Origin of the sequence: Corynebacterium sp. SA-MJD20WY100, from assembly GCF_039822565.1 — a bacterium.
Lineage (GTDB): Bacteria > Actinomycetota > Actinomycetes > Mycobacteriales > Mycobacteriaceae > Corynebacterium > Corynebacterium phoceense_A.
In genome coordinates, this window is the sequence record NZ_JBCJKS010000006.1 from 1 (window position 1) to 56,906 (window position 56,906).

Here is a 56,906-nt window from a genome sequence, read left to right on the forward strand (position 1 = left end):
GGCATGGTGGAAAGGTACCTCACTTCCCCAGCGAGATGCTGGTTTCAAGGTGTCCACCATCTGGGGGTCAGGTCCCTACAGGCGCAAGCCTGGCCACCGTGTCATGCCGGACTTAGTAGGCCGTAAATTCACAGCTAACGAGCCGAACCGCGTCTATGTAGGCGACATTACATACCTGCCCTGTAAGGGTGGCAAGAACATGTATTTGGCCACAGTTATTGACACTTACTCGCGGAAACTTGCAGGTTATGCGCTCGCAGACCACATGCGCGTCTCGCTGGTCGTCGATGCACTAGCCCACGCGCACGGTGTGCGTGGCAGTCTTGACGGGGCTGTATTCCATTCCGATCACGGCAGTGTTTACACCTCACTAGCCTTTAGGGGCTATTGCTCGTCGTTGGGTGTGCGCCAATCCATGGGAGCGGTAGGAACGAGTGCGGATAACGCCCTAGCAGAATCATTTAACGCCACGCTCAAGCGGGAAGTCTTGCGTGATAGGAAGGTCTTTGACAATCCGATCGCCTGCCGGCAGGAAGTCTTTCGATGGTGCATGCGATACAACACACGCCGGCGACACTCGTGGTGCAATCTTGTAGCCCCTGATGTCTTTGAAGCCGAGACTTCAGCTACACTGACCAAAGCAGCATAGCTAACCCCCGACGTGTCCACTTTCCGGGGGCCAGGCCCCAACACCCTGCTCACTATATGTTCGTGCGATCGTCTCTGACATCGACAAGCGGCTCCATGCTGCCAAAGGACTACTCTGCTTTACGAGTGGCAGCATAAAACATGCATTGTGGCCGTCTTCAAGTGATGGCGGACCCAAGCCTCGCGTGAAGGCTAAGGTCCGACATGTCCAGGATTTACGGTTTGAGCACCACCTTGATGCAGCCGTCCTGCTTCTTTTGGAACTTCTCGTACATCGCCGGCGCCTCCTCCAACGGCGCGGTGTGCGTCTTGAGGTCGAGCACGCCCAGCGGATCAGACGGGTCGTCCACCAGCGGTAACAGCGTCTCGGTCCAGGAGCGCACGTTGCACTGGCCCATCCGCAGCTGGATCTGCTTGTCGAACATCGTCATCATCGGCATCGGGTCCTTCATGCCGCCGTATACGCCGCTGATTGAGATCGTCCCGCCACGGCGAACGGAGTCGATAGCGGTGTACAACGCACTCATCCGGTCCACCCCGGCCCTCTCCATTGCTTTGCGGCCCAGCGGCGACGGCAGTTTGCCGACGGCCGCCTGGGCCGCACCGGCCACCGGCGAACCGTGCGCCTCCATACCAACGGCGTCCACCACGGAGTTCGGGCCACGCCCATCAGTCAGGTCCTTGAGCTGTTCCGCCACGCCGTCCTCGGAGGAATCCAGCGTTTCAATGCCATAACGCTCGGCCATGGCGCGGCGCTCGGGCACTGCATCCGTCGCGATCACCCGGTATCCCAGGTGCTTGCCGATCCGGGCGCTCATCTGGCCGATAGGGCCCAGACCCAGCACCGCCAGAGAGCCGCCGTCGGGGACTGCCGCGTAGTCCACAGCCTGCCAGGCAGTGGGCACGACGTCGGAAAGAAACAGGTAGCGCTCGTCTTCGCCGACGTTGGGAACCTTGATCGCCCCGTAGTCCGCGTGCGGCACGCGCAGGAACTCCGCCTGCCCGCCGGGTACCGAGCCGTAAAGCCGCGAGTAACCGAGGAACTGGGCGCCGGTGCCGTATTCGCGGACTTGGGTGGTTTCACACTGCGACTGCAGGCCCTGGCGGCACATGAAACAGTGGCCGCAGGAAATGTTGAAGGGGATGACCACCCGGTCCCCGGGCTTGATGTGAGTGACGGCCGAGCCGACCTCCTCGACGATGCCCATGGGCTCATGGCCGATGACGTCGCCCTTGTCCATGAACGGGGTCAGCACCTCATAGAGGTGCAGGTCAGATCCGCAGATGGCAGTTGAGGTGACCCGGATGACCGCATCGGTGGGCTCCTGGATCTGTGGGTCCGGAACCTCCTCCACGCTCACCGTGTTTGACGCCTGCCAGGTCAACGCTTTCATGTGTTCTGCTTGCCAGGGCGGCCACGTCGGGTGAAACGTCGCCACTGTTCGGTTGGTTGTGACCGACTATACCCTAAATAGACTCTGAGCTGTCTTTCTCCCGCCATATGAAGCTGCGAGTCACAGACCCCTCATTAGGAGTGCGAAGGATGGTTAGGCTGACGTGGATTATGGCCTGAGATGACCCTGTCGCAAATAGAAATTTCTGTTAATTTCCCGTTGTCTGGCATACGAAGCAAAGGAGGTGGCACCTGCATTGGTTTGACCAAAATGTGAGCTCTCAAAAGAACCGATCCGGATTAGTAGGATGGAGCGGTATCATTATTAGTAGGATGGAGCGGTATCATTGAATTTTCGTTCCACGTCTCGAGCATCGAGGACTCCACACGAGTGGTTTTTGGGAGCGTGGTGGATATGACGAGCACGTATCCAGTAACAAGATTGTTTGGAGACTTCAGCAATGAGCGAGACCGCCCGATCTTGGTTGAACAACCTCACGCGTCTCTACACGCCTACCTCCACACAGTTCAATGCGGCTAAGAGCCACCGTTCCTCGATCGAGGCACGCTTGAATGACACCATCGGCATCTACCGGATGTTTGAGATCGGCTCCTTGCGGCACGGCACGGGCATCTGGCAGTACAGTGACGCCGACTATCTTGTGTCCCTCAGGGGCGACAAGCCAACATCACCATGGACAACCCTGACTAAAGTCAAAGAGAAGCTTCAGCAGCGTTTTCGGGGGACTAGCATCGTTGTCCGCCAACCTGCTGTCGTCTGCAAATTCTCCGATGGAGTGGTTGAGGTTGTGCCCGGGTACTTCAGCGGTAGTGGTTATTGGATCGCGAACCCCGCCGGTGGTTGGATGAAGAGCCATCCAGAAGAGCACAACGAATACGTCAACACCGTCAATAGAAAACATAACGGTGGTGCAAAGACACTCGCTCGTCAGCTGAAAATCTGGAAGTATCTTCGCAACGTCCCGATCTCCTCCTGCTACCTCGAGATGCGGGCTGCCCAACATCTTGAGGACGAATCAGCATACTTGCCGTTCTGGGATCTACATCTTGCACTCGACAAGATTTACGACGCGAACCTGGCGGCGATGAACGATCCGACCGGACTAGGTTCACGGTTCGGGGCCTGCTCGTCAGAGGCAAACCGAACAGAGGCACTCTCCAAACTTGGCACAGCCGTTGTCCGCGCTTATAAGGCCCGTGAGTTTGAGTCCGACGGAAAGCATGCCCAGGCAATAGAGCAGTTGAAGTTGCTCTTCAACAGTTAACAGCCGACCATGACAGCTACCGGTAATTACACTCCACCCGCAACTGGAGCAACCCTCCTGAGGCGTCAGAACAAACTTGATGCCTTACGTCTTCTGATCGCCCAGAAGCGCCTGTACTCACGTGCAAAGCGGTGGGTCGCGCTTCGCTGGTTCGGGATGCTCATTATCGGCCTCGCCGCCCCCATGGTTGCGGTGATCTGGCCCCAGAGCAGTGTGGTGATGGGAAGCATCGCGGGGGCCTGGCTCTTCCTCGGACGCACCCTGTTGGTGCACCTTCAGACGGAGAACACAGAGCAAGCGGCTGCTGTTCAGGAGCGGTTCGACCTCTACGTCTACGAAATGCCCACGGGCACTCGTCGTCCAAAGTTGCCTTCGCTCGAGGATATTTCTCTCGTAGTTGGGTCTGACAGTGAGCTTGTCGCCGTTGCTAAACGGGAGAAACTGCTGGACTGGTATGAGGTCGCCGAAGATGATCCGGGTGTAGTGGCGGTGGCGATCGCGCAGCGCTCGAACGCTGCCTACAGCTACCGCCTCCTGAAGATCACGGGGGTCATCTGGGCGGCGGTTGCTGCGCTTTGGGTAGTGGTGCTCGTCACAATCTGTATCGTCGCTGGCCTGACACTCGCGATATTTCTGCTTGGGGTAGTCCTGCCGCTACTTCCCGCCTTCCTCGACGTGACCGATTACATTGTCGGCATCATGCGCTCGACCAGCGACCGTAAGGCGCTTTACCGAGAAATTGAAAGCAAGATCGAAAATAAGGACGAGGGGATCACAGGCGAGAACTTGCGTATCTGGCAGGAAGCGCTGTTTGAACTTCGTCGTGATACGCCTGCAGTCCCCGATTTCATTTACAAGCTCCAGCGTCAGAAGAGCGAGGCGGCGATGTCAACTGCTGCCGCGCAGTTGAGTAAGCGGGCTCGCCAGGAGAGCGAATGACAACGAGGGTGCCCCTGATGACCATTACTGTCCGCACCGCTTGTGGCGGTGCGGACAGTATGTTTATTTCTCACTTAGGTTGTCAAAGTACTCCGTGAACTGTTCCATTTGTTCAGGAACGCCATGGGTATACAGAGGTAGACCGAGGAGGTGCTGATGCAAAGTTGGGGCAGTAGGAAGACCGGCGTGGAATAATCAGGTCCATGGGCATCTTCTCCGGTCGGCAGTTCCCTCGTGAAATCATCCTGTGGGCGGTGCGGTGGTACTGCCGCTACGGCGTGAGCTATCGCGACCTCGAAGAGATGATGACCGAGCGGGGAGTGCCGGTCGATCACACCACGATCTACCGCTGGGTCCAGAAATATGCTCCTGAGCTGGATAAGAAGACCCGGTGGTATCGGCAAGTTCCTGACTGGCAGGCCAGGTCCTGGCGGGTGGATGAGACCTATATCCGGGTCGGGGGAAAGTGGTGCTACCTCTATCGGGCAATCACCGCCGGTGGCCAGACCCTGGACTTCTACCTCTCACCAAAACGCAACGTCGCGGCAGCGAAGCGTTTCCTGGCGAAGACGCTGCGGTCGAATAAATCGGCAGGCTATCCGCGGGTGATCAGCACCGACAAGGCCCCCCTCACTCGCCAGGGCAATCTCTGAGCTGAAGGCGGAAGGCGTCTGTCCATCGACGGTCGAGCATCGTCGGGTGAAATACCTCAACAACGTCATTGAAGGCGATCATGGCCGGTTAAAGCGGATCCTGGGGCCGAAAGGAGCATTCAAAAACCGAACGTCTGCCTACCGGACGTTGAAAGGGATGGAAGCGATGCACTCATTGCGGAAGGGGCAGGCACGATGTTTGCCTATGGTCACCCGAATCCGGATGCAGTGATTGTTAGCCGGGTATTCGAGACGGCCTGACAACACAGGCACATAGCGTTGATCACACAATAAAAACGGAGCTTTCTTGGCTCCCGCCCCAAGTTGCAACAGCACCCTCTATTAACTAACGCTTGCGATTAAGCCGCGCAATCTCCGCACTGAGCACGGTGGCAAAGCCCGTCCATGCCGCATAGGGTGCTAGCAGCGCACCGCGCTCGGGTGCGGACTTCCAGGCGCGGCGCACGAGGTCCGCGGAGCTTGCGGCCAGGGCGCCGGCCCAAGCGGCGGCCAGCCTCTTACGCTTCGAGCGGAAAAAGACGCCGCTCCAGCCGGCGTTTAATGCGAGGTTCACACCGAGAGCGGCGGCATGCTTGCGTGCTGCAGCTTTGGAGTTGGCGGTGTCTTCTTCGATGTGGTCGGCAAGAACGAGCGAGTTGATGACCGCAATGTCGGCATAAAGTGCAGTCCAGACAATTGGGAACGCGATGGCCGGCGGCTGCCAGTTCGGGAGTTTGAGGCTGCGGTAGTGGCGGCTATCCGGCTTGCCCAACACCGAGCCGATAACGCCGCACGCGGTCACCGCGCCGCCGACTACCCCCAGAGTCTTCATCCAACGCCGCGTATCGACTCCCTTATTCGCTTCCGCTACTGCCTCAGCGAAGCTCTGGTTGCCACCTTCCGGAGTACCGACCATCTCTTCCAGGTCGCGCTCCTTGACCACAGTGTTGTGCAGCAGACTACCGATGAGCGGCTCCGCCAGGCCCGTCTTAATCGGCGTCACCAAAGCAATCCACCGAGCAGCCAACTCCGGGGTGGTCACCGGCGCGGAGAACACCAAGCGCGGCAACAGACCTTCCACCTTCGCGTACTCCTTCATCATGGTGGCGTATTCCAGAGTGTCCGGGCCGCCAATATCGAAAGTGCGATTCACATCAGCTGGTAGCTCCGCCGCGCTAGCCAGGTAGAAGACCACATCGCGCACCGAAATCGGCGTAATCTCATGGCGAATCCAATCCGGACCAATAGCGCCCGGCAGACGCTCCGAGAGATGACGCAGCATCTGAAAAGAAATCGAACCCTGGCCCAGCACCACGCCGGCCTGCAGCGCGGCCGTCGGGACCTTCGAGTCCAAGAAGATCTCGCCTACCTCCACACGGGAGCCCAAGTGTTCCGAGAGCTCTTCATCCGAAGGATGCAGCCCACCCAAGAACACGATGCGGCCAATTTCCTGCTCCTCCGCCACCGCGGCAAAGCGCTGTGCCATTTCGCGCTCTTCCTTACGGAAGTCATCGCCCTCCCCCATTGAGTGGATGAGGTACCAGGCTGCCGTGGCGTCGGCAAGCGCGGCTCCCAGATCCTGCCTATCGGTTGCATCGCCTTCGTAGACCTCAACCTCGCCCGCGCCGGCCTGCTTACCCTCAGCCACGATCTTGTCAGCCCAGGGCATCGACAGCGCCTTGCCACGGCTGCGGGAAAGCGTGCGCACCCGCCAGCCGCTGTCCAGCAATTCCGTGACGAGGTTACTGCCGACGTACCCCGTCGCCCCCGTCACCAGTGCAAGCCGCGTCTGCGCAGCGGTATCGTTGGTCATAGCGTTTCCTCCTAGCCTCCAGCGAGTGCGATGTTGTCAATACTTTCGACAGTACGCGATTACACTAAATCATGACCTCTTGCGTCGAGCCCCTCATTGATTTCCCCACTGTGAAAGGCCTTCATGCCACACGTCGATGCCACCGCCACCCGCCTGCCGATTCTCTGGCGGGTAGTTCTACCTGCAATCTTGGGTGCCATCGGACTGTTCATTTCCTCCCAGGCGCCGGCTGGTTCGGCGGGTTTCTACGTCGCTACCTTCTTCACCGCCGCCATCTGGCTGGGCGCATGGTGCTTATGGGGCGACCGCGCATGCTTCCGCGGCCACGCACCCAAGGAGCTCGCCCGCGGCGCGGCCATTGGCATCGGGCTTATCGCCTTGTTCGTCGCTGGCGCACTCATGGTCCGCCTTATCCCTTTCTTGGTGGCGCCAGTAGACGATCTGCTCGATAACATGCGCCACGGCGCCGTCCCCATCACCCTTGGCACGCTCATTATCAACGGCATCGGCGAGGAACTCTTCTTCCGCGACGTCGCCCGTCACGAGCTTGCCCGCATCTGGTCACCCACGCGCCAACCCTTCACATCACTGATTGCGCAAATAGGCCTCTACATCGCCGTAACCGCCGCCATGGGCATTCCCCTACTGCTCGTGGCATCCGTACTCATCGGCGGCATCGCCGCACTCGAAGCCCGCCGCGCCGGCAGCCTCATTTCCGCCACCACGCTCCACCTCGTCTGGAGCATAGGCATGGCGTTTCTGCTACCACTGTTTATCAACTAGGCAGGCACAACAAGAAAGGGCACATGCTTGGCGACGCCGCGCAAATGCCTTCTCCTTCACAGTTACCGTTTAGTTAGTTTTCATAAGCTACGCCGTCACCATCACGATCGAGATCGGAGCTGTAGTGAAGTGCCCCAGGTTTTGTTCCGTTTGATGAAACCCGTTTTTGAAACAACGTACGGAGCACAACCCTCGCCGATGCCAAGGCTTCCGCAACATCTACTATCCCATCGAACTCATGACAGCGGGATGTGCACCCTAAATCCCCACGCGTGCAATCTTCACACCTCAAAGATTGAAAAACGAAAGAAACCGGAGGTAACATACCCTTTCGAGTTTGTTACTTCCGGTGGTGCAGTTTGTTCAACTGCTCACTGTGCCCGGGGCGGGACTTGAACCCGCACGTCCTATAAGGACACTGGCACCTGAAGCCAGCGCGTCTGCCAATTCCGCCACCCGGGCAGGGTTTTGATATGTCTTGGCGACTTAATAAAGATAGCACGGGGGTCAGCGTTTTTAACAAATCCGCAGGCACAGACCAAAAAATCCCCAGCGTGTCCGCACGGTTCTTCGTTGGATCTGCCCATTGCCCCTATACTTAGGCACGTTATTTGATAATCCATTACAAGTCACAGTGGTAAAGGAGGTCCGCGCCAATGGGAATCATGGGCAGGCTCGCAAAGCTCGACTCCGCCATGCAACGCGGACTCGACAACGGCATGGCGTTCGTCTTTGGCGGCCGCGTCGTCCCCGCAGAGATCGAGGAGCTCCTCAAGCAGGAAGCCCAGGACAATCTCACGCGCGGCGACGACGGGTTGCTCTACGGGCCCAACGTGGTCACCGTCGCGGTGAGCTCCAAGGATATTGAGAACCTGTCCAAGGATTCCGATCTCCCCGAGCTCTTAGCGGACCAGCTGGGGCGCTTCATGCGCAACAAAGGCTGGGCGCTCGCCGGACCCGTCATCGTCCGCATCGCGGAGGAGTCGGGACTGCGCACGGGACAGCTGCGCGTGTCTTCTTTTATCGACCACGAGCCGGGCGAGGAAACCGGCTACGACGCCATTTTCCACGAGCCCACCACGCAGGAGGGCGACTCTCAGGAGGACGAGATGACTGATCAGTACAACAATCCCGAGGCTGCGACCACGGCATTCCGTGCCGCGCGCATGCCGGACAATCCCGGCAGCGGCCCGAGCGTCAACCTGCTGCTGCAGGACGGATCCTCGCGCACGTACCAAGTGCACGAGGGCTCGAATATTATCGGCCGCTCCACGGACGCGGACCTGCGCCTGCCCGATACCGGTGTCTCCCGCCAGCACGCGGAAATCACGTGGAACGGCCAGGACGCGGTGCTCGTCGATCTGCAGTCGACAAACGGCACGACCGTCAACGACACCCCCATTGAAAACTGGCTCCTCGCTGACGGCGATGTGATTACTATGGGGCATTCGCACATCGAGGTTCGTATCACGGGTCTCGATAACTAGATTTTCTTCAACTTCCAGGAAGGCGGCACCACGTGTCCTCCGTTGTATTGCTCGGACTGCGCATCGCAATCCTGGCGCTGCTATGGATTTTTATCCTGGTAGCCCTCAATGCTATGCGCCTTGACGCAAACAAGGCGGCGGCCGTGACGGCATCGGCAAGCCCGGCGCGCACGCCGCACCGCAAGGAGGCGGCACACCAGATCTCCATCGTGGAGGGCCCACTCCAGGGCTCCCACATGGCGCTGGGCACCCTTGAAGACCTGGTACTGGGCCGCGCCAACGAGTGCGACTTCGTGACGGGCGATGATTACTCGTCCGCGCGGCATTCGCGGCTTTTCCGCCGCGGCTCCGACTGGTTCGTGGAAGATTTGGAGTCCCGCAATGGCACGTTCGTCAATGGCGTGCGCATTGACCAGCCCGAACGCGTGGGCGTGGGCACGGATATCAAGATGGGTCGAACCACAGTAAGGCTGATGCCATGAAACTCAAAGTAACGGCCCTTTCCGACCGCGGCCTCGTCCGCGGCAATAACGAGGATTCCGCATACGGCGGCACGTGGCTGCTCGCACTCGCGGACGGCATGGGCGGCCACGCCGCCGGCGAGGTCGCCTCGCAGCTCATGATCACGCGCCTCGAGCGGGTTGATAAGGACCCGGGCGACAACGACATGCTGTCGATCCTGGCCGCAAGCGCCCGCGATGCGAACGTGGACATCAAGCGCCACGTCGACGAGCACCCAGAGACCGAGGGCATGGGTACGACGCTCAGCGCGCTCATGTTCAACGGCTCCGAGTTCGGCGTCATCCACGTGGGTGACTCCCGTGGCTACCGTCTGCGTGACGGCAAGATCGAGCAGATTACGAAGGACGACACCTTCGTCCAGTCGCTCGTGGACCAGGGCAAGCTCGACCCGGCGGACGTCTCGTCGCACCCGCAAAAGTCCCTGATTTTGAAGGCGTATACCGGCCACGACGTCGAGCCCACGCTGTTTATGCTCGACGCCAAAGTCGGCGACCGCCTTCTCCTGTGCTCCGACGGCCTGTCGGATCCCGTCACGGCGACCACCATCGAGTCCGCCCTCAAGCAGGGCAGCGTGGAGGATGCCGCACAGATGCTCGTCGAGCTCGCGCTGCGTTCCGGCGGCCCGGACAACGTGACGGTCGTTATCGCCGAGGTCGTGGAGGGCTCCAGCGAAGCTTCGTCCCCGCACCTCGTGGGCGCTATCGCCGGCGAGCTGCCGGAGCCCACGCATCCGGATTCCGCGGCCTCGCGGGCGGCGAAGCTTAACCGCGCCGTCCCGTCGACCACCGCACAGACCATGGCGCATGTCGGCGATAAGGACGGTGAGGGGGGCTCCGAGGATTCGGAGCCTGCCCCACGGGGCAAACTCGGCTGGATCGTGGTCTCGTCCATCCTCGTCGTCCTCATCGCCGTCGTAGCCGCCGGCCTGTGGGCGAAGAACGCCATGACGGACCGCTACTACGTCGCCACGGACGGAGAGATCACCGTCCAGCAGGGCACGGACTTCGAGCTCTTCGGCCGCGCGCTGCACTCCACCTACCAGCACGCCTGCCTCAACGAGAAGGGTGAGCTGGGGCTCAGGACGGCAGACTGCACGGGCGATTTTTCCCCGTTCACGCTCGAGGCCCTTCCGGCCTCGGAGCGCAGCGCGGCGGCCAACCTCGGCGCCGGCTCCTATGACGAGGTACAGGGACAGCTCGTGCGCCTGGCGGAGAAGACCCTGCCGGTGTGCGAGGCGTCGACAAAGCCTGCCGATGCCCCCAAGCGCTCGGCCTCGGCCACCCCGTCGGCTACCACGTCTGCTGCGCCGTCCGCTGCTTCGTCTGCTCAGCCGTCGTCATCGGCGGCTCCGTCGCCCACATCCACAATCCAATCTGAACCGGGAGTTAACTGCCGGGAGGTGAAGTAAATGAAGGCCCGTTTTCGCGGGACCGAGCTGGGGCTGCTGCTCCTCGCCACGGTCGTATTCTCCTTTATTCTCGTCGCTCTCGAACTCTCTCAAGGCAATTCACTCACCACGGAACTGTTCTATCTCATTGGCGGCTTCGTGGGCGTCTTCGCCGTCGCACACATAGCGCTCAGCTTCCTCGCGCCGTGGGCGGACCAAATCATGCTGCCCATCGTCGCCGTGCTCAACGGCATGGGACTTATCATGCTTGCACGCCTCGACCTCGCCAATGGCTGGGGACTCGCGTCGCGCCAAATCATGTGGACCATCGCGGGCATCGTGCTCTTTGTCCTCGTCCTCGTGCTCCTCCGCGACCACAAATCACTCACGCGCTACTCCTACATCTTGGGTGCGCTCGGTCTTATCCTTCTCGCCCTGCCGCTCGTGTGGCCACAGCCGCCGGATGCCGAAGCCCGCATCTGGCTGTGGCTGGGGCCCTTCTCCTTGCAGCCGGGCGAGCTGTCGAAGATCCTGCTCATCTTGTTCTTCGCCATGCTGCTCACCCAGAAGCGCTCCCTGTTTACCGTGGCGGGCTATAAGTTCCTCGGCGTCTCGCTCCCGCGCCTGCGCGATCTCGCTCCCATCCTCGTGGTGTGGGCCATCGCGATTGCGATTATGGGCATCTCCAACGACTTTGGTCCGGCCTTGCTCCTCTTCTCGACGGTGCTGGGCATGCTTTACATGGCCACCGGCCGCGTCTCGTGGCTGGCCATCGGCCTCTTCCTGGTCGCCATCGGTGCCTACGGCATCTACCAAATCTCGGACAAGATCCAGAACCGTTTCTCCAACTTCTTGGATCCTTTGGGCAATTATGATTCCGGCGGATACCAGCTCTCGCAGGCGCTATTTGGCATGTCCTCCGGCGGCATCACCGGCACGGGTCTGGGCCAAGGCCACCCGGAGATCGTCCCCGTGGCGCACTCGGACTTCATCCTCGCCGGCATCGGCGAGGAGTTCGGCCTCATTGGCTTGGGCGCAGTCCTCATCCTCTTCGGCATACTGTGCTCCCGCGGCTTCCACACGGCGCTGCGCGTGCGCGACACGTACGGCAAGCTCGTCGCGGCGGGTCTCGCGCTCACCCTCGCCATCCAGGTCTTCGTCGTCACCGGCGGCATCTCCGCACTCCTGCCCATGACGGGTCTCACGACCCCGTTCATGTCCGCGGGCGGCTCGTCTCTCATGGCTAACTACATCTTGCTGGGCATCCTGCTGCGCATTTCCAACTCTGCGCGCAGGCCCGCGGTCGAGCACGCCGCAGCGCAGTCCAGCGATACGTCCATGTTCCCGGCCGTCCAGGAGGCACACCGATGAACAAGTCGATCCGACTCGCTGCCGTCTTCGCAATCGTTCTTACTGCCGTGCTGCTCGTGCGGCTCACCGTCGTCCAGGCTTTCTCCGATGAGAAGTATGCGGATAACCCCAAAAACCTGCGTGGCTTCTACGAAATGCAGACCACCCCGCGCGGGCAGATCTACTCCGGCGGCACCGTGCTCGCCCAGTCCACTGCGGACGCGGAGGGAATTTATACCCGCAGCTACCCGGCGGCATCGGCAGCCTACTCGCCCGTCACGGGCTACCTGTCCTCGCAATTCGGCGCCTCGGGACTCGAGTCCTCGTATAACAACGTCTTAAACGGCACGGACGACTCACTCATGGGCCAGAACTGGCTCGACCAGCTCTCCGGCAAGCAGCCGCTCGGCGCCAACGTCGAAGTCACCATCGACCCGCAGCTCCAGCAATTCGCATACGACCAGCTCACGAACGCCGGCTACAACGGTGCGGCCGTCGCGCTGCAGCCCTCGACGGGCAAGATCCTCGCGCTGGCGTCCTCCCCGAGCTATTCCGCCGCGGACGTCACCAACGAGGACACCGGCGCGGACACGTGGGCGCAGCTCCAGGAGCAGCCTGGCAACCCGCTCATCAACCACGCGACGCAGGAGACCTTGCCGCCCGGCTCGATCTTCAAAATCATCACCTCGGCCGCGGGACTCAACAACGGCTTCACGCCGGACTCGACGCTCACGGGCCAGAACTCCATCACGCTGCCGGACGGCGTGACGACGCTGACCAACTACGGCAACCAGATGTGCGGCGGCTCCGCGCAGGTCACGCTGCGCACCGCCTTCTCCCTGTCGTGCAATACCGCGTTTGTGGAAATGAGCGAGTCCATCGGCGCGGACGAACTGCGCAAGTACGCAGACGCTTTCGGCGTGGGCCAGGACTTTGACTTAGGTGTCGACATGTCATCCGGCACGCTGGGCGATCTCGCGGATGCCTCCGCCACCGCGCAGTCCGCCATCGGCCAGCGCGACGTCACCATGTCCGCGCTCCAGGCGGCGAGCATGGCCTCCACCATCGCCAACAAGGGTGTGCGCATGACGCCGTACCTCGTCAACAAGGTGACCAACGCCCAGATGGAAGACGTCACCGTCACCAAGCCCAAGGTCGCCGCCACCGCCATTTCCGAGGAGACCGCCGCGACCATCCAGGACCTCATGTTCGGCTCTGAGCAGGCCACCTACGGCTATGACGGCAACGGTTTTGCCTCGAAGACGGGCACGGCCGAGCACGGCGATGGACTTCCCCCGCACGTCTGGTACGTCGCCTACGACCCGGAGAAGGACATCGCCGTCGCCGTCGTCGTCAAAGACGGCGGCCACCTCGGCGAGGGCGCCACCGGCGGCCAAGTCTCGTCCCCCATCGGCCGCGCAATCCTGCGCGCTTACACCGGAACGGAGGGCTAGTCGCCCATGGAACAGGAACGCTTGCAAGAGCTCATCGGCTCCGATTACACCCTCCAGTGGGTCATCGGCCACGGCGGTATGTCCACCGTATGGCTCGCGGATGACAACGTCCACCAGCGCGAGGTCGCCATCAAGGTGCTGCGCCCGGAATTTTCGGACAACAGAGAATTTCTCGGCCGCTTCCGCAACGAGGCACAGTCCGCCCAGCAGATCGACTCGGACAACGTCGTCGCCACCTACGACTACCGGGAGCTCAAGGACACGAACGGCGCAATGTTCTGCTTCATGGCGCTCGAATACGTCCGCGGCGAGTCCCTCGCGGACCTCCTCGCCCGCGAAGGCGCGCTGCCCGAGGCACTCGCCCTCGACGTCATGGAACAAGCCGCGCACGGTCTCTCCGTGATCCATCGCATGGGCATGGTCCACCGCGACATCAAGCCAGGCAACCTGCTCATCACACAAAACGGCCAGGTGAAGGTCACCGACTTCGGCATCGCAAAGGCCGCGGCCGCTGTCCCGCTCACCCGCACCGGCATGGTCGTGGGCACCGCGCAGTACGTCTCCCCGGAGCAGGCCCAAGGCCACGCAGTGTCCCCGGCCTCGGACGTCTACTCGCTCGGCGTCGTCGGCTACGAGATGCTCTCCGGCAAGCGGCCCTTCTCGGGCGACTCGTCGGTGTCCGTCGCGCTCGCCCACATTTCCAAGGTCGCTGAGCCGCTGCCCACCACAATTTCCGCGCAGGCCCGCGAGCTCATCGGCATCGCGCTGCGCAAGGACGCCGCGCGCCGCTACGCGGATGGCAACGAGTTCGCGCTCGCCATCTCCCAAGTTCGTTTTGGCAAGCGTCCACCCGAGCCGGCCGGCGCTCCGGTTCCCGAGATCGCCGAGCCGCCCTCACCCACCGCGTCGACGGAGATGCTCGCCAATGCGGCGCAGCCCACCACGACGCAACCGGCCGCAGTCGCGGTCTCAGAAAAAAAGCCCATCCTCCCCTGGATCCTCGGCGCCGCTGCCCTCCTCGGCGGCGGCATCTGGGCAGCGACGGCACTCACCGGCGGTGACGACGGCGAATCAACAGAGCCAACCTCCGCAGATCCCATCGTCGTCACGGAAACCGTGTCGTCGACAGAAGACGAGCAACCTGGTGACTCCACGGCTCCGGCAGCACCGACCAAGTCCCAACGCACGCCCACACACCGCACGCACGAGGCACCCACCGAGCAGCTCACCGTGACGGAGACGAAGGCTCCGGCTGAGCCGCCTGCGGAGGAAGATCAGACGCCGCCCGCTCCCGTGGATAAGACGACGCAGGAGAAACAACCCGAGTTCACCACGCAAGCTCCCACAACCACGGAGGCTCCCAATACCGTGGAAACTGAGGTCAACCCATTAGACTCTTTAAGCGTTAACCCGACGCATTTCGCAACAAACCCCAGCGCGACTCTTTAATATGGCAAGTCACCGTTAAGGAACTTGTCAGGAAGGTATGCAGAAGTAATGCTCAATGACCGTTATTCGCTCGGCGAGGTCATCGGCTCCGGCGGCATGTCGGAGGTGTACGCCGCCGAGGACACGAGCCTCGGCCGCAGCGTAGCGGTAAAGATGCTGCGCCCCGAAATGGCACGGGACGTCAACTTCCGTGAGCGCTTCCGCCGTGAGGCCCAGAACTCCGGCAAGCTCAATCATCCCAATATCGTGCAGGTCTTCGACACCGGCGAGGACATGTCCTCCAGTGTTGCCATCCCGTACATCGTGATGGAACGCGTCAACGGCCGCACGCTGCGCGACATCATCACCGAAGACGGCCCCATGACCCCGGAAGAGGCTGCGGAAATCCTCAAGCCGGTCGCGGACGCGCTCCAGGCCTCCCACGAGGCCGGCATTATCCACCGCGACGTCAAGCCGGCGAATATCATGCTCACCAACACCGGCCAGGTGAAGGTCATGGACTTCGGCATCGCTCGTGCCCTCGATGACTCGACGTCCGCCATGACGCAGACCTCCGCTGTCATCGGCACCGCGCAATACCTCTCGCCGGAGCAGGCCCGCGGCAAGACGGCAGACGCCCGCTCCGATGTCTACGCGCTCGGCTGCGTGCTCTACGAGTCCGTCACCGGCCGCACGCCCTTTGAGGGTGAGACCCCCTTCGCCGTCGCCTACCAGCACGTCCAGGAGGATCCGGTTCCACCGTCCGAGTACATCAAGGAACTCTCCCCCACCCAGCGCGTCAATATCGACGCCGTCGTGCTCACCGCCATGGCCAAGCACCCGGCAGACCGTTACCAGTCCGCATGGGAGATGGCCGGCGATCTCGAGCGCCTCTCCCGCGGCGCCGTCACCCAAGCCGCGCGCACGCACGTTTCCGCAGAAGACGACGCACCGACGACGATCGCGCACGCGCCGGTCGCTTCGACGCGCCCCACGGGCACTGAGAAGTCTGGCTCCGGCCTCAAGTGGCTGGCTGCCCTGCTCGCCGCCGCGCTCATCGGCACCGTGGGCTACTTCGGCTGGGACTTCTACCAGAACTCCAGGGACCTCAAGCAGCAGGAAGCTGACCGCCGCGCCGAGGCCGCGCGCCAGGCAAACATGGTCATCATCCCCGAGGTCGAGAACCGTCCCCGCGCCGAGGTCGTCAAGGAACTCGAGGAGATGGGCCTGCTCGTCCAGGTAAACCAAGAGCCGAATGACGACGTCGCGCGCGACCGCGCCATCCGCATCAACCCTGCGGCGGGCTCGGAGCTGCAGAAGAACTCCACGGTCATCCTCACCGTGTCCTCCGGCAAGGAGATCACGGACGTTCCGGATATCACGGGCATGAACGTCGATGAGGCCACCCAGGCCCTCACGGACGCCGGCCTAGAGCTCGATGACACCGTCACCGAGGAATCCAATAAAGACATCCCCTCGGGCCAGATCATCTCGCAGAACCCCGCGGGTGGCTCCCAGCTGTCCAAGGGCTCCAAGGTCCGCATCACCGTGTCTACCGGCCCGGAGGATGTCTCCGTTCCGGATATGAAGGGCCTCAACGTCGATGACGCCAAGTCCACCCTCGAGGGCCAGGATCTCAAGGTTCAGATCCAGATGGTCGACTCCACCAAGCCAGAAGGCACGGTGCTCTCCATGCCGGATACGTCGAACGCCAAGGCGGGCGACACCATCACCCTCCAGGTCTCCAACGGCATGCTCATTACGGTGCCCGATCTCGTCCGTATGACGGAGTCCGATGCCAAGTCGGCCCTCAAGCAGCTGGGCTGGACCGGTTCGTTCACCAAGGGTGAGGTCGTCAACACGCCGGTGCCCACGGATGGTGGCCGCATCGCATGGTCCTCCGCCCAGTCTGGCCAAACCATCCGTAAGGACGCCGATATCCAAATCCGCGAATGGAAGTTCCTCAGCGACTTGAACAACACCATCAACTCGATTACGAATGGTGGCCGCTAAGCGTGAGCTAAAGCTGCTGGTACAGTAGTCGTATTCAAGGAAGTAACTCCCACCGCACATCAAAGTGAAGGTACACCATGCCGAAGTCTAAGGTTTCGAAGAGCTCGACCCCTCAGGTCACGAGCACCTCTGCCAACCGCACCCCGGTCAAAATCAATAACGAGGGCACCCCAAAGTGGTACATCGTCCTCATGCTGGGCCTCATGCTCCTCGGCCTTGCCTGGATCATCGTCAACTACCTCGCCGGCGAGGATATCTCGTTCATGGCCGAGCTTGGCCCCTGGAACTATGGCATCGGCTTCGGCCTCGCCATCATCGGCCTCCTCATGACGATGGGCTGGCGCTAACCGCCTCCCCGCCCTTCTCACGGCGCCCTGGGTTTCCCAGGGCGCCTTTTTGCGCTTTCCGATGCCCCCTCTCTCCTCACCGTCCCCGTGGCTCATGGTGTTACTACCGGTCAAGTCCGCGTAGGTGGTGTATGAGTTCTTTCAAATCGTCGGTGATCTGTTAGCAGGGATCGGGGCCGGCACGGGCCTGGGTGTGGCTGGTCATAAGGCTGCAATCTCCTTGCCTGCCGGGGTGGAGGCGGAGTCATGGTCATGACAAGCCGTGACCCTTCGGGAGTGCACCCGGGTGTGGGCCCGGATGTTCTTCGACAATCAATGACAAGCGAATCCTCCTCTGCATCTTCACCTCGCAGAGGGGGTTTCGCGATCCCGCACCCGGTGCGTGCAACAGTCAAATTACAAGAATGTGTTTTTGTGGGACGGGGGCATTTTCACACTGTCCACACAGTGCAGGAAAAGTTATCCACAGGCTGGGGATAAAGGTGTGGATAGTAGAATTCAACAGGTTTCTCCACACCCTGTGGAATTCCCCAATCCCCCTTTTCACACTGTGGTATTTTGCCCACACCCAACCCTGCACCCTGCGCGATCAGGGAAAACTCCGTTCGGATGTTCGGTAAATTACAAAAATGTAGTTATCCACAATGTGGATAACTGATGTGGAAAGATTTCGCACATTTGTCCGCGTGGATAACACGCGGAGGTTATCCCCAAACTGCTGCTCGCAGTCCAATCCCCGCAATCACAAGGATTCCCACAATAAAAACACCGAACCAGCGCACCCACACCCGGCGCGCCCGGAGGAACGGCAACAACACCAGCCCCGTCACGAGCCCGCCCACGTGCCCCCACAGCGAGACGCCCGGTGTCATAGCGGTATAGAGAACGTTGGCAGCGATAAGGAAGAGTGGCGCCCGCAGGTCGAGTCCCTTCGCCCGGTAGACCCCCACCATGAGCGCCATGAGTCCGTAGAGTGCACCGGACGCTCCCACTGTCGGCTGGTCGAAGGCATTCCACAAGATGGCCAGACTGCCGCCCAATCCCGCGCAAAAATAGGCCGCTGTATAGAGCGCGCTGCCCAGCCATCGCTCCACTTCCCTGCCAATGAGAACGAGGAAGATCATATTGACCGCGAGGTGGCCCAGATCCAAGTGCATAAACATCGACGTCACGGGACGCAACCACTCGGCGCCGCCCGCAAGCACCGCAGGCCCCCACAGCGTCCACTCTGTTGCCAACTCCGAGTCGTAGTAGGCACCCGAAATCGAACGCGCCTGGATGGCTGAGATAAACCATGCTGCCGTGCACACGAGCACGAGCACCGTCGACGCGGGCGCAACCTTGGCGTACGTCCGGGTCCATTCCTTGATGGTCATGGAGATGTCCTTATTTTCTTCTGGGTCTTCTTCGGGCTTCTTCGCGTGGCTTCTGGTCGGCTAAAACCATCAAAGCCCGCGCTGCCAGTAGTGGCAGGCGCGGGCTTGCACGCTCGTGAAGCGTTAACTCACTTAAGCGATGTCGATGGACTCGATAACGACATCATCAACCGGGCGGTCAGCGTAGCCGGTGCGAACGCCGGCGATCTCAGCGACGACCTTCTTGGAGGCCTCATCGGTGACCTCACCGAAGATGGTGTGGTGGTTGTTGAGGTGCGGCGTCGGCGCCACGGTGATGAAGAACTGGGAGCCGTTGGTGCCCGGGCCAGCGTTGGCCATGGCGAAGAGGAACGGACGGTCGAATTGAAGCTCCGGGTGGAACTCATCCTGGAACTGGTAGCCCGGGCCGCCGGTACCGGTGCCGGTCGGGTCGCCGCCCTGGATCATGAAACCGTCGATGATGCGGTGGAAGATGGCACCGTCGTAGAACGGGCCAGACTGCTCGCCCTTGGCATTCTGGGTGGAGTAGTCCTTGGTGCCCTGTGCCAGGCCGATGAAGTTCTCAACGGTGACAGGGGCGTGGTTGCCATACAAGTCGATGACGATGTCACCGTGATTCGTGTGCATGGTTGCAGTTGCGGTCTTCTGAGTCATGTTCACCATCATAAAGAATTTCCCGACATGAGGGCGGATCGAAAGTAATGCCGAGAGCGATCACGGCTGCGCACCGTAGGATATGCACCATGTATAAGGCCATTCTCTTTGATCTGGACGACACTCTTCTCGACCATCAGGTGGCATTGCGTGACGGCGTCGACGAATGGTGCGTCTCGCTCGGGTTGCCCACCGGCCAGCACGCGCGCTTCCGCGAGCTGGAGAAGAAGTGGTTCGCCGCCTACGAACGCGGCGAGGTGAGCCACCCCGGTCAGCGAGCTGGCCGATGCCGCGACTTTCTCGACCGCCCCGAGATGACCGAGGCCGAAGCGCTCGCCGCCTACGACGGTTACCTTGCGGCCTATGCCCGCAACTGGCGGGCGTTCCCGGATGCCCTACCGGTTCTCGAGCGGGCCCATGCCGCCGGTTTCAAGGTGGGCGTGCTCACCAATGGGGCGCGCGACATGCAGCAGGACAAGCTCGCCGCGACCGGGCTAGACCTCGACTTCGTCGTGCTCATCCCCACCGTCGAGCTCGGCACGCCCAAACCGCACCGCGAGGCCTACCTCGCCGCGTGTTCGATTATGGAATCCTCCCCCGCCGAGACCCTCATGGTCGGCGACTCGCTCGCCAATGACGTCGAAGGCGCCCGAGCTGCGGGCCTCGATGCGCTGTGGTTCGACCGCGCCGGTCACGGTGATCTCGCCTCCCTCGACGAGCTCACTTTCTAAGCACTCGGTTTTCTACATCCCCAGCAGCGCGAGCGGCACAACGGCAATACCGTCGGGACGGCGGTAGGCCCTAGCGCCCGTCGTAATGACCACCGCGTCCGCCATGGCATCGCCCCTGAGATATCACTGTTGCCCTCGAAAAGCTGTGCCATGCTCACGCTCGGTTCGAATCCAGCGCGAACGCATCATCCACGCTCCTACGGACAAAGTCCCACGACTCGGGCATGCGCTGCCATTCGTCAATAAGGATGCTGTGTTGAGCCGAGATACTGCTCAACGTCGGATCGGCGGTGAGGAACTCCCTCGGCGCGGCATCATCAAGCCGAATAGTCGTCTGCACGCGCTACAAAGCGGTTTCCGTCTTGCCCGACGCAGATAGCTCGACGTCATCCCAGCTCAACCTCCAAACGCTCCCTGTTCCTCAATGAAGAAACCCCACCGCACGAGGAGTGAGATGCGATGGGGTACAAAGGCGGGACGCTAAACGGTGACGGACACTGTCGCACGAACCTCGTCGCGAGCGAGCACCATGTTGCGCAGTGCTGCTTCGGTCTCGGCATAGCCGCGGGTCTTGAGGCCGCAGTCCGGGTTCACCCACAGGCGCTCAAGCGGGAAGTGGCGCAGTGCCGCTCGGATGAGCTCGGCCATCTCGGCGACGGACGGCACGCGCGGCGAGTGGATGTCATAGATGCCCGGGCCGAGCGCGGAGTAGAAACGCTCGTCCACGTCGGCGAGAAGCTCCATGCGGGAGCGCGCGGCCTCGATGGAGGTGACGTCCGCATCGAGCGCGGCGACGGCCTCGATGATCTGGCCAAACTCGGAGTAGCAGAGGTGCGTGTGAATCTGCGTCGTCGGCTTGGCGTCGAGCGCGGCGAGGCGGAAGGAGCGCACCGCCCAGGCGAGGTACTCCGGACGGCGTTCCTCGCGCAGCGGTAGCAGCTCGCGCAGGGCGGGCTCGTCGATCTGAATGATGTCGATGCCTGCCTGCTCCAGGTCGTGAACCTCGTCCGCGAGCGCGATGCCCAGCTGATCCGCGGAGACGGACAGCGGCACGTCGTCACGGTTGAACGACCACGCGAGGATGGTGACCGGGCCGGTGAGCATGCCCTTGACCGGCTTCGTGGACAGCGATTGCGCAAAGGCAGACCACTCGACGGTCATCGCGCGCGGGCGGGAGATATCGCCCACGACCAGCGGCGGACGCGTGCAGCGGGAGCCGTAGGACTGGACCCAGCCGTTGTCGGTGACCACGAAGCCGTCGAGCAGCTCCGCGAAGTACTGCACCATGTCGTTGCGCTCCGGTTCGCCGTGGACGAGGACGTCGAGGCCCAGACGCTCCTGCAGTTCGACGACCGCGCGGACTTCGTCCTTGAGCGCCTCCTCGTACTCGGCGTCCGTGATCTCCCCCGCCTTGTGGGCCGCACGCGTCTGGCGGATCTCCTGCGTCTGCGGGAAGGAACCAATGGTGGTGGTCGGCAGCAGCGGGATGTCCAGGGACTTCTGCGTCTCAGCACGCTCGGCATAGAGGGGCTGGCGCTGCACCTCGCCTGCCGGCAGGGCCGCGGTGCGAGCAGCGACGGCGGCATCATGCGTGCGCTCCGAGGCGGCGCGGGTGCGCACGGCGCGGTCCGCCTGGGCGTAGGCCTCCGGGGCATCGAGGGGTCCGGCAGCCAGCGCCACGACCTCGGCGACCTTCTCGTCCGCGAAGGAAAGCCACGGCGCGACGTCGACGGGCAGGTGTGCTTCCGCCGCCACCGTGTGCGGAACGTGGAGCAGGCTCGTGGAAGTGGACACGGAGACCGCGTCCCCGAGCTGTTCGAGCGTGTTCCGCAGCGTGCGCAGATCCGCGGCCCACACGTTGCGGCCGTCGATGAGGCCGGCGACGAGGTGGATATCGCGGAGCGAGGCCACACGGTGCACGTAGTCCGGCTCCTGCGCGAGCGTGCCGACCGCGAGGTCGACATGGAGCGCCTCGGGGGCGGCATCGGCAAGCGCGGCGAGCCCGGCGCGGGCGGCGCCGTAGGGAGTGGAGACGAGAACCTGCGGGCGCTGCTCAGCGCCGAGGATCTGGGCGTAGGCTGCAGCGATGTGCTGCGCGAGGGTCGCGTCGTCGGCGACGGCGAGGTCCGCGACAACGGCGGGTTCGGTAAGCTCAACCCACTCGACGCCGGCGTCGGCGAGGGCGGCGAGGACTGTGCGGTAGGACTCAACGAGGGCATCGAGATGCTCAAGCGGCTGAGACGTGGCGCCGTCCGCCTGCTTGGACAGGGCGAGCAGCGTGACGGGGCCGACGAGGGCAGGACGGATGGTGTGACCGGCGGCGCGGGCCTCCTCGACGAGACGAAGCGTGCGTTCGGGACGCGGGATAAAGGCGGCGCCGTCGGCGATCTCCGGGACGAGGTAGTGGTAGTTCGTGTCGAACCACTTGGTCATCTCGAGCGCGGGCTGGGCATCATTGCCGCGCGCGAGGGTGAATTCCTCGGCGAGGGAAACCTCTTTGTGGGTGCCAAGGACGCCGACGGTGAGCGCGGTCTCGAGCACGTGGTCGTAGACGGCGCCGTCAGCGGGGATGGCGTAGTCCTCGTTCAGGCCGGCGTCGCGAAGGCGCGCATACGTATCTATACGGAGCGCACGGCTCGCGGCCAGGAAGTCCTCTTCGCTGGCGCGGCCAGACCACAGGGCCTCGAGCGCGAACTTGAGCTCGCGCTGGGCGCCGATGCGCGGGTAGCCCTGGATGGTGGCGGAGGGGAAAGGTGCAGTAAACGGGGTGGAGTGAGGAGTGCTCATGGGTGGATTCCAATCTCTGACAAGATAGTGGTGGTGAGTTCAGCGTCGTTGTGGGTGTACATGTGCAGGCCCGGGGCACCGCCGCGGAGGAGTTCGCCGGCGAGCTGGACCGTGAGTTCGAGGCCCGCGCTGGGGTCCCCGCGCAGGCGCCGCTCGAGGCGGTCTGGTACGGGCACACCGGAAAGCTCAGACATTCGGTGGACCCGGGCCAGGCTGGTCATGGGCATGATGCCCGGGATAAGCGGAATGTGGACCCCGGCGAGCCGGGCGCGCTGCTGGAAGCGCAGGAAGTCCTCCGCGTCGAAGAAGAGCTGTGTGATGGCGAAGTCCGCGCCCAGGCGTTGCTTGGCGAGCAGGACATCGAGGTCCTCGTCGGGGCTGGCGGATTCCGCGTGGCCGCCCGGGTAGCATGCGACGCCCACGGCGAGCCTGCCGGCTGCAAAGCGTGCGAATTGCTCGGTCTCACGCTGGCGAATGAGGCGGACGAGGGAATCGGCATGCGGGAGATAGTCAGGCGGGAGCGCAGTGTCCCCCTCCGGCAAATCCCCGCGTAGGGCGAGGAGGCCGCGGACCCCGGAGTCGACGAGCCGGTCGATCCAGCCCTCGAGCTCGTGCGTGGGGCCGGCCGTGCAGGCCAGGTGCGCGAGCGGGCGCATATCCGTGGCGTGGCTGATGCGCTCGATAAAGGCGGCGGTGCCCTCAAGCCAGCCGGAGCGGCGGGAGCTCGTCACCGCCACGTAGTCCGGATCGAAGCGGGCGAGCGTGTCGATGAGCCCGGCAACCTTGGTGTCATCCGCGTCGTGACGGGGCGGGATGACTTCGAAGGACAATGCGACGCGCTGGGCGGTGCGCATGGGTCGCTGCTCCAAAAGGTCTAGCGGCGCGGAGGCCGAGAAGCGCGGAACCATAGATCATCCTTCCTGGTAGACGGGGTGTGTTGATGCAAAACGTACCAAGCTGTTCACTTTTGGCGGAACCCTTAGATTTTTAATATCACCAATGAATAGGGGACACGCTTGTTCATTAGGTGAAAAATGCACGAATAAAAATCGGTCTGTAGTTCGGTCCAGAACGCCCCCACCCAGAGTCCGGAAGATAAGTACGCTGGGTGAGGTAGCGAATCAAGCAAAGAAGGAGACCACCATGAACCCGACCTACATCGGACCGGCCCTCAAGGCTGCACAGTCCGCATGGGCCAAGTTCGCCGAGTACCGCGAGGACAAGCAGCGCGAGGCCTATGACGCGCTCGCCACCGCCGCGGAGACCGCGTCGAGCTCCCTGGACGATAATTTCCCGCGCGCCCGCAAGGAGGCGGGCAACGTCACCAAGGCGGCGCATGCTCGCCTGGAGCGCACGTTGGCGGAGCTCGCAGACCGCCGCGAAGAGGTCGCCGAGGAATTGGGCGACCGCGTTGCAGAAGCCAAGAAGGCTGGCCGCGCCCAGGTCAAGGAGGCGCGCAAGGAGGCCAAGGCCGCAACCAAGCAAGCCCGCAAGGAATCCAAGCGCACCCAGAAGCAGCTGTTTAAGAAGAACAAGCAGGTCTCAAAGAAGATCGACAAGGCCCGCGCCAAGGCCCTGAAGAAGGCCCAGGCCCGCGCCGCGAAGAAGGAGAAGGGCTCGAAGTTCTGGCCCATCGCGGCCGTGCTGGCCGTGATCTCCGCTATCGCTGGCGGCGTGTACTACTGGCTGCGCAAGAACGACACTCCGGCCACCGAGCCGCCGCGCGTCGAGGAATTCGGTGCAGACAAGGTCCAGGGCTCCACGCTGGTCTACACGTCCACCTCGGCAGCCGATGATCTCGCCGATACCCCAGCTGACAAGGCTGCCGTGCACAGCGATCTCGCCGAGGAAGGCGTTGTCGAGCGCGATGAGAAGCTGCTGGGCGACATCGACGAGCAGATTGCCAAGCTGCGCCAGGACGGCTCCACTACCACGGCTGACCGCATCGAGGCTGAGGCCGAGCGCAAGGGCGTGGACGAGAACTTCGACGACGCCAAGCACCGTCTCGACGAGGACAATAAGTAGTCCCTTACCCCCGGATGGGCGCAAAATGCGTGCATTCGGGGCCCTGCGCGGGTTGCCTTGATCACTGTGAATTGCGAGTTATCGCACCCCAGTGGTTGCATAGACCCCAATCTGAGATGTGATCGTCTCATCTGGTTCTTGGCAACACTGGAGGTACCGCGCATGGCTATCGAAGCTCTGACCGTCACTCTGAAAAACGGCGACGTCTTTTACTTTGACGCGGGCGCAGTGGTCGATGACCCTGTCGCCCGCGTTGATCTCCTCCGCGACGCCATCGACTCCGGTTCCCTGTTCCGTTCCGTCGATACCCACGGCACGCAGCGCGAATTCAACGGCGCGGACGTCGCGAGCTACTTCCTGTCCTAGCATCCGTAATGAGTACTCCTAGGGAGTACTCGTGAGTACGGGGACACTTTAAGATTGGGAGCCATGAGCTCTCAGCCCCGTCTCTACCCGCGTCTGAAAACGTGGGCGTGGTACGTGCCGGATGACCCGCCGCACGATGACCCCTCCCTTATCTCCACGACGCCGTGGTCTGAACCCACGCGTGCGACGCGCCGCCTGCTCGTGGCGCAGCCGCGCGGCGTCATTGGCATCCTCATCTCCATGGTCATCTCCGCGCCCATTGGCGCGCTCACCTCGCTGCTCATCGGCCAGGCCACCGAGCATGCCTTTACCGAGACCTCCTGGTGGACGCTCGGTTTTCCGGTTCTCGCCGTCATGGTGATCCTCTACGTGCAGTACCTTTCTGAGGCTTCTGCAGATGCGTTTACGGATATGTCGCAGACGCGCACCACGCACACGCTGCGCTTAGGTCTGCTCGACCGTCTTTTGGCCTCTCCCGCCGCGCTCAATCCCGGACGCCTACTCAACACGGTGGACGAAGACTCGGACTTCGTGGGCAAGCTCAAACAGATCCTCAACTTCCCCATCATGATGGTGGGTTACCTCACCGGCGGCGTCATCGTCATCGCCCCCATCTCCTGGCAGGTGGCCATCGCCATGCCCGTGGGCGCGATCTGCACCGCGCTCGCGTCCTGGGCCACGGCTGCCCCGCTGTCCCGCGCGGCTGCGAAGCGCCGCTCCACGCAAGCCGCCTCGCTCGCCATCGCCACGGACGTGGCGCAAGGAAACCGCGTGGTCAAAGGCCTGGGTGCGGGGCCGGTGGCGCGGGAGCGCTTCGGGGCATCGGCAGCAACGGCCCTCGATGCCATGCTCGCCGAGGTCCGCCTCATGGCGGTCCTGCAATTCGCACGCCAACTCGTGCCCACCTCTTTTGCCATCGGCATCCTCGTGTGGGCGGGCTGGCAGACCTTCGAGGGCGCGATTAACCCCGGCGGAATGATGACGATCACCATGCTCGTTCCGCCCGCGATGACCGCCTTGGGTCATTCGCTGGGCATGCTCACCGAGGTGTGGTCGCGTGGCAAGGCGTCTGCCGTGCGCGTGGGCGCGCTGCTGGGCGAGCTCGGCGAGGGCGAAGAGCTCCCGGACGCGGATCCCGGCGAGGTCACCGGTCTCGTCGTGTGGAACCCGCAGACCCCGGCCGCGCGTGCGCAGGTCGCCGCATGGACGCGGCATCTTCAGCGCCATCGCGGCGCGCTGTGCCCGCCGCACCGCGTGAGCGTCCTCGAGGGCACGCTGGAGGACAATATCGATCCGGAGGGCACCGCCACTGACGTCGAAGGCGCGCTCGAGGCCGCGGCGTGCTCCGATATCGTGCGCCGCCTGGGCGGCTTCGGCTCCCACGGCGAACTGCCCGCCGCCCCCATTGGCGAGGCGGGCTTGAACCTGTCCGGTGGTCAGCGCCAGCGCGTGGCCCTGGCCCGCGCGCTCGCGGCGAACCCGGATATCCTCGTGCTTGATGAGCCGACGACGGGCCTTGATTCTTTGACTCTCGCCGCCGTCGCGGAACGCACGAAGGAGTTCCGGGCCGGTCGCACGACCGTCGTCATTACTTCTGCGGCCACGTGGGCCGCCAACGCGGACAAGGTGGTGACGTTATGAGAAACCGCCACGTCGACGCCCTCGCCCCCGCCACCCCGCGCGAGTCGTGGCGTCTGCTCACGTCCCTGCCGTCCGCGCCCTCGCGCGGCTGGCTGTGGCTCATTGTCCTTATCTTCGCCGCCACCATCGTCATGATGAACCTCGGCTCGCAGCTCCTCGGGCGCATCGTGGACCTCATCAATGGAATGTCGCTTCCCGTCCTCGGGTCCGGTCGTTCCGCCATGCTTGCGGCTCTCGTGCTCATCGGTCTCGCGCTGCTCGCCGAGCAGCTCGGCCGCACCGTGGGCGGCTACCTCCTCCAGTCTCGCTCTAGGCGCCTAGCCACGGACCTGCGCACGGCCGCGCTCGACTCCGTCCTGCGCGCCCCCGTCCCGCGCATCATGGAGCTGGGCACCGGCAACGTCATGACCCGCCTGTCCAAGGACATCGATAACGTGGTCATGGCCGTGTCCATGATGGGCGAGCGCCTCGCCATCACGCTGTTCATCCTGCCGATTACGGCGGTGACCATGCTCTTTATCCATCCGGCCTACGCCCTGCTCTTCCTCGTGGCTGCCGCCATCATGTACCCGTTTATCAAGGGCACCATCCGCGACATCCCTGCCGTGGCCAATTACGTCTCCTCCTCCGAGGCGACCCGCAATAACATCCTGCTTGACACCATCCGCGCGCTGCCCACCCTGCGCGAATACCGCCTGGGTCCCTGGGCCACGCGCCGGATGGAGCGCCAGTCCTGGGATACCGTCCAGGCCTGGGCCGATAAGGTCCCGCTCGTCAACCGGATCATCGGCCAAGGCACGCTCGCCTTCGGCATTCTCCTGCTCGGTTCCCTCGTGATGTCCGTGCCCATGGTCCACTGGGACTGGATTACCCAAGGCCAGGCCGCCGCCGCGGTCCTGCTCATCACGCGCCTGGAGATTCACGTCTTCAACATCCTGTTCTTCGCGGGCGAAATCCAGTACGCCGTCACCTCGCTCGGCCGCGCGGTCTCCCTGGCCACCCTCGCGGGCACCGAGGGCACCTCCGAGGGCCCGGTGCTCACCGCGTCCCCGGCCGTCACCATCGAGGGCCTGTCCTACTCCTACCCCGGCGGCGAGCCCGTCCTCCGCCACGTCGATCTGGAACTCGCCGCGGGCACCACGACCGCCTTGGTCGGGACTTCGGGCGCGGGCAAGTCCACGCTCGCCGCGCTCGTCGCGGGCCTGCAGTACCCCAGCGCCGGTCGCATCCGCGTGGGCGGCATCGACACCGCCACGGTGCCCAACACCTGGGTCACCCAGCACGTCGCGCTCGTCACCCAAGACGTCCACCTCTTCTCCGGCACGCTCCGCGAGGATCTTCACATGGCAGGCCCCGAGCTTTCCGATGCCACCCTCCTCTCAGCGTTGGCCGCCGTCGGGCTTACGCCCGACACGGCCGCCTGGGAGCGCGACCTGCCGCAGGGCCTCGACACTCCCATCGGCGCCGGCAACAACGAGGTGAGCGCCGAGGTCGCCCAGCAGATCTCGCTCGCCCGTATGGTCCTGCGCCAACCGCCGGTCCTCATCATGGACGAGGCGACCTCCGAGGCTGGTTCTGAGCACGCCGCCGTCCTCGAGTCCGCCGCCCGCACCGTCGCCGAGGGCCGCACGACCTTGGTCGTCGCCCACCGCCTCGACCAAGCCCGTGAGGCTGACCGGATCATCGTCATGGAGCAAGGAGAAATCGTCGAGGACGGCAACCACGCCTCGCTCATGGAGCTGGGCGGCCGCTACGCCCGCGCCTACCGCCAGTGGGAAGGCTCCTCAACGGAAAGCTCCTAGACTAGGTGGCATGACTATGTCGACCGAACATTGCGAAAATAATCCCGACGACCTCCCAGACAAACGGCTTGAGCTCCGCCCCACCACGGAGGCGGACCGCACCTACATCGCACGACTCAACTTCCTCACGGACACTTTCGGCGATGAGCACGGCACCGTGCCCGCCGAGTTCGATGAGGACTTCACCTTCTACGTTGATGACTGGCAGCCAGAGCGCGGCGGCTTCATCGCCTGGCGCGGCAACATTCCCGCCGGCGGCGTCTGGCTCAACTGGGGCACGGACGAGCGCCACGGCTATGGCCACGCCGAGCCCGGCATACCGGAGATCGCGCTCGCCGTCGAAGGACGCTACAAGAGTCAGGGCATTGGCACCGCACTCCTCCATGCCGCTACGGAGCTCGCCCGTGAGCTCGGTGCCCCCGGCATCTCACTGTCCGTGAAAGACACGAACACCCGCGCTGCGCGTCTCTACCGCTACATCGGCTTCAAGGACATCTCCGCCTCAGACGCGCACGGCTATTCCATCCTTATCAAGCGCTTCTAGCTTTGACAGGAACGCCCCCACGAGGTTTCCTGCGCCCAGAACCACCATGAGCACGCCCGAGACACGCGTGACGATAATGCTCGCGGTCGGCGTCGCGCGCAGGATTCACGGCGCCGCCATGCCACTCGACCGCACCATGCTCTCACACACACACACCGCGACGCCGAGAAGATTTCTCGGCGAAAAATTCCAACCGCACCACAGGCGCAGAAAACACCGTGAGCCCCGACCGGTTCGGTCGGGGCTCACGGTGACTCTATCTCTCAAAGGTGTCCCATAAGCGGTGTCTCACGCCGCTACCCCGGGACTCGGGGCCTCTCTATCTCTCTCAAGGTATGCGCCCTCTCACAAGCGCATGAACTCATTATGGAGGGCGTGGCTGATGAGAGCCGCACACACGGCTGCGTGGTTTCTGGGAGTTGCTGCCGTTTTCCTGGCACAGGATCTTCGTCACTTCTGCCCCACTAGTTAACTCCTTTACCGTGTCGCTGCGGAAATGCGCCGATTCAAAAGGCAGACTGTAATTGTCCTGCAATCGTTTTCATAAAGGTGTTGCCGTGTCTCGTCGTCTTCCTGCTATTCTTCTCGCGCTTGTTCTCGCTGCCGCGCCGTCTGCGCAGGCGGATCCGCTGCAGGACTTCGCGCAGATGAGTTCGCAGGCGCAAGGCGCATGGGACAAGGCAGTGCGCGACGCTGAGATTGCTGCCTATAACGCCCTGCCGGATGAAGCACGTGCCTACGTGCCGGATCCACGACCGAAGGCTCCGGCAATGGACAAGCCCCAGAAGAAGCACAAGAGCACTCGCCCTGCGTGCCCCAACTGTGTGGCACTCACCTTCGATGATGGCCCCGCGGCCAGCACAACCCAGTTGCTCGACATCCTGGACCGCCACGACGTCAATGCCAGCTTCTTCGTCCTCGCGCCCAACGCGAGCGCGCACCCGGAACTGCTGCGCCGCATGAAGGCCGCAGGCCACACGATCGGCAACCACACGGCGAGCCACAAGGAACTCAACAAGATGGATAAGGCCAGCGTGGACCGGGAAATTGCGGCGGGCAACGCCGCGATCAAGGCCGCCGTCGGCCACGGCAGCCGCTGGGTGCGCCCGCCGTACGGCGCCACGAATGCCACCGTCGCGCAGTCCACGCGTGAAGCCGGCGCCGCCCAGGTCCTGTGGAACGTCGATACCCTCGACTGGAAGACGAAGAGCCCGCAGCAGACGTGCCAGACCGCGGTCAACGAGGCGCAGGCAGGCGGCATCGTTCTCATGCACGATATTCACCCGACCACGGTCGCGGCGGTCGACTGCGTCATCGACGGCCTCGAGGCCAAGGGGCTCACACCGGTAAGCCTTGACGAGATGATTCCCAACCCGCAGCCGGGCCGGACGTATACTCAGCGCTAAACCATGATTGATTTCAGCCAGCCCGCAGACGTCGTCGCACCGCAGCTCCTCGGCGCGGTGGTGCACTTTCATGATGTCGCGGTGCGGCTCACAGAGGTCGAGGCCTACCTCGGCGAACGCGACGAGGCGGCCCACACCTTCAACGGGATGACCCCGCGCAACGCCACGATGTTTGGCCCGCCCGGGCGGCTCTACGTCTATGCGTCCTACGGCATCCATCGCAATGGCAACCTCGTGTGTGCGCCCGAAGGCACTGGCCAGGGCGTCTTGCTGCGGGGCGGCGAGATTATCGGGGGCATCGGGATCGCCCGCACCCGGCGCGGGCAGACCCCAGACGTCAATCTGGCGCGCGGCCCGGGAAACCTAGGAAAGGCGCTGGGGCTTACGCTCGAAGATAACGGCGCGCAGCCGGTTATCGAGGAGCCGCAGGAGCCCGTCGAGTGGGTGCGTGGCCCGCGCATTGGCATCTCAAAAAACGCGGACGCCCCGCTACGTTTTTGGATTCCGTTCGATAAAACGGTCTCACGCAAGCGGGGACTGCCCAGCTAGCAGCAGCCTTCTTCCTCGATGCCGGTGGCGATGCGGTGCATGGCCTGCCCAAGCTGGCGCACCTGCGCGCGCGTGAGACGATCGATGACAATGCGGCGCGCGGCCTCGACGTGGCCCGGCGCAGTGGCAACGACGGTATCCCAGCCGGCCTCGGTGAGGATGGCGACGGTAAAGCGGCCGTCGGAGGGATCGGGCTCGCGGCGAACCCAGCCGTTCTTTTCCAGGCGGGTGACGACCTGGCTCAGACGCGAGAGTGAACCGCCCGTGATGTGCCCCAGCGCGCTCATGCGCATGGTGCGCTCCGGCGCCTCAGACAGGCGCGACATAACGGTGTAGTCATAAAAGCTCATGCCTGCGTCCTTGCGCAGCTGACGGTCGAGCTTGTTAATGAGCTGGAGATTTACATACATTAACGAGGAAAAAGCATCAAGCTCTTCCTCGTCCAACCAGCGGGGTTCCGACGGTTCAATCATGGACTCAGATTAACACACCCTAAATTTCATTCTTGCATGACAAGGGGCTGGAATAACTTCAACCTTGAAGTATTACATGATATGTTAAAGCGTGAAGTTAAACGAAGGAGACCGGCATGACCACCATCGCCGAAGCAATGAACCCCGTCCGCCCCGCTGGCGGCCTCTACGATCTGCGCGAGCGCACTATCCCCCTGGCGGGCCTGCGCCGCGAATGGGAGCTTTCCGATGGCCCCCTGCCCTCCCTGTTCATCAGCCACGGCGCCCCGCCGGCGCTGGGCGACCATGAGTGGATGAATGCGCTCTACGACTGGGCGCAGACCTTCCCCAAGCCGCGCGCCATCGTTGTGGTCTCCGCACACTGGGAAAATGCTCCGGCCGCGCTGAGCGCCTCTGCTGCTGGCACGCCGCTTTACTACGACTTCTCCGGCTTCGATCCGGAGTACTACACGCTCAAGTACGAGACCCCGGACGCGACGGATCTCGCCCACCGCATCGCAGGCATGCTCGGCTACCAGCCGGTCCACCAGTTCTCGAACCGCGGTCTCGACCACGGCGCGTTCATCCCGGTCATGGCCATGTACCCGGCTGGCGACGTCCCGGTGCTCCAGGTTTCCATGCCGAGCCTCAACCCGGGCGATCTCCTCGATCTGGGTGAGAAGCTCCGCCAGCTGCGCCACGAGGGTGTCCTCGTCATCGGCTCCGGCTACATGACGCACTCCTTCGAGGTCTTCCGCAACCCGAACCGCGTTATGGGCTACCTCGACGCCTTCGACGAGTGGGCCGCCGAGCACATCCACGCCGGCGATGTCGATGCCCTCATGGACTACATGAATAAGGCCCCGGCCGCCCGCATCGCGCACCCGACCGCGGACCACTACGTCCCACTGCTGCTCGCCATGGGCGCCGCCGATGACCCCCGTACCGCGCGCACCGTCTTCGAGCGCCTCGGTCTGGGCAACCACATCCGTTCGGTAGAGATCCACTAGGGCCCTACTCCGGAATTTTTCGCCGACGAAGCCTTCAGATCTGCACGGATCTGGAGGCGCCGTCGGCAAAAATGGCCTGTGCGCTCCGCCTCCTTGCCGTCGGACCAGCGCGGTGGTAAAAACAGCAGAAGCCAACAGCACCGTCGGCGTTGCCCCGGGGAGAACACCATGGACTTTATCAAGCACGGCCCACGTGCCACCTTCACTATGAACTGCGACGGCTACGTCACTGCTCAGCACACGACGCAGATCGCAGCGCTGCACGACATCTGCGCACACTATCTGCCCGAGCTCTTCACGGACTCACCCGCTTGGAAGGAAATCCGCAGCTTTCTGGGCCAACCGCTCGAGGGTTGGTGGTACGTCTTCGGCCACAGCGTCGTCGTGCCCGTCGCCACCGAGGACGAGCGAACGACATTCTGGGTACCGGGCTCCGAGAACACGGTCTCCGCGGCCTCACACCTTCTTCGCGGGCCGCTGCCCACTGAGCCAGCATGGTCCGGCGAGCGGCCCTTCGAATCGCCACTCGAGCCGCCTGCAGCCCCTGACCTCGACGCCCTGCTCGTGGCAGCGTACGGCTACCCCATTGTCCTGCGCCCCGGGCACTGGTACACCGACGGCACGCGCCCACTGTGCTACATCGACAACGCGGCAGGCTTCTGGTCGCCCACCACCAAGGAGCCGGTGGTCGATGCTGGCATTGCCTCCCTCGCTCCGCTCGACGTTCCGCCGGTGCGTCAGCCCAACGACTTCCTTGAGGGGCTCTCCGCTGATCTCGCCGACCACATCCCCGGCTCATGGTGCATCGCGGAGGGCGTCGCTGACGCGAACTTCGTCCTTCTCCACCGCGCCGATGATTCCGGCATCACCGTCGTCGACATCCGCCCACATGCTGCGGGACCACGCGTCCGCACCCTTGACGCCGCACACGTGACAGTGAGCACGGTAGACCGCGTCAATATCCCGTAGAGGCCGGCTTTGAGCACATACGCAAAATCCTCTCCGCGGCAAGACGCGGAGAGGATTTTCCAGTTGTGGAGCATAGGGGAATCGAACCCCTGACCTTTGCATTGCGAACGCAACGCTCTACCAACTGAGCTAATGCCCCAATACCTGAAAACGGTACTCCTGCTCACTTGGATTTCAAAACTGCGACAACATGGCGTTAGTCGCGGGTAAGAACCGCCAAGGCCCGATGATTGACGAATACTTTCCCTCGGCCAACCCGGTTTTCCTCAAGGATCCCCAGTTCCACTAGGTGATGCAACCACGAAGCGGCCGTTTGTCTCTTTACTAGTCCGGTATCCATCACATCTTGGATGCGCAGATAGGGCTTGATGAGCATCAATTCCGCCATCTCCTTTGCCGGAGCGATGACACCAGCGGTACGAATTTCCTGCGCCGTCGTCTCCTGCAACGCGCGTAGATCAGTAATCATGTCTGAAGCGTCAACCGCCGCGGCCCGGACGCCATTGATCATAAAAAGCAGCCAATCCTCCCACCGCCCCACAGCCGTAACTGCGTTCAGACGCCTGTAGTACTCGTCCTTGTGCTCCACGATAAAGCCGGATAGGTACAGCACCGGCAGCTCGAGTAGCTGCTCTTGGAGCAGATAGAGAACATTAAGAATTCGCCCTGTGCGGCCATTTCCATCGTAAAAGGGATGGATCGCCTCGAACTGATAGTGCAAAAGCGCCATCTTTACTAGGGAATCGACTTCATGTTCCGAATAGATGTAGTTTTCCCACGCTGCAAGATGCTTCTCAATGACTTCCTTGCCTTCTGGAGGGGTGTAGATCCGTGTTTGAGTAAGCGGATTTCCAATAAATGTTCCGGGCAATGACCGGACATCGGCTTCCGTATCAAGGAGGCGACTGCAGACAACTCGCGCCGTCTTTTCGCTCAAGGGCCGTTCATCAAGTGACTTCACACCAGCTCCTAACGCGAAGCTGTACCGCAAAGCCTCTTTTGTAGCCGGGGTAGGCTCAGCATCAACCTGCCATGCAGCACGAAACAGTTCGTCGTTTGTTGTCACGATATTCTCGATTGCAGACGAAGCACGTGCCTCTCGCAGCGGAATCGTTGACGTAATGATGTCCGGGTTAGGAATCAACTGACATGCTGTACGCAACTCCGCGAGTTTTTCTTTCGCATCGATGATGGCCTTCAGAACCGGGACAGTCTCAACGACGTCCGCAGGCGGCAACGGCGGAAGTTCATTGAAGGGCTGTTGCGGATCAAAATGTGGCAAGCGTCGTGCTATCGACATGTCGATAGAATAAACAAGTCCGACGGACATGTCGATTTTTCACGAAAAAATCGACATGTCGCGCTGTCGTGTCGATTTCATCGACATGTGGTGGCTAGAGGTCCTCGCGCCACACGCGCTCAGGTTCGGCACCGTCGGAGAGATCGGAGTCGCCGGGCTGGGTCTGCTGCATGTAAAGGAACGCCAGGTGACGCTCGTACATGTCGAGCACATTATTAATGATCTGGTTCTGCGAGTAGCCGTACACGTCGAAGCCCAGCGAGCCGGTGAGGTCGTAGACCTCGAGGCGATAGTAGAGGTCGGACGAGGGGGCATCGGAAGCCCCGTCGAAGTCGGGGCGCTCAGCGGCGACGGGGAAAAGCTGGTAGCGGAAGTTGCGCTCGTGCTCGAGATCGACCTGGAGGTCGAGCTGGGACAGGCCGAGCTCAGGAAGCTCGCTGGTGAGCAGGAGGACCTGGTAGCCGCGGGCGCGCATCTGCATGGCGACCTTGTGGAGGGCCACGGTGGCGGTTTCGCGCAGGTAGGTGTCCATCTCCGCCTGCGTGGGGAAGGCGTTGACGCGGTCGAGGCGGCGCTTCCACGCGGCACCGGTAGACGGCGCGTACTCGGTACGGCCCGACATGGCGCCCTGGAGGGCTGTGGTGCGGGCGGCGCGCTCGACGAACTCGAGGTGGAGGGACTTCCACAGGGAGAACATGACGAGGTAGACGACGATGGCAAACGGCAGACCCATGACGACGGTGGCGGACTGGACGGTGGCGATGCCGTCGATCTGAAGGAGAGCCAGAGTGAGCAGGCCGACGGTGACGGACCAGAAGATGCGCATCCAGCGCGGGCCGTCCTGGCGGTTATCCGTGATGCGCGACGTGAAGTTCGCCATGACGAGCGCGCCGGAGTCCGCGGATGTGATGTACATGAGCAGGCCGATGAACGTGGTGAGCGCGATGACGACGCCGGAGGCCGGGAACTCCGCGAGCATGTCATAGAAACCCTGCTCCGGGGTATCCATGGCGGCCTGGGCGAAGTCCGGGTAGTCGCCGGAACGAACCATGTCGAGCGCGGTGTTGCCAAAGAAGCTCATCCACATGAGCACGAAGAGGAACGGGAAGGTGAGCGTGCCGAAGATGAACTGGCGCAGCGTGCGGCCGCGGGAGATACGCGCGAGGAAGAGGCCCACAAAGGTCGCCCAGGCGATCCACCAGGCCCAGAAGAACAGGGTCCACGACTGCATCCACTCGCTCGTCGCGGCGGGATCTTCGGAGTAGGCAAAAGTCTCCATGGTCCAGCCCATAAAGTGCGAAAGGTAGTCGCCAACGTTGGTGACGAGGGCGTTGAAGAGGTAGGCCGTCTTGCCCACGATCACGATGTAGACCATGAGCGCGATGGCGAGGTAGACGTTGAGCTCCGAGAGGAAGCGGATGCCCTTGTCCACGCCGGAAACGGCCGAGAGCGTCGCAATGGCCACGGCGATGATGATGAGCGCCGACTGGAGGCCGAGTCCTTGCGGCAGCCCAAAGAGGAGGTGAAAGCCGTAGGACAGCTGGACCACGCCGATGCCGAGGGAGGCGGTAACACCGAAGACGGTGCCGAGCATGGCCGCGACATCCACCGCGTCGCCGATGGGCCCATGCACGCGCTTGCCAATGAGCGGGAAAAGCGCCGAGCGAATGGCCAAAGGCATATTGAGTCGGTACGCAAAGTAGCCAAAGGCCATACCCATGAGCGCGTAGATGGCCCAGCCAGTGATGCCGTAGTGGAACATCGCCCACACGACGGCTTCCTTGGCAGACTGGGTGGTCTCCCCTGCCCCGTCGGGCGGGTTGACGTACATGGTCACAGGCTCGGCGACGGCGAAGAACATGAGGTCGACGCCAATGCCAGCCGCGAAGAGCATAGAGGCCCACGCGAAGGTAGAGTACTTCGGCCGCGAGTGGTCCGGGCCTAGGCGGATGCTGCCGGCTTGAGAGAGCGCGATGGCAAGGACGAATACCACGGCAATGGTCGCCGTGAGGACGTAGAACCAGCCCAGATTGTTGCCAATCCACGAGGTCATGCTCGCGAGCGTCTGGGCGGCGTTTTCCCGGCCGAACCCGGCGTAGGCCGCAACGGCGAGGATGAGGACGCCGGAGACGAGGAAGACCGGCCAATGGGGTTTGGGTTCGGGGACGTCGGCCCCCGTTTCTACTTTGTAGGTGCCCACGAGGGCGTGGACTTGGTCGCGCCGCGGCCGGCGGACTTTGCGTGCGGGCCGCGGCGCGCTGGGTTGTGCGGGGTCGTCGGTATTCTCCCCGGCATCCGAGGAGCTGGACTGAGACTGAGAGTCGGACATGGCCTACACCTTAGACCCTTAGATTTCTCATGTTCTGCGACACGGGAAACATAGGCAACATTGTCGACACACATGCACCGTGACTGTGCGCCAGCTGGCATTTTCGTCAATTCTTATACCTCGCCCGTAACCCCATTACCGAATCCATCCCCGAATCCATCACCGAATCAATCACCGAGACCCTTTTCTGCACTCGACTCCTTGAAGCTCAACGACAAGGCGCTCACTTTAGTCAGCGACGGCTACCTCATGGTCGGCCGCCTGCGCCAGAAGCTGGGCATCTCGCATGACTCGAACAAGCCTTTTACCGTCCAATTGCTGGGCAAAGGCCCCACCATCCTGCGCGGCGCCGAGCCGGAGACCGGCTCACGCGTGCGCGTCACCGCCGCCTAGATTGCGGCCTACATTCCGGGGTTAAGCCGCAAGGCGCCCCGCAAACCACAAAGACCCGGCACCTTGCGGTGCCGGGTCTTATCTGTGGAGCATAGGAGAATCGAACTCCTGACCTTCTGCTTGCAAAGCAGATGCTCTACCAATTGAGCTAATGCCCCGTGTTCCTGGTGGGCCTAGCAAGAATCGAACTTGCGACCTCATCGTTATCAGCGATGCGCTCTAACCGACTGAGCTATAGGCCCTCATTGCGGAACGAGATGTAACTTTACATAGTAACCACGCAAATACACAAATCGCCTGGTTAAGGCATAAAAAAGCGCCGGCCCAGAAGGCCGGCGCACAGGCAACGGATTAGTAGTCCGTCAGCCGCAGAACGAAGCCGCCAAAGAGGTCGACGACCGCGTTGTACATCACGGCCAGCAACGGCGCGAGGATGGTCATGAGCACCGCCATGATCGCCCCGAAGAGCGCGCCAATGGACAGGACCATGCCAAAGGTGATGGTGATGCCACCACCCACGTCGCCGATGAGGCTATTGAGTGAGTCCCACACGCCAGCCATGTCCATGCCGAACCACACGAGGCACAGCGCGAGCAGCCAGGCCACCAGCCCGATGAGCGAGAAGGCCAGGCCGACGCGGAACGCAGACAGCGGTGCGATGCGCTTGAGCGTTACGTCTCGTCGTGCCATGAATTACTCCTCGGTATCGGTGTCAGCGTCGGAATCAGCGTCAGCGCCAGAGTCCGCAGCCGGGGCACCCGGGAGGTGCTCCTGCTGGACGTCCTCGACGGTCTTCTCACCCTTGGCGACGGCCTCCGCGGTTTCCTCGCCATCATCCTCAACGTTGCGGTCGATGGCAAGCAGCTCGACCCCCTCGGCGAGGTCGACGAGGCGCACGCCCATGGTCGCACGCGAGGACGGGCGAATCTGGCCGACCTCGGTGCGCACGACGCCGCCGGCAGAGGTGATGGCGAAGATCTCGTCATCTTCCCCGACGGCGATGGCGGAGATGAGCTTGCCACGCTTCGGGGTGTACTTGAAGGTCATGACACCCAAGCCGCCGCGGCCTTGCTGCGTGTACTCCTCGATGGCGGTGCGCTTGCCGTAGCCGCCGGAGGTGGCCACGAGCAGGAACTGGCCATCGTTGACGACGGACATGCTCAGCAGCTGGTCGTCGCCGCGGAATCGCATGCCCTTCACACCGGCGGTCGCGCGGCCCATCGGGCGGAGCTGATCATCATCTGCGGTGAAGCGGATGGCCTGGCCCTGCTCAGAAGTGAGCAGGATGTCGTCGCCTTCGGAGACGAGGGAGGCTCCGATGAGTGCGTCGCCCTCGTTCAAGTTGATGGCGATGAGGCCAGCGGAGCGCGCAGACTCGTAGTCGGTCAGGCGCGACTTTTTCACGCGGCCCTGCTGCGTAGCGAGGACCAGGTAAGGAGCGTCCTCGTAGGACTGAATCTGGATGACCTGGGCGATCTTCTCTTCCGGCTGGAACTCCAGCAGGTTAGCCACGTGCTGGCCGCGGGCGGCACGACCTGCCTCGGGCAGCTCGTAGGCCTTGAGGCGGTAGACGCGGCCGAAGTTGGTGAAGAAGAGAATCCAGTCGTGCGTGGAGCAGACGAAGAAGTTCTTGACGATGTCGTCCTGCTTGAGCTCCGCGCCGCGCACGCCCTTGCCGCCGCGCTTCTGCGACTTGTACGAGTCGACCTTCGTGCGCTTGGCGTAGCCGGTAGACGTGATGGTGACAACGACGTTCTCGCGGGCGATGAGATCCTCGTCCGTGACGTCGCCGGTGGCGGCCACGATGCGGGTGCGGCGCTCGTCGCCGTACTTCTCGACGATCTCGGCGAGCTCGTCGTGGACGATCTGGCGCTGTCGCTCCTCGCGGGCCAGGATGTCCTTCAGATCCGCGATCTCGCGCTCGATCTCCGCCAACTCGTCGATGATCTTCTGGCGCTCCAGGGCGGCCAGGCGGCGCAGCTGCATGGCGAGGATGGCGTCTGCCTGGACGTCGTCGACGTCGAGGAGCTGCATCAAGCCGGTACGCGCCTCGTCCACGGTGGGCGAACGGCGAATAAGGGCGATGACCTCGTCGAGCATGTCGAGGGCCTTGACCAGACCACGCAGGATGTGGGCGCGCTTCTCGGCCTCATCCAGGCGGAACTGGGTACGGCGCACGATAACCTCGATCTGGTGCGCCACGTAGTAGCGCAGCATCTGGTCGAGACGCAGGGTGCGCGGCACGCCGTCCACGATGGAGAGCATGTTCGCGCCGAAGGAGGTCTGCAGCTGCGAGTGCTTGTAGAGGTTGTTGAGCACCACGCGGGCCACGGCGTCGCGCTTCAAGGTGACAACAATGCGCATGCCCACGCGGTCCGAGGATTCGTCTTCAATCTTGGAGATACCCGCGATCTTGCCGTTAGCCACGGATTCGGCGATATTGGCCACCATGTTGTCCGGGTTGACCTGGAACGGCAGCTCGGTAATGACGATGGTCTGGCGGTTGCCCGCCTCCTCAATGGAGGTCACGCCGCGCATGCGGATGGAACCACGGCCGGTCGTGTACGCGTCCTTGATGCCCTGGTCGCCCACGATGAGGCCGGCCGTCGGGAAGTCCGGGCCCTTCACGCGCTCCATGCACGCTGCGAGCGCTTCTTCCTCGGACGCATTCGGGTTGTCGAGCAGCCAGTAGATGGCCTCGGCCAGCTCGTTGAGGTTGTGCGGCGGAATGTTCGTCGCCATACCGACGGCGATACCGTTCGAACCGTTCATGAGCAGGTTCGGCACGCGGGACGGCAGGATGTCCGGCTCCTGGGTCTTGCCGTCGTAGTTCGGGGAGAAGTCCACGGTGTTTTCGCGAATATCGCGAACCATCTCCATGGCCAGCGGCGTCATGCGGCACTCGGTGTAACGCATAGCAGCCGGGCCGTCGTTACCGCGGGAACCGAAGTTGCCCTGGCCGTCGACCAGCGGGTAGCGCATGTTCCACGACTGCGCCAGGCGGACTAGCGTGTCGTAGATGGCGGAGTCGCCGTGCGGGTGGAACTGACCCATGGTGTCCGACACCGGGCGTGCGGACTTCACGTAGCCGCGCTCCGGGCGGTAGCCAGAGTCGTACATCGCGTAGAGAATGCGGCGGTGCACCGGCTTCAGGCCGTCGCGCACCTCAGGCAGCGCGCGGCCGACGATGACGGACATGGCGTAGTCGATGTAGCTCGACTCCATCTCCTCGTTGATATCAATGGGGTGAATGCGATCAAAAAGATCGCCGTTGTTGTCATCACTCATAACCGCTGATTCTACCCTCTACAGCCCGCAGGAGCCGCGACCGCCGCTCTCCTGCTACCAGAGTGATACCATCACGGCATGGCCATGACCCTTCGCCTCACCCCCGACCAAGCCCACGCGCTCACCCTGCTCGCCTCCGCACAGGGCACGAGCAAGCACGAGGCCGCCGTGCGCGCCATCGTCACCGCCGCGGCCCGCACGCTTTCCGATGCCGCCGTCCAAGCCACCGCCCGGGAGCTCCTGCCCGGACGCGCCGCCCTGGAGGCCGAAATCCGCCGGTCACGCCCATGAGTCCCGAACAACTCCTCCTCATCGCGCGGGAGTTCTGCGCGCGTTACGGCACGACGGTGACGGACTTTGCGGCGCTGGTGGCGGGGGCATCGGCAAGCGCGGCGAAGATAGAAGGAATCCCCGTCCACGCCGACGCGCGGCAGGCGGCCGCGGCCCTGCGGCGCGTACTCATCGCGGTCCCGGCACTGGGGGCCTACAACAAAGAATTCGCCGATCTTTGCGCCCAGGTATTCCTCCGTGTCGCCGCAAGCAGGTAAGTTAGACGTTTATGAAGTTCAAGAATCTCGCTGCTGCCGCGCTCACCGTCACCGTACTGGGCGCTGCCGTCCCTGCTGCCTCCGCTGACACCGCCCAGGATCTCATCAACAACAACCAGGGCGAAGGCTTCCAGCCAGGCAAGGACGGCGCCTCGTTCACCGGTTCCTCGCTCACGGACGTCGCCTCCATTGCCGTGCCGTCCTTCCTCGGCGTCAAGCTCATCGCGGACAACACGCCGCTCAAGGATCCGATCAACGCATTTGCACAGCAGGTGGGCCTGGGCGGTTCCTCCACGGGCGTTTCCTTCGACCTCGAGCAGCTCGCTCGCAACGCTGGCCAGCCGCAGATCGCGGACCAGATTGCCGCCTTCAAGGCCGGCTCGTCCCGCTAGGAGTACGCGTGTCTCACCTTTCCCAGCTTCTCGACGGCGCGACGCGTCAGGCCGTCATCAACGACGTCGCCCAGCTCATCGACACCGTCGTCGCTGAGCAGTCCGGTATCACCGGCATGGCAATCAAGGGCGCGGTCTCCGCGGCAAAGAAGACGGACGCCAACGTCCTGTCCAAGGTCGTCGCGCAGGTCCTCCCGGATGTCCTCGGCGAGCTCGAACCCACGTGGCAGGAGTTCGAGGCCTCCGGTCAGTCTGACTTCGCTGCGTTTGTGGAGCCGCGCTCCGAGCAGATCGCCAACACGATCATGAACATCACGGACAACAAGTCCAAGCAGGTCAACAACGGCGCGTTCCTCAAGGCGTACAACGCGCTGCGCGGCAAGGCCGTGAAGATTGTGACCCCACACGTGCCGGCGCTCGCCCGCACGCTCGCAGCGCACATGTAAGTTCGCTGCGTTGTCTGCCCCGTCTTTCGGACGGGGCTTTTCGCGTGTAAGGTAGCGCGCATGCTTTCTGAAGAAAACAATTCCTTCTCCGGTGTCGGTTCCTTTTCCGGGTTCGTGCGTGCCCGCCACTCCCCGCGCGCCTACCTGCCGGACGTCGTCCCCGCCGAGGTCATCCGCGAGGTCCTCCTCGACGCGCAATCGGCGCCGTCGAACTCCAATACGCAGCCGTGGAACGTCCACCTCGTGGGTGGAACCGCCCTGCGCGAGCTGTCTGCCGAGCTCATCTCCGACTTCGACGACCACGGCATCACGCCGGACTTCACGACCGACTACGGCTCTGGCCCGCACCCTCAGCGCTCCGTCGAGCTCGCAAAGAAGATGTATGGTCTCATGGGCATCGCCCGCGAGGACAAGGAAGCTCGCACCGAGTTTGTGCGCGAGAATCTTCGCTTCTTCGGCGCACCCCAGGCCGCCTTGCTCTACGTTCCGGCCATGGGCGACCGCGTCCGTGCCGCCTTCGACCTGGGCACCTACGTGGAGAACTTCCTGCTCTCACTCCAGGCCCACGGCTACGCCGGCTCCCCCATCGGCATGGTCTCCCTTATGGCGCCAACCACCCGCCGGGTGCTTGGCATCGACGACGACCAGAAGATGGTGCTCGCCCTCGCCTTCGGCCGCCCGGATGACACGAGCCCCGTGGCCAACGTTCAGCCCGGCCGCGTCCCGCTCGCCGAGTCCGTGACCGTCCACGGCATCGAGGGCCTCGATCTCTAACGCTCCTCCGCCGGATTTCAGAACGACGAAGCTCGCAGATCCGCGAGTTTTTCGCCCCTGTGTGTTCTGAAATCCGCGCCCACAACGACGAAAGCCTCCGGACCACATCCGGAGGCTTTGTCATGCGTGCTTAAACGTCGAGGAAGCGAACGTCCTTCGCGCGGCGGGTAATGAAGGAACGGCGAGCCGAGACATCGTCACCCATGAGGATGGAGAAGAGCTCGTCGGCGCGCTGCGCATCTTCAAGGTCGACGCGGCGCAGGATACGGGTGGACGGGTCGAGCGTGGTCTCCCACAGCTCGGACGCATTCATCTCGCCCAGACCCTTGTAGCGCTGGATGCCGTCGTCCTTGTTGATCTTGCGGTTGTTCTCCAGGCCCTCGGCGAGCAGCTTGTCGCGCTCGTCGTCAGAGAAGGCGTATCCCGGCTGGCCCTTGCCCCACTTGAGCTTGTACAGCGGCGGATTCGCCAGGTAGACGTGACCATCCTCGACGAGCTGCGGCATGAAGCGGAAGAGCAGCGTGAGCAGCAGGGTCGCGATGTGCTGGCCGTCGACATCAGCATCGGCCATGAGCACGATCTTGTCGTAGCGCAGCTTGGAGATGTCGAACTCCTCGTGGATACCGGTGCCCAGAGCCGTGATGATGGCCTGGACCTCGGCGTTCTTGAGGACCTTGTCCATGCGGGCCTTCTCCACGTTGAGGATCTTGCCGCGCAGCGGCAGGATGGCCTGGAACATAGAGTCGCGGCCGGCCTTGGCGGAACCGCCTGCGGAGTCGCCCTCCACGATGTAGAGCTCGGAAATCTTCGGATCCTTGGAGCGGCAATCCGCGAGCTTGCCGGGCAGGCCGCCCAGGTCGCCGGCGGACTTGCGGCGCACGAGTTCGCGCGCCTTGCGAGCTGCAGCACGAGCGTGTGCAGAGGACACAGCCTTGTTGATAATGACCTTGGCCTCGGCCGGGTTGGCGTCGAACCAGTCATTGAGGTGCTCGTTGACGGCGCGCTGGACAAAGCCCTTGATCTCAGAGTTGCCGAGCTTGGTCTTGGTCTGCCCCTCGAACTGGGGGTCACCGACCTTGACGGAAATGACGGCGGCAAGGCCCTCGCGGCAGTCATCGCCCGAGAGGTTGCCGTCCTTTTCCTTGATGAGCTTGTGCTCCTTCGCGTAGCGGTTCATCAGGGAGGTGAGCGCCGCGCGGAAGCCCTCTTCGTGCGTGCCGCCCTCGTGCGTATTGATGGTGTTGGCGAAGGTGTGGACGGATTCCTTGTAGCCCTGGTTCCACTGGAGAGCGACCTCGACCTCGTGGTCCTCGCCCTTCACGTCGAAGGCGACGATGGTCGGGTGAATGGCCGTCTTGTTCTTGTTCAGGAACTCGACGTAGTTGAGGAGGCCCTGCGGGTAGTGGTAGGTGACTTCCTTGTTCTTCTTCTTCGCCTTCGACTCTTCCTCAGCGGTGGCCGGCTCTTCCGCGTCGAGAGCATCGAGGCTCACGGGGGCATCACCAGCGTCGGCGATGGCCTCAAGCTCAGCCTGCTCGGCCGACATGGTGCGGTGGTCGCGCAGGACGATGGTGAGGCCCTTGTTGAGGAAGGCCATCTCCTGAAGACGGCGAGCGATGGTGTCCCAGTTGAACTCCGTGGTCTCGAAGATCTCGGCGTCCGGCCAGAAACGGATGGTGGTACCGGTGCCACGGGCGTTGCCGCCCTCTTCGAGTGGTGCGGGGATGGCATTCTCGAACTTCTGGTACCAGTGCTTGCCGTCGCGTTTGATCTCGGCCTCGACGCGCGTGGACAGGGCGTTGACGACGGAAATACCAACGCCGTGGAGGCCGCCGGAGACGGCGTAGGACTCAGAGTCGAACTTGCCGCCGGCGTGCAGCTGGGTCATAACAACCTGGACGGTCGGGGCGCCGGAGGCGTGCATCTCGACCGGGATGCCGCGGCCGTCATCGATGACCTCGATTCCGCCGTCATCGAGCAGGGTGACGGTGACCTTGGTGGCGTAGCCTGCCATGGCCTCGTCAACGGAGTTGTCCACGACCTCCCAGATGAGGTGGTGCAGACCGCGTACACCAGTCGAGCCGATGTACATGCCGGGGCGCTTACGGACGGCCTCGAGGCCCTCAAGGATCGTAATTGACCCGGCGTCATATGCGTGTTCTTCAGCCACGGAAACGTGTACTCCTTTTGGCTAGCAATAAATTTTAGACCCTGACCATCTTACACCGTGTCCCCCTACTGAGAGGCACCCGAAACCCGTCAGACACCCAAATTTGGCGCTTTTTGAGGGTGTGACAGAAGTGAACTATCCGTAGGTGTCATCAGAGCCTTGGCGCTTGACCCACTGCGGCCCCTGATAATTACGGTGTTGCTTGGGCCCGGTAATGCGCAGCTCAGCGATGATTTCGGGGCCGATTTCAGAAGCAATCTTTTGTAGGATCTGGCGTTGCATCATGCGCAGGTTGGTTGCCCACGTCGAGGAATCACACGAGATGGTAAGGACCTTCTCTTCAATCTTCTCGGGCCGGCAGTGCGCGGCGTTGAGTTCGCCCACGACGTGGTCCCAGTGGCCGAAGATCCAGCCGTGCCCCAGTTCATCCTCCCAGCCCTGCTCACGCACGGTGCGGCGCAGGACGTCCCCGAGCTGCGGCACGCCGATGCCCCGTCGCTTCGCGTAGCCGTCCGCGCCAGTCTCGCGGCCGAGATGTTTCACGGCGCGGCGCGCAGCGCGCTCGTCAAGGGTGCTCGCGGGCTTGGGCTCGGTAAGCCGCAGGCGTGCGACCGGCTTATTGAGCCGGGGTGGATTCTTCGAAGCGGCGCGGGCGGCGTCGACGGCGTCCTGGATGAAATCGCCCATCAGTCGCCTACCTTCGCGATATGCGAGATGCGGCCGGCGCCCTCCGGCAGGTCTTCGACCGTGACCTCGTAGCGCACGATGGGCTCGAGGTTGCCCGGCAGGTCTTCATCGACGGCGGCGGTGATGAGCACCTGTTCAGCCTCGGCGGCGAGGTGGACGAGCTTTTCACGACGTTTAGCGTCGAGCTCTGCAAAGACGTCGTCGAGAACAAGGATGGGATCCGAGGCGCCCGAGCCGTCCGCCGCGCGCAGGATGCGGAACTCGGCGAGGCGCAGGGAAATCGCATAGGACCAGGTCTCACCGTGGGAGGCGAAACCCTTCGCCGGCTGCGTGCCGAGGTGTAGCAGGAGGTCATCACGATGCGGGCCCACGAGCGTCATGCCGCGCTCAATCTCGCGCTGGCGCATGGAGGCGAGCTCCGTGAGCAGCAGGGCCTCGAGCACGCTGCGGTCCGAGCAGTCGATGGAGGACTTGTACTCCACGTGCGCGGGGCGCGACTCGGGCGCAAGTCCGGCGTAGGATTCTGCGATCTGCGGCGCGAGGGCATCGAGAAGCTCGAGGCGTGCGGTCATAATGTGGGCGCCGAGGGTTGCCAGCTGTCCGTCCCAAACGTCGAGTGTGGACAGCGCCGCGGCGCCGTCATCGTCGCGGTAGCCGCGGCGCAAGGCCTGGGAGGCGTTCTTGAGCAGGGCGTTGCGCTGCTTGAGCACCTTGTCGTAATCCGCCTTGACGCCAGCAAGGCGTGGGCTACGCGAGGCAATGATGTTGTCGAGATAGGCGCGGCGCGTGGCTGGCTCGCCGCGCACGAGTGCTAAGTCCTCGGGTGAGAAGAGCACGGTCTTCACCACGCCGAGCAGCTCGCGTGGGGTGGACAGGCGCGTGCGGTTAATCTGCGCCTGGTTGGCCGCATGCGGCTTGATAAGCAGATGCGTAGTGAGCTCGCGGCCCTGGTTGACGACAGTGAGCGAGACGCGGGCGTTCTCCGCGCCTTCGCGCACGAGCGGGGCGTCGTGGTTGACCCGGTGCGAGCCTAGGTGTGCGGTATACCCAATGGCCTCGACGATATTGGTCTTGCCAAAGCCGTTGCGGCCGACAAAGAGCGTGATTCCCGGGGTAAGCGCGAGCTTGAGCTCGGGCCACGACCGGAAGTCGCGCACGTTGACGTCGCTGACGTACATAAAACCTTCTGTTTAGCCCGGCAGGCGGACCGGCATGAGCAGGTACGTGAAGTTCGTCTCCGGCGTGGGGAAGTTGCCGTCTGCGTCCGCCTCCGGAAGCGACTCCGGCTCGGGGATCATGATCGCCGGGCGGGAGGGCTCGGTGAAGCCAAAGACCACGCGGTCGCTGTGCATGACCGCGAGGCCGTCCTTGAGGTAGCCCGGGTTGAAGGCGATGATGAGCTCGTCCGGACCGGAGAAGGCGCACTGCAAGGTTTCCTGCGCCTGGCCGGAATCCGAGCCTCCGGCCTGGAGGACGACCTGGCCCTCGGAGAAGTGCATGCGGATCTGGGCGTTGCGCTCAGTAAGCAACGAGACGCGGCGGATGGCGTCCTGAAGGGCGGAGACTTCCACGTTGGCGATGGCGGTGTGCGTCTTAGGCAGCAGCGGCGCGACATTCGGGAAGTCTGCGTCAAGCATGCGCGTGGTGGTCTCGCGGGCCTCGGTATGGAGGCCAAAGAGGCCATCGGCCGCGATGTTCTCGCTCGTACCCACAGCGATTTCCACCGGAGTGTTGAGGTGGGTGTCGAGGGAGCGCGCGCTGTCTTGCAGGGTCTTCGCTGGGACGAGGAGATCAGCCTCGACGGACTCGGAGACCGGCTCCCACTCGACGGTGCGCATGGCTAGACGGAAACGGTCCGTGGCGGTGAGCTCGATGGAGGGGCCCTTCACCGACATGTGGATGCCGGTGAGCATGGGCAGCGTGTCATCGCGACCCGCGGCGGCGCCGACCTGGCTCACGGCCTCGACGAAGAGCTGCGGGTTAATGCGGCCGGTGAGCTCCGGCAGCTGCGGCAGCTGCGGGTAATCCTCGAGCGGGATGATGGGCAGCTCGAAGCGGGAGGAGCCACACGACACGAGGACCTTGGTGTTGTCATCCGCCTGGATGTCGACCGGCTTATTGGGCAGAGAGGAAACGATGTCCGCGAGCAGCTTGCCGGCGACGGCCGTGGTGCCCGGAGTCTCGATCTCAGCAGGGATACGCACGCGCGTGGAGACCTCGTAGTCAAAACCCGTGAGTTCCAGACCGGACTCGTCTGCCGTGATGAGCATGGCACGCAGAACCGGCTGAGTGACCTTGGACGGCAGGCTGCGTGCTACCCATGCGACGGCATTCGCGAGATCATCTTTGGCCACACGGAACGACACGGGAGTGGTGTCCATCGTTGCGCATCTCCTCAATTGTTGTAACGCGCTGCTGGGCGGGGCGCAGGCACGTAAATACTAGTAATTCGGTATTCCAACTTACCGCATGGGGAGTTCGCGGGTGGGCCTAAGGATAGGAGCGATATAAAGCTGCGCGCCTTATTGAAAATCCCCTCGATCCCTTAATGAAAATAGGCCAGACACAAAGGCGAATGGCTATTCGTACGCCCCGCCGGGCGAACGAGGCTGGATTTCACACACCCCATTTCTCGCGAAATCCTTCTTGAGAAAAAGGTAGTAGTAGTAATAGGCAGTGTGGAATCTGTGGATAACCCTCGATCGGCGCTCGTCACCGGCGCTTTTCGGGGTGTCGACAGCGGTGTGGGATCGCTGTGATCAACACCGAACTTCTGTGATCAACTTTTTCGCATATGAAGTTATCCACAGATAAGCCCAAGTTGATCAATCGTTATGCACGTGACTGATCACAGCGGCGCGGGCGCCGGGGCTTGCCTGTGGAATCGCTCAAAGTGAGCGACGACACCTAATTACAATAGTGGAATTACACAGTTGTCACAAGCCCTGTGGAATTTAGTCCGCGCAGGTGGGCGCCCCATTCCCCGGCGGGCCTGTGGATAACTTCGTTCACAGGCAGCCCTAAAAACGCCGAAAACCGCCTCCCCGGAGGGGAAGGCGGCATCGGAAAGCGAGGTTTAATGCCCGCCGGACTGAACGCGGGAGGTGAGCTCCTGGATTTCGTTGTAGGTCTGGCGGTTCTCATTCATCTCCTTGGAGATCTTGCGCACCGCGTACATGACTGTCGTATGGTCCTTGCCGCCGAATTCGTCTCCAATCTTGGGCAGGGAGAGCTCGGTGAGCTCGCGGCAGAGATACATCGCGAGCTGGCGCGCGTGGGCGATGGCGCGGCGCTTGCCAGCACCGCGGAGATCGTCCGGGTCAATGGAGAAATACTCGGCGGAGGCCTCGATGATCGCCGCGGCCGTGATTTGGCGGCCAGCGTTGTCCGGGACGAGGTCGCGCAGCGCGATCTCCGCCATCTCCATATTGATCGGCTCATTAACAAGAGAGGAATACGCAGAGACGCGGATGAGCGCGCCCTCGAGCTCGCGAATGGAATTCTCAAAGCGAGAGGCGATGAGCTCCAGGACCTCGCGGTCGATCGGCGTGCCATCCGCTGCGGCCTTCTTCATGAGAATGGCGATGCGCGTCTCTAGGTCCGGCGGCTGAATATCCGTAATGAGACCGCCCTCGAAGCGGGTGCGCAGGCGGTCTTCCAGCGTGGTGAGCTGCTTGGGCGGACGGTCCGAGGACAAAATGATCTGCTTGTTGGCCTGGTGCAACGCGTTGAAGGTGTGGAAGAACTCCTCCTGCGTGGACTCCTTGCCTTCCAGGAACTGGATGTCGTCGACCATGAGGATGTCGAGGTTGCGGTAGCGCCGCTTGAAGGACTCCTGGCGGTCATCACGCATGGAGTTAATGAAGTCATTGGTGAATTCCTCCGAGGACACGTACTTCACGCGCAGGCCCGGGTGCAGGAGTTTTGCGTAATTACCAGCCGCGTGGAGCAAGTGCGTCTTGCCCAGGCCGGAGCCGCCCCAAATAAACAGTGGGTTGTAGGCCTTCGCCGGGGACTCCGCGACGGCGACGGCCGCGCCGTTGGCGAAACGGTTGGAGGAACCGATGACGAAGTTCTCGAAGGTGTGCTTCGGGTTGAGCGAGGTCTCGCGGTTGGGATCGTGCGCGGGGACCTCACGCTTGATGCGTCCTGCCTGCTCAGCGGCGGTTTGCTGGGGTCCCTGCTGCACGCCGGCCGAAGGCCCCTGCGCCATCTGGTGCGCGATCTCCCGAGCGGAGCGCTGCGAGGCCTGCTGCTCGTTATAGGCATCGGCCAGTTCGTCCAGGCTCGCCGGGCCCGTGGGCTGCTGGGTGGCATACGTGTCATTCCAGCTGGTCGCCGAGGTCTGTGCCGGGCGCGACGTGAGCTGCGAGGCATCCATCTGCTGCGGGCGGTGCGGGGGCTCCGGTTCCGGCTCGGGTTCGGGCTCTGGCTCCGGGGCCGCGACGGACACGGCCAGGGAGAATGGCCGGCCAAAGTAGCGCTGCAGGGCGTCCTTGATATGCGATCCCAATTCGACCTCGAGGATCCGCTTGGCCTTGTCATCCACAGTGGCGAGGAAGGCGTAGCCGTTATCAATCATGAGCGGCTGCGCGAGCTGGAGGTAGATGCGCTGGTTGTGAGTGAGCGTAGGCACGGAGGAATCCGGACGCTCCGATCTTTCGATGAGATCAGCAACGACGGCATGCCACGTCTCGCTGGTGTTGGTGGGCTGTGTCATGACGCGGCCTGGGCTCCTGGGGTGAGGTATAAGAGAACGGACATTTTATGCAGCGAACAGCGGCGCGATTTTCACCGCGCCGCCGCCGGGTTTTCACCGGGCCATTCACAGGGCGGAAGTGCAGGCCACGGGGGTTATCCCACACTGTTATTCACAGTTGTGGAAAACTTTGTTATCCACAGGGTAGCAGATGCTTGTGGATAACTTTATTTTGGGCCAACAAGTCCGTGAGCTGCGGTTTTAACATTTTCCTCAAGTTTTACTTGAAGGTTATCCACAATTGTCCACAGGGCTTCCCGGGCTGTTGACCTTGGCTAGATACCGTTTTACCGCGCCTAGACCACAGGTGTCTAACGGTCTGTCCACAGCTTATGAATGGATCCAGACCTCATCCGCGGGTTGTGTGCCGACGCTGCTGGCTGCCGCCCCGATTTGCCCCGTGAGCTGGGAGAAAAAACAATCTTGTAATTTCGGGTGTACCCGTGTGTCGATTTGGATCGGCGCCTACCTATCACGTAATCTGTCATGGTCTATCGCAGCTAACGCTGTGCGTGAGAGCTCGACTTCCATCTCACCCTTCGGGGGTCGCATTTTTATCTCGCGAATATCAACCAACGCGCAGGGCGTGCCGTACTGGTGCGCCCCTGCTTACAACTTCAAGGAGAATTACCGTGGCAAAGGGCAAGCGGACGTTCCAGCCGAACAACCGTCGTCGTGCTCGTAAGCATGGCTTCCGTACCCGTATGAGCACCCGTGCAGGCCGCGCCATCGTGGCCGCACGTCGCAAGAAGGGCCGCGCAAAGCTGACTGCATAGTCATGCTTCCCGCGCATTTGAAACTCACCTCGCCGACGCAATTTCGTCGGACGATTAAAGGCGGGCAGCGCGCGGGCTCACGCACCCTCGTCGTTCACGTGAACGACACCCCAGCCGAAGTGGCGGCCACCGGCCCCCGCTTCGGCTTGGTCGTATCCAAGGCCGTCGGGAACGCCGTGGTCCGCCACCGCACCGCCCGGCGGCTTCGTCATGTGTGCATGAGCCTTGTGCCCGAGCTTCCCGCCACCCTGGACGTCGTTATTCGGGCTCTGCCCAAGGCTGCCGATGCTCCCTCGGAGCTGCTAGCTCGCGACCTGCGGCGTGCACTCCACAAGGCCGGCGTCCTGTGACGTACTACAACTCCCGGGGTGAAGAGATTCCGCAGGCGCGTGGGGTCGCCAGACCGCTGGTGGCCGCGGTGCGCTTCTACCAAAACCACCTGTCTGCCCTTAAGATGGGTTCCACGTGTCGATTCGAGCCCACGTGCAGCGCGTATGCGCTTGAGGCTTTGAGCGTCCATGGGGCGTTTAAGGGCCTAGGGCTGGCTCTGGTCAGGATCTGCAAATGTGGGCCCTGGCATCCGGGCGGCTTCGATCCGGTCATCGCAACGCGTCGATCACGCCAACGCGCAAGATAACGAGGAAAGATAATTCGTGCTTAATTTCATCTACTGGCCGATTTCGGCCGTCCTGTGGGCATGGCACTGGCTGCTTAGCCTGGTCATGAACCCTGACTGGGGCATCACGTGGATTTTGTCCATCGTGCTGCTCACGTGGACGATTAAGGCCCTGCTGGTCAAGCCGACCATCAACCAGATTCGTTCCACGCGTCGCATGCAGGAGATTCAGCCCAAGATCCAGGAGCTGAAGACCAAGTATCCCAATGACCAGCAGAAGCAGGCCATGGAGATGCAGAAGATCTACAAGGAGTCTGGCGTGCGCCCCGTCGCCGGCTGTCTGCCCATGCTGGCGCAGATCCCGGTCTTCATTGGCCTGTTCCACGTCCTGCGTTCCTTCGACCGCACGGTGAGCGTAGGCGGTTCCTTTGGCCATGTGGACGAGCCGATGTCAGTGGAGCAGAACGCCAACACGGCGAACTACCTTTTCTCCCCGGAGCTCGTTCAGTCCTTCCTTGACGCGAAGCTCTTTGGCATTCCGCTTGTGGCGAACCTGCGTGTGAACTCCCCGATCTTGGAAAACGTCACCACGGCGCAGGTCGCGGTGCTCATTGTCCCGCTCATCGCCATCATTGCGGTGTTCACGCACTTGAACGCCCGCTACACGCTCAACCGTCAGGCCCGCCGCAAGGCGGAGGGCAAGGTCGCAGCCCCCACTGGCCAGAACGCCGAGATGATGGAAATGCAGACCAAGATGATGAACAACATGATGTTGTGGTTCATGCCGGCAACACTCATCATCTCCGGCGCCATCTGGCCCATCGGTCTGCTGTTCTACATGCTGTCCAACACCGTGTGGACCTTCTTCCAGACCCACCTCGTTTATAAGAAAATGGACGAGGAAGAAGAGGCCGAGCTGCGTGCCAAGGCTGAGGCCAAGCGCTCCTCCGCTCCGAAGCCGGGCGCCCGTAAGACGGACAAGCGGACGAAGAAGCAGCGCAAGAACAACAACTAAAATCCTCGCACTCGCGGCACCGCCGGGCCCTCCGCCCCGCGGTGCCGCGTTTGTCTTTCCCCCACCCGCACCGACCGATAGGATCACAGCCATGGACTCCAGCCCTGCTTCCGATGCCCCTTTGAACCCCGCCGCCCTCGATCGTTCCGCTATCTTTGGCGAGCGCCTTCCCCTCGCGGAGAAATACCACGAATCCCTCGCCACGGACGGTCACGTTCGCGGCTTTATGGGACCACGCGAAATCCCTCGCCTCTGGGACCGCCATATTCTTAACTGCGCCGTCATTGGCGACGTCATGCCTGAAGGTGCCACCGTCGTCGACGTGGGCTCTGGCGCCGGCCTTCCGGGCATCCCGCTCGCCATCGCGCGCCCGGATCTGAAGATCACGCTCATCGAGCCGTTGCTCAAGCGCTCGACGTACCTCGGCGAAGTCGTCGGGCTCCTCGGCCTCGACAACGTGACAGTCATCCGTGGCCGCGCTGAGGAGGGCCCCATCAAGCGCGCCGTCTCCGGTGCCGACATCGTGACCTCGCGCGCCGTAGCACCCCTGGGCAAGCTCGCGAAGTGGTCGCTGCCACTCGTGCGTAAGGGCGGCGAGATGATCGCTATGAAGGGTGATAGCGTGCGTGAAGAGCTCCAGCGCGACGCCGCCGATATTAAGAAGGCAGGGGGTGGAAAAGCCACGGTGGAAAAGGTCCGTGGCACCACCATTATTCGTGTCCCGAGGGTGAAGTAATCTAGTGGGCATGAGTTCTGCACGTTTGATCACGATCGCTAACCAGAAGGGCGGTGTGGGTAAGACCACCTCCGCCGTGAACCTGGCAGCCGCGCTGGCGGCTGACGGGCACAAGGTCTTGGTCATCGATCTGGACCCGCAGGGCAACGCGTCCACGGCGGTGGGAGCCGCGCACGCCTCCGGCACGGATTCTTCGTATGAGGTGCTGCTCGGCGACTGCACGGCGAATGACGCCATGCAGGTGAGCCCCGAGGATTCCAATCTCTTCTGCATCCCGGCCACTATCGACCTGGCCGGCGCGGAGATTGAGATGGTCTCCCTCGTGCGCCGCGAGTTCCGTCTCTACGACGCGCTGGCCAAAGGCTTTCTCGACGAGCACGGCTTCGAATACGTCTTTATCGACTGCCCGCCGTCGCTGGGCTTGCTCACCATCAACGCGATGACGTGCTCGGACGAGGTCATCATCCCCATCCAGTGCGAGTACTACGCGCTGGAAGGCGTGGGCCAGCTACTGGGCAATATCTCGATGATTCGCGAGCACCTTAACCCGGAGCTCCACATCTCGGGCATCCTGCTCACCATGTTCGACGCGCGCACCAAGCTCGCCGAGCAGGTAGCCAACGAGGTCCGCGAGCAGTTCGGTGCCGTCGTCCTGGGCAACGTCATCCCGCGCTCCGTGCGCGTTTCCGAGGCCCCGGGCTTTGGCAAGACCGTCGTACACTATGACCCATCGTCTACGGGCGCGTTGGCCTATATCGCAGCCGCACGCGAGCTGCACAAGCGCGGGGATTACCCGCCGCACCCCACCACCGGCGCCATTGGCGTGAGCCCTGAGATTTACGCGGAATTGGAAGGATAAGACATGGAAGAAAAACGTCAAGCTGGGCGTCAGGGCGGACTCGGTAAGGGTCTCGCCGCCCTCATCCCTTCTGGTCCCGGCGCCCCCTCTCGCCGCCCGCACCTGGGCGATAGCGCGGCCGACGTCATCCTCGGTGGCCGTCCCCTGGCTTCCGATGCCCCGTCAACTGCCGTTGACGAGGGAAATGGGAAGCGAGTCAAGGGCGCGCCCACCATCGCTCAGTCCGCGAAGGCGGGCGCGGGTGCACGCCGCCGCCAGCCCAAGCCGGCGGCCATCGGAGCGACGTACCGCGAGATTCCCATCGGGGACATCGTTCCCAACCCTAAGCAGCCGCGCACGGTCTTCGAGGAAAGCGAGCTCGAGGAGCTCATCCACTCCATCAAGGAGTTCGGCTTGCTCCAGCCCATCGTCGTTCGTCCCTCGCAGGACGGCGGCTTTGAGCTCATCATGGGTGAGCGCCGCTGGCGCGCGTCCTCCAAGGCGGGCCTGTCCACCATCCCGGCCATCGTACGCGACACGGAAGACGGTTCCATGCTGCGTGACGCGCTGCTGGAGAACATCCACCGTGTGCAGCTCAACCCGCTGGAAGAGGCGCACGCCTATGCGCAGCTGCTCGAGGAATTCGGTGTCACGCAGAACGAGCTCGCAGACCGTATCGGTCGTTCGCGCCCGCAGGTGACGAACACACTGCGCTTGCTCAAGCTCCCGGTCGACGTCCAAAAGCGCGTCGCCGCTGGCGTCCTGTCCAATGGTCATGCGCGTGCGCTGCTCGGCCTCAACGACCCAGAAGCCATGAATGAGCTCGCCGCTCGCGTCGTTTCCGAGGGCCTGTCCGTCCGCGCGACGGAGGAAGCCGTCACCCTGTACAAGCGCGACGGCAAGCCGGCTCCTAAGAAGTCCGCGCCTACGCTCACCCCGCAGTTCTTCACCGACTCAGCGGAGCGCCTCGCTGACCGCTTCGACACCAAGGTCACGGTGACCATGGGTAAGCGCAAGGGCAAGATGGTCGTGGAATTCGGCGACCAGGAGGATTTTGAGCGCATCCTCGCCATCCTCGAGGGCGGCAAGTAGGACGCCTCCATGCTCGTCGAGTCAGTGACCGAGGCCCGTACCCTGCATGCGCTCGCAGCACGCAGCGTGTTCTGGGAATGCGCGGAGCCCGTCGCTGATCCGGCCTTTGAGAAGGAAGCATGGATCACCACTACGTCGCTGAGCTTCGGCGACTGCGGCTATACCGTCGGTGATGAAGCCACGATCTTCTTCTGCCCGCCGGATTTCGCTCCTGGCGCCGCGCAGCTGCCTACTGCGCCCGTCTCTCCCGATGCGGCGCTCGTAAGTTCCCTGTTCATCAAGCAGTCTCGTGCCTCAAGCGAGCTCTCGGCTGTCCTCCTCGACGCCTCGATTATGAACCTCACGTCCCGCGAGTTCCCCGCGGTCGAGGTCTTCGGCTATCGTGATCACCGCGCGGCGCAGGAACTGCTCGGCCGCAAGCCCGAGCGCATCGGTTTGGCCCCTATCGAAGTCCTTGAGTCCGCCGGCTTCAAGGTCACAGAAGACCACCCGGCCATCCCGCGCCTGCGCCTCGAGCTGCCGCCCGCCTTCGACCTTCTCACGGCCGCGGCGGTCGACGATATGCTTGCTCGCGCCCTCGCATAGTGCCCGCGCGCCGTAGGTGGCCATACCGAAAAGGCCATAGCCCCAGTTCGCGCTCGCAGAGCGAAAATACGCGACCTGGGACTATGGCCAGTTGGCTATGACCAACTACGGGAGCTAGGACCCCTCCGCGCGGAGCAGCTCAGAGAATTGGTACGTGCCGGTGACGACGGTATCATCCTCGAGCATGTAGAGGCGCTTGACGGCGACCACGATGGCCTCGGCGATCTCATCGCGGCGGTGGGGGTCGGTCAGCACCTTCACGTCGCCGGGGTTGGAAAGGTAGCCCAGAACAATCTGGACCACGGGCATCTGCGTGAGTCGCAGGATTTCCCACGTGCGGCCGTGGT

53 protein-coding genes, 4 tRNA genes and 1 pseudogene (1 of these 58 running past the window's edge) are annotated in these 56,906 nt (G+C 62.9%); 37 read left to right on the top strand and 21 right to left on the bottom strand.

Going from position 1 to position 56,906, the window contains the following annotated elements:
• Window positions 1–649: IS3 family transposase (locus tag ABJ196_RS04595; protein ID WP_347305431.1), on the top strand; the 649-nt coding region annotated here is incomplete at its 5' end.
• 214 nt (window positions 650–863) lie between these two features.
• On the opposite strand, the gene ABJ196_RS04600 is transcribed toward ABJ196_RS04595, so the two are convergent.
• A complete protein-coding gene (locus tag ABJ196_RS04600) occupies window positions 864–2,042 on the bottom strand; it encodes a zinc-dependent alcohol dehydrogenase (protein WP_347305432.1) in 1,179 nt (392 codons plus the stop codon).
• Window positions 2,043–2,502: 460 nt separating this feature from the next.
• On the opposite strand from ABJ196_RS04600, the gene ABJ196_RS04605 reads away from it, so the two are divergent.
• The 3 genes and pseudogenes from ABJ196_RS04605 to ABJ196_RS04615 all read left to right on the top strand — a co-directional run bounded on the left by ABJ196_RS04605 (window position 2,503) and on the right by ABJ196_RS04615 (window position 5,180).
• Window positions 2,503–3,327, top strand: coding sequence for a nucleotidyltransferase (locus ABJ196_RS04605; RefSeq protein ID WP_347305433.1), 825 nt, complete (start codon window positions 2,503–2,505; stop codon window positions 3,325–3,327).
• A gap of 9 nt (window positions 3,328–3,336) precedes the next feature.
• Window positions 3,337–4,266, top strand: a complete 930-nt coding sequence (locus tag ABJ196_RS04610) for an S-4TM family putative pore-forming effector (protein WP_347305434.1) — start codon at window positions 3,337–3,339, stop codon at window positions 4,264–4,266.
• Between the two features lie 203 nt (window positions 4,267–4,469).
• Window positions 4,470–5,180: pseudogene (locus ABJ196_RS04615) on the top strand (IS6-like element IS1628 family transposase).
• A gap of 85 nt (window positions 5,181–5,265) precedes the next feature.
• Here ABJ196_RS04615 and ABJ196_RS04620 read toward each other — a convergent pair.
• Window positions 5,266–6,732 (bottom strand): tryptophan-rich sensory protein, encoded by a 1,467-nt coding sequence (locus ABJ196_RS04620; protein WP_347305435.1) that lies wholly within the window; start codon window positions 6,730–6,732, stop codon window positions 5,266–5,268.
• A 123-nt stretch (window positions 6,733–6,855) separates the two neighbouring features.
• Here ABJ196_RS04620 and ABJ196_RS04625 point away from each other — a divergent pair, with 123 nt between their 5' ends.
• Entirely contained in the window at window positions 6,856–7,515 is a 660-nt protein-coding gene (locus ABJ196_RS04625; RefSeq protein ID WP_347305436.1) for a CPBP family glutamic-type intramembrane protease, read from the top strand.
• 377 nt (window positions 7,516–7,892) lie between these two features.
• On the opposite strand, the gene ABJ196_RS04630 is transcribed toward ABJ196_RS04625, so the two are convergent.
• Window positions 7,893–7,977, bottom strand: a tRNA-Leu gene (locus ABJ196_RS04630).
• A gap of 194 nt (window positions 7,978–8,171) precedes the next feature.
• On the opposite strand from ABJ196_RS04630, the gene ABJ196_RS04635 reads away from it, so the two are divergent.
• From ABJ196_RS04635 to crgA, 8 genes are all read left to right on the top strand, one after another.
• Entirely contained in the window at window positions 8,172–9,002 is an 831-nt protein-coding gene (locus ABJ196_RS04635) for a DUF3662 and FHA domain-containing protein (RefSeq protein ID WP_257036398.1), read from the top strand.
• 32 nt (window positions 9,003–9,034) lie between these two features.
• Window positions 9,035–9,484 (top strand): FHA domain-containing protein, encoded by a 450-nt coding sequence (locus tag ABJ196_RS04640; protein ID WP_347305437.1) that lies wholly within the window; start codon window positions 9,035–9,037, stop codon window positions 9,482–9,484.
• Window positions 9,481–10,932 (top strand): protein phosphatase 2C domain-containing protein, encoded by a 1,452-nt coding sequence (locus tag ABJ196_RS04645; RefSeq protein ID WP_347305438.1) that lies wholly within the window; start codon window positions 9,481–9,483, stop codon window positions 10,930–10,932. Before ABJ196_RS04640 ends, ABJ196_RS04645 begins: the two co-directional genes overlap by 4 nt.
• Complete coding sequence (locus tag ABJ196_RS04650; RefSeq protein ID WP_347305439.1) at window positions 10,933–12,282, top strand: FtsW/RodA/SpoVE family cell cycle protein; 1,350 nt, start codon at window positions 10,933–10,935, stop codon at window positions 12,280–12,282.
• Window positions 12,279–13,715, top strand: coding sequence for a penicillin-binding protein 2 (locus tag ABJ196_RS04655; protein WP_347305440.1), 1,437 nt, complete (start codon window positions 12,279–12,281; stop codon window positions 13,713–13,715). The genes ABJ196_RS04650 and ABJ196_RS04655 overlap by 4 nt, the downstream gene beginning before the upstream one ends.
• A 6-nt stretch (window positions 13,716–13,721) precedes the next feature.
• Window positions 13,722–15,164 (top strand): protein kinase, encoded by a 1,443-nt coding sequence (locus ABJ196_RS04660; protein ID WP_347305441.1) that lies wholly within the window; start codon window positions 13,722–13,724, stop codon window positions 15,162–15,164.
• 48 nt (window positions 15,165–15,212) lie between these two features.
• Window positions 15,213–17,156: a Stk1 family PASTA domain-containing Ser/Thr kinase gene (gene pknB, locus ABJ196_RS04665; RefSeq protein WP_347305442.1), complete on the top strand. Its 1,944-nt coding sequence runs from the start codon at window positions 15,213–15,215 to the stop codon at window positions 17,154–17,156.
• Window positions 17,157–17,233: 77 nt separating this feature from the next.
• Window positions 17,234–17,503: a cell division protein CrgA gene (gene crgA / locus ABJ196_RS04670; protein WP_347305443.1), complete on the top strand. Its 270-nt coding sequence runs from the start codon at window positions 17,234–17,236 to the stop codon at window positions 17,501–17,503.
• 704 nt (window positions 17,504–18,207) lie between these two features.
• On the opposite strand, the gene ABJ196_RS04675 is transcribed toward crgA, so the two are convergent.
• Window positions 18,208–18,879 (bottom strand): rhomboid family intramembrane serine protease, encoded by a 672-nt coding sequence (locus ABJ196_RS04675; protein WP_347305444.1) that lies wholly within the window; start codon window positions 18,877–18,879, stop codon window positions 18,208–18,210.
• 132 nt (window positions 18,880–19,011) lie between these two features.
• Window positions 19,012–19,542, bottom strand: coding sequence for a peptidylprolyl isomerase (locus ABJ196_RS04680; RefSeq protein ID WP_257036521.1), 531 nt, complete (start codon window positions 19,540–19,542; stop codon window positions 19,012–19,014).
• A gap of 80 nt (window positions 19,543–19,622) precedes the next feature.
• Here ABJ196_RS04680 and ABJ196_RS04685 point away from each other — a divergent pair, with 80 nt between their 5' ends.
• Window positions 19,623–20,264 carry an HAD family hydrolase gene (locus tag ABJ196_RS04685; RefSeq protein ID WP_347305445.1) on the top strand — a complete coding sequence of 214 codons (642 nt, stop codon included), beginning with the start codon at window positions 19,623–19,625 and terminating at the stop codon, window positions 20,262–20,264.
• Between the two features lie 480 nt (window positions 20,265–20,744).
• Here ABJ196_RS04685 and metE read toward each other — a convergent pair whose 3' ends face one another.
• Both metE and ABJ196_RS04695 read right to left on the bottom strand, forming a co-directional pair.
• Complete coding sequence (metE, locus tag ABJ196_RS04690; protein ID WP_347305446.1) at window positions 20,745–23,051, bottom strand: 5-methyltetrahydropteroyltriglutamate--homocysteine S-methyltransferase; 2,307 nt, start codon at window positions 23,049–23,051, stop codon at window positions 20,745–20,747.
• A complete protein-coding gene (locus ABJ196_RS04695; protein ID WP_347305447.1) occupies window positions 23,048–23,959 on the bottom strand; it encodes a methylenetetrahydrofolate reductase in 912 nt (303 codons plus the stop codon). The genes metE and ABJ196_RS04695 overlap by 4 nt, the downstream gene beginning before the upstream one ends.
• A gap of 235 nt (window positions 23,960–24,194) precedes the next feature.
• Between ABJ196_RS04695 and ABJ196_RS04700 the strand changes: the two genes are divergently transcribed.
• From ABJ196_RS04700 to ABJ196_RS04730, 7 genes are all read left to right on the top strand, one after another.
• Window positions 24,195–25,076: a hypothetical protein gene (locus ABJ196_RS04700; RefSeq protein WP_347305448.1), complete on the top strand. Its 882-nt coding sequence runs from the start codon at window positions 24,195–24,197 to the stop codon at window positions 25,074–25,076.
• Window positions 25,077–25,238: 162 nt separating this feature from the next.
• Window positions 25,239–25,442 carry a hypothetical protein gene (locus ABJ196_RS04705; RefSeq protein ID WP_347305449.1) on the top strand — a complete coding sequence of 68 codons (204 nt, stop codon included), beginning with the start codon at window positions 25,239–25,241 and terminating at the stop codon, window positions 25,440–25,442.
• Between the two features lie 63 nt (window positions 25,443–25,505).
• The gene (locus tag ABJ196_RS04710; RefSeq protein ID WP_347305450.1) at window positions 25,506–27,083 is read left to right on the top strand and encodes an ABC transporter ATP-binding protein; all 1,578 of its coding nucleotides are present in this window, start codon (window positions 25,506–25,508) and stop codon (window positions 27,081–27,083) included.
• Window positions 27,080–28,885 carry an ABC transporter ATP-binding protein gene (locus ABJ196_RS04715; RefSeq protein ID WP_347305451.1) on the top strand — a complete coding sequence of 602 codons (1,806 nt, stop codon included), beginning with the start codon at window positions 27,080–27,082 and terminating at the stop codon, window positions 28,883–28,885. The genes ABJ196_RS04710 and ABJ196_RS04715 overlap by 4 nt, the downstream gene beginning before the upstream one ends.
• Before the next feature lie 16 nt (window positions 28,886–28,901).
• On the top strand, window positions 28,902–29,429 hold the full coding sequence (locus ABJ196_RS04720) for a GNAT family N-acetyltransferase (protein ID WP_347305531.1): 528 nt from the start codon (window positions 28,902–28,904) through the stop codon (window positions 29,427–29,429).
• A 557-nt stretch (window positions 29,430–29,986) separates the two neighbouring features.
• Entirely contained in the window at window positions 29,987–30,835 is an 849-nt protein-coding gene (locus tag ABJ196_RS04725) for a polysaccharide deacetylase family protein (RefSeq protein WP_347305452.1), read from the top strand.
• Window positions 30,836–30,838: 3 nt separating this feature from the next.
• The gene (locus tag ABJ196_RS04730) at window positions 30,839–31,384 is read left to right on the top strand and encodes a DNA-3-methyladenine glycosylase (RefSeq protein ID WP_347305453.1); all 546 of its coding nucleotides are present in this window, start codon (window positions 30,839–30,841) and stop codon (window positions 31,382–31,384) included.
• Here the strand turns inward: ABJ196_RS04730 and ABJ196_RS04735 are convergent.
• A complete protein-coding gene (locus tag ABJ196_RS04735; protein ID WP_257046124.1) occupies window positions 31,381–31,857 on the bottom strand; it encodes a MarR family transcriptional regulator in 477 nt (158 codons plus the stop codon). The two genes, ABJ196_RS04730 and ABJ196_RS04735, sit on opposite strands and share 4 nt — an antisense overlap.
• 116 nt (window positions 31,858–31,973) lie before the next feature.
• Between ABJ196_RS04735 and ABJ196_RS04740 the strand changes: the two genes are divergently transcribed.
• A complete protein-coding gene (locus ABJ196_RS04740; protein WP_347305454.1) occupies window positions 31,974–32,846 on the top strand; it encodes a class III extradiol ring-cleavage dioxygenase in 873 nt (290 codons plus the stop codon).
• A 168-nt stretch (window positions 32,847–33,014) separates the two neighbouring features.
• Complete coding sequence (locus ABJ196_RS04745; RefSeq protein ID WP_347305455.1) at window positions 33,015–33,815, top strand: hypothetical protein; 801 nt, start codon at window positions 33,015–33,017, stop codon at window positions 33,813–33,815.
• Between the two features lie 66 nt (window positions 33,816–33,881).
• Here ABJ196_RS04745 and ABJ196_RS04750 read toward each other — a convergent pair.
• The 3 genes from ABJ196_RS04750 to betT all read right to left on the bottom strand — a co-directional run bounded on the left by ABJ196_RS04750 (window position 33,882) and on the right by betT (window position 37,444).
• Window positions 33,882–33,954, bottom strand: a tRNA-Ala gene (locus tag ABJ196_RS04750).
• 57 nt (window positions 33,955–34,011) lie between these two features.
• Entirely contained in the window at window positions 34,012–35,145 is a 1,134-nt protein-coding gene (locus ABJ196_RS04755) for a Fic/DOC family N-terminal domain-containing protein (protein ID WP_338128200.1), read from the bottom strand.
• A 64-nt stretch (window positions 35,146–35,209) separates the two neighbouring features.
• Window positions 35,210–37,444, bottom strand: a complete 2,235-nt coding sequence (betT, locus tag ABJ196_RS04760; RefSeq protein WP_257052396.1) for a choline BCCT transporter BetT — start codon at window positions 37,442–37,444, stop codon at window positions 35,210–35,212.
• A 201-nt stretch (window positions 37,445–37,645) separates the two neighbouring features.
• Here betT and ABJ196_RS04765 point away from each other — a divergent pair, with 201 nt between their 5' ends.
• Complete coding sequence (locus ABJ196_RS04765) at window positions 37,646–37,837, top strand: hypothetical protein (RefSeq protein WP_257052398.1); 192 nt, start codon at window positions 37,646–37,648, stop codon at window positions 37,835–37,837.
• Window positions 37,838–37,922: 85 nt separating this feature from the next.
• Here the strand turns inward: ABJ196_RS04765 and ABJ196_RS04770 are convergent.
• From ABJ196_RS04770 to gyrA, 4 genes are all read right to left on the bottom strand, one after another.
• A tRNA-Ala gene (locus tag ABJ196_RS04770) sits at window positions 37,923–37,995 on the bottom strand.
• A 7-nt stretch (window positions 37,996–38,002) separates the two neighbouring features.
• Window positions 38,003–38,079 (bottom strand) — tRNA-Ile (locus ABJ196_RS04775).
• Window positions 38,080–38,188: 109 nt separating this feature from the next.
• Window positions 38,189–38,527: a DUF3566 domain-containing protein gene (locus tag ABJ196_RS04780; protein ID WP_066512601.1), complete on the bottom strand. Its 339-nt coding sequence runs from the start codon at window positions 38,525–38,527 to the stop codon at window positions 38,189–38,191.
• 3 nt (window positions 38,528–38,530) lie between these two features.
• Window positions 38,531–41,125, bottom strand: a complete 2,595-nt coding sequence (gene gyrA / locus ABJ196_RS04785) for a DNA gyrase subunit A (protein WP_347305456.1) — start codon at window positions 41,123–41,125, stop codon at window positions 38,531–38,533.
• A 78-nt stretch (window positions 41,126–41,203) separates the two neighbouring features.
• On the opposite strand from gyrA, the gene ABJ196_RS04790 reads away from it, so the two are divergent.
• From ABJ196_RS04790 to ABJ196_RS04810, 5 genes are read left to right on the top strand one after another with little or no spacing between them, the layout of a single operon-like run.
• Window positions 41,204–41,416: a CopG family transcriptional regulator gene (locus ABJ196_RS04790; RefSeq protein ID WP_257052404.1), complete on the top strand. Its 213-nt coding sequence runs from the start codon at window positions 41,204–41,206 to the stop codon at window positions 41,414–41,416.
• Window positions 41,413–41,673 (top strand): cell filamentation protein Fic, encoded by a 261-nt coding sequence (locus ABJ196_RS04795; protein ID WP_257052405.1) that lies wholly within the window; start codon window positions 41,413–41,415, stop codon window positions 41,671–41,673. Before ABJ196_RS04790 ends, ABJ196_RS04795 begins: the two co-directional genes overlap by 4 nt.
• A gap of 11 nt (window positions 41,674–41,684) precedes the next feature.
• Window positions 41,685–42,065: a hypothetical protein gene (locus tag ABJ196_RS04800; protein WP_347305457.1), complete on the top strand. Its 381-nt coding sequence runs from the start codon at window positions 41,685–41,687 to the stop codon at window positions 42,063–42,065.
• A gap of 8 nt (window positions 42,066–42,073) precedes the next feature.
• On the top strand, window positions 42,074–42,511 hold the full coding sequence (locus ABJ196_RS04805) for a hypothetical protein (RefSeq protein ID WP_347305458.1): 438 nt from the start codon (window positions 42,074–42,076) through the stop codon (window positions 42,509–42,511).
• Window positions 42,512–42,571: 60 nt separating this feature from the next.
• A complete protein-coding gene (locus ABJ196_RS04810) occupies window positions 42,572–43,285 on the top strand; it encodes a nitroreductase family protein (RefSeq protein WP_347305459.1) in 714 nt (237 codons plus the stop codon).
• A 130-nt stretch (window positions 43,286–43,415) separates the two neighbouring features.
• Here ABJ196_RS04810 and gyrB read toward each other — a convergent pair whose 3' ends face one another.
• The 5 genes from gyrB to dnaA form a co-directional block, all read right to left on the bottom strand.
• Window positions 43,416–45,455: a DNA topoisomerase (ATP-hydrolyzing) subunit B gene (gyrB, locus tag ABJ196_RS04815; protein ID WP_257071022.1), complete on the bottom strand. Its 2,040-nt coding sequence runs from the start codon at window positions 45,453–45,455 to the stop codon at window positions 43,416–43,418.
• A gap of 135 nt (window positions 45,456–45,590) precedes the next feature.
• The gene (locus tag ABJ196_RS04820; RefSeq protein ID WP_347305460.1) at window positions 45,591–46,142 is read right to left on the bottom strand and encodes a DciA family protein; all 552 of its coding nucleotides are present in this window, start codon (window positions 46,140–46,142) and stop codon (window positions 45,591–45,593) included.
• Window positions 46,142–47,320 carry a DNA replication/repair protein RecF gene (recF, locus tag ABJ196_RS04825; RefSeq protein ID WP_347305461.1) on the bottom strand — a complete coding sequence of 393 codons (1,179 nt, stop codon included), beginning with the start codon at window positions 47,318–47,320 and terminating at the stop codon, window positions 46,142–46,144. The genes ABJ196_RS04820 and recF overlap by 1 nt, the downstream gene beginning before the upstream one ends.
• Before the next feature lie 12 nt (window positions 47,321–47,332).
• Window positions 47,333–48,523, bottom strand: coding sequence for a DNA polymerase III subunit beta (gene dnaN / locus ABJ196_RS04830; protein WP_347305462.1), 1,191 nt, complete (start codon window positions 48,521–48,523; stop codon window positions 47,333–47,335).
• Window positions 48,524–49,218: 695 nt separating this feature from the next.
• On the bottom strand, window positions 49,219–50,862 hold the full coding sequence (dnaA, locus tag ABJ196_RS04835) for a chromosomal replication initiator protein DnaA (protein WP_347305463.1): 1,644 nt from the start codon (window positions 50,860–50,862) through the stop codon (window positions 49,219–49,221).
• Between the two features lie 671 nt (window positions 50,863–51,533).
• Between dnaA and rpmH the strand changes: the two genes are divergently transcribed.
• From rpmH to ABJ196_RS04875, 8 genes are all read left to right on the top strand, one after another.
• On the top strand, window positions 51,534–51,677 hold the full coding sequence (rpmH, locus tag ABJ196_RS04840; RefSeq protein WP_003847033.1) for a 50S ribosomal protein L34: 144 nt from the start codon (window positions 51,534–51,536) through the stop codon (window positions 51,675–51,677).
• 2 nt (window positions 51,678–51,679) lie between these two features.
• Window positions 51,680–52,027, top strand: coding sequence for a ribonuclease P protein component (gene rnpA / locus ABJ196_RS04845; RefSeq protein ID WP_066492732.1), 348 nt, complete (start codon window positions 51,680–51,682; stop codon window positions 52,025–52,027).
• Entirely contained in the window at window positions 52,024–52,314 is a 291-nt protein-coding gene (gene yidD, locus ABJ196_RS04850; RefSeq protein WP_257052429.1) for a membrane protein insertion efficiency factor YidD, read from the top strand. The genes rnpA and yidD overlap by 4 nt, the downstream gene beginning before the upstream one ends.
• A 16-nt stretch (window positions 52,315–52,330) precedes the next feature.
• Complete coding sequence (gene yidC, locus ABJ196_RS04855) at window positions 52,331–53,308, top strand: membrane protein insertase YidC (protein WP_257045362.1); 978 nt, start codon at window positions 52,331–52,333, stop codon at window positions 53,306–53,308.
• Between the two features lie 91 nt (window positions 53,309–53,399).
• Window positions 53,400–54,044: a 16S rRNA (guanine(527)-N(7))-methyltransferase RsmG gene (gene rsmG, locus ABJ196_RS04860; RefSeq protein WP_347305464.1), complete on the top strand. Its 645-nt coding sequence runs from the start codon at window positions 53,400–53,402 to the stop codon at window positions 54,042–54,044.
• A gap of 10 nt (window positions 54,045–54,054) precedes the next feature.
• Window positions 54,055–54,903, top strand: coding sequence for a ParA family protein (locus ABJ196_RS04865; RefSeq protein ID WP_347305465.1), 849 nt, complete (start codon window positions 54,055–54,057; stop codon window positions 54,901–54,903).
• Between the two features lie 3 nt (window positions 54,904–54,906).
• Window positions 54,907–55,974 carry a ParB/RepB/Spo0J family partition protein gene (locus ABJ196_RS04870; protein ID WP_347305466.1) on the top strand — a complete coding sequence of 356 codons (1,068 nt, stop codon included), beginning with the start codon at window positions 54,907–54,909 and terminating at the stop codon, window positions 55,972–55,974.
• Between the two features lie 9 nt (window positions 55,975–55,983).
• A complete protein-coding gene (locus ABJ196_RS04875) occupies window positions 55,984–56,559 on the top strand; it encodes a hypothetical protein (protein WP_347305467.1) in 576 nt (191 codons plus the stop codon).
• 114 nt (window positions 56,560–56,673) lie between these two features.
• Here the strand turns inward: ABJ196_RS04875 and ABJ196_RS04880 are convergent, their stop codons facing one another.
• Window positions 56,674–56,906: the 3' end of an N-acetylmuramoyl-L-alanine amidase gene (locus ABJ196_RS04880; protein WP_347305468.1), read on the bottom strand. Its footprint extends 949 nt past the window's final position; only the last 233 of its 1,182 coding nucleotides appear in the window; its start codon lies beyond the right edge, outside the window — the gene reads right to left on this strand; its stop codon occupies window positions 56,674–56,676.

Coding starts and splice junctions, on each gene's coding strand:
- ABJ196_RS04820 (WP_347305460.1), bottom strand. CDS start 46,142: ATGGGCGATTTCATCCAGGACGCCGTCGACGCCGCCCGCGCCGCTTCG.
- ABJ196_RS04645 (WP_347305438.1), top strand. CDS start 9,481: ATGAAACTCAAAGTAACGGCCCTTTCCGACCGCGGCCTCGTCCGCGGC.
- ABJ196_RS04875 (WP_347305467.1), top strand. CDS start 55,984: ATGCTCGTCGAGTCAGTGACCGAGGCCCGTACCCTGCATGCGCTCGCA.
- betT (WP_257052396.1), bottom strand. CDS start 37,444: ATGTCCGACTCTCAGTCTCAGTCCAGCTCCTCGGATGCCGGGGAGAAT.
- ABJ196_RS04655 (WP_347305440.1), top strand. CDS start 12,279: ATGAACAAGTCGATCCGACTCGCTGCCGTCTTCGCAATCGTTCTTACT.
- ABJ196_RS04660 (WP_347305441.1), top strand. CDS start 13,722: ATGGAACAGGAACGCTTGCAAGAGCTCATCGGCTCCGATTACACCCTC.
- ABJ196_RS04650 (WP_347305439.1), top strand. CDS start 10,933: ATGAAGGCCCGTTTTCGCGGGACCGAGCTGGGGCTGCTGCTCCTCGCC.
- ABJ196_RS04870 (WP_347305466.1), top strand. CDS start 54,907: ATGGAAGAAAAACGTCAAGCTGGGCGTCAGGGCGGACTCGGTAAGGGT.
- ABJ196_RS04695 (WP_347305447.1), bottom strand. CDS start 23,959: ATGGTTCCGCGCTTCTCGGCCTCCGCGCCGCTAGACCTTTTGGAGCAG.
- ABJ196_RS04710 (WP_347305450.1), top strand. CDS start 25,506: ATGAGCTCTCAGCCCCGTCTCTACCCGCGTCTGAAAACGTGGGCGTGG.
- ABJ196_RS04625 (WP_347305436.1), top strand. CDS start 6,856: ATGCCACACGTCGATGCCACCGCCACCCGCCTGCCGATTCTCTGGCGG.
- ABJ196_RS04675 (WP_347305444.1), bottom strand. CDS start 18,879: ATGACCATCAAGGAATGGACCCGGACGTACGCCAAGGTTGCGCCCGCG.
- ABJ196_RS04810 (WP_347305459.1), top strand. CDS start 42,572: ATGCTTTCTGAAGAAAACAATTCCTTCTCCGGTGTCGGTTCCTTTTCC.
- pknB (WP_347305442.1), top strand. CDS start 15,213: ATGCTCAATGACCGTTATTCGCTCGGCGAGGTCATCGGCTCCGGCGGC.
- ABJ196_RS04620 (WP_347305435.1), bottom strand. CDS start 6,732: ATGACCAACGATACCGCTGCGCAGACGCGGCTTGCACTGGTGACGGGG.
- ABJ196_RS04755 (WP_338128200.1), bottom strand. CDS start 35,145: ATGTCCGTCGGACTTGTTTATTCTATCGACATGTCGATAGCACGACGC.
- ABJ196_RS04790 (WP_257052404.1), top strand. CDS start 41,204: ATGGCCATGACCCTTCGCCTCACCCCCGACCAAGCCCACGCGCTCACC.
- metE (WP_347305446.1), bottom strand. CDS start 23,051: ATGAGCACTCCTCACTCCACCCCGTTTACTGCACCTTTCCCCTCCGCC.
- ABJ196_RS04605 (WP_347305433.1), top strand. CDS start 2,503: ATGAGCGAGACCGCCCGATCTTGGTTGAACAACCTCACGCGTCTCTAC.
- gyrA (WP_347305456.1), bottom strand. CDS start 41,125: ATGAGTGATGACAACAACGGCGATCTTTTTGATCGCATTCACCCCATT.
- ABJ196_RS04795 (WP_257052405.1), top strand. CDS start 41,413: ATGAGTCCCGAACAACTCCTCCTCATCGCGCGGGAGTTCTGCGCGCGT.
- ABJ196_RS04735 (WP_257046124.1), bottom strand. CDS start 31,857: ATGATTGAACCGTCGGAACCCCGCTGGTTGGACGAGGAAGAGCTTGAT.
- ABJ196_RS04610 (WP_347305434.1), top strand. CDS start 3,337: ATGACAGCTACCGGTAATTACACTCCACCCGCAACTGGAGCAACCCTC.
- rnpA (WP_066492732.1), top strand. CDS start 51,680: ATGCTTCCCGCGCATTTGAAACTCACCTCGCCGACGCAATTTCGTCGG.
- ABJ196_RS04635 (WP_257036398.1), top strand. CDS start 8,172: ATGGGAATCATGGGCAGGCTCGCAAAGCTCGACTCCGCCATGCAACGC.
- ABJ196_RS04730 (WP_347305453.1), top strand. CDS start 30,839: ATGATTGATTTCAGCCAGCCCGCAGACGTCGTCGCACCGCAGCTCCTC.
- ABJ196_RS04720 (WP_347305531.1), top strand. CDS start 28,902: ATGTCGACCGAACATTGCGAAAATAATCCCGACGACCTCCCAGACAAA.
- ABJ196_RS04745 (WP_347305455.1), top strand. CDS start 33,015: ATGGACTTTATCAAGCACGGCCCACGTGCCACCTTCACTATGAACTGC.
- ABJ196_RS04800 (WP_347305457.1), top strand. CDS start 41,685: ATGAAGTTCAAGAATCTCGCTGCTGCCGCGCTCACCGTCACCGTACTG.
- ABJ196_RS04685 (WP_347305445.1), top strand. CDS start 19,623: ATGTATAAGGCCATTCTCTTTGATCTGGACGACACTCTTCTCGACCAT.
- ABJ196_RS04865 (WP_347305465.1), top strand. CDS start 54,055: ATGAGTTCTGCACGTTTGATCACGATCGCTAACCAGAAGGGCGGTGTG.
- recF (WP_347305461.1), bottom strand. CDS start 47,320: ATGTACGTCAGCGACGTCAACGTGCGCGACTTCCGGTCGTGGCCCGAG.
- ABJ196_RS04715 (WP_347305451.1), top strand. CDS start 27,080: ATGAGAAACCGCCACGTCGACGCCCTCGCCCCCGCCACCCCGCGCGAG.
- dnaN (WP_347305462.1), bottom strand. CDS start 48,523: ATGGACACCACTCCCGTGTCGTTCCGTGTGGCCAAAGATGATCTCGCG.
- ABJ196_RS04700 (WP_347305448.1), top strand. CDS start 24,195: ATGAACCCGACCTACATCGGACCGGCCCTCAAGGCTGCACAGTCCGCA.
- ABJ196_RS04705 (WP_347305449.1), top strand. CDS start 25,239: ATGGCTATCGAAGCTCTGACCGTCACTCTGAAAAACGGCGACGTCTTT.
- crgA (WP_347305443.1), top strand. CDS start 17,234: ATGCCGAAGTCTAAGGTTTCGAAGAGCTCGACCCCTCAGGTCACGAGC.
- ABJ196_RS04600 (WP_347305432.1), bottom strand. CDS start 2,042: ATGAAAGCGTTGACCTGGCAGGCGTCAAACACGGTGAGCGTGGAGGAG.
- ABJ196_RS04680 (WP_257036521.1), bottom strand. CDS start 19,542: ATGGTGAACATGACTCAGAAGACCGCAACTGCAACCATGCACACGAAT.
- ABJ196_RS04780 (WP_066512601.1), bottom strand. CDS start 38,527: ATGGCACGACGAGACGTAACGCTCAAGCGCATCGCACCGCTGTCTGCG.
- dnaA (WP_347305463.1), bottom strand. CDS start 50,862: ATGACACAGCCCACCAACACCAGCGAGACGTGGCATGCCGTCGTTGCT.
- rsmG (WP_347305464.1), top strand. CDS start 53,400: ATGGACTCCAGCCCTGCTTCCGATGCCCCTTTGAACCCCGCCGCCCTC.
- ABJ196_RS04740 (WP_347305454.1), top strand. CDS start 31,974: ATGACCACCATCGCCGAAGCAATGAACCCCGTCCGCCCCGCTGGCGGC.